Genomic DNA, 52803 nt, shown 5'->3' with positions numbered 1-52803 from the left:
GCGCCGCCGCCACCGCCGGCTGCCACTCGGCCGGCACCACCACCTCCTCCTCCGCCAAGCACGCGTCAGGCGCCACCTCCGCCGCCGCCGCCGCCACCCGCGGCGACTCCGAAGGCGCCACCGCCACCCGCGGCGGCGCCGCAGACGCAGGAGCGGACACCGCCGCCCCCTCGCGCGGCGACACCGCCTCCTCCGCCGCCGCCTCCGGCTGCGACAACGCCGGGGCGCGTCGCACCGTCGCCGACGCCAACCCGTCCGCCGCCGCCACCTGCCGCGGCACCACAGCCGCAGGCGCTACCAACTCCGGCAGCACCCCCGCCGCCTGCGGCGGGCCCGGCCACGCGCGTCCCGCCCACCCCGGCGCCGACGCCCACCCCACCGCCGCCTCCGGGCCGCGCCGGTCCGGCACCCGCGCCAGCGCCGACCGCTGCTCCCTCGCCGACCCCAGGTGCTCCTCCACCAGCGGGTGGAAGCATGGCGCCGCCTCCCGACCGGCAAGGCGCCACGTCTCCGCCTCCGTCGCCAGCGAATGGGGGAGCGCCGAGCCGCGTGCCGGCAGCCGGACCGGCCGGTGCTCCGCCGGCCGGCGCACCCGTGACGCGTCCCCCGGCGCCGACCGTCGCGGCCCCGCTGCCGCCGCCCCCACCGGCCCCGACACAGGCATTGACGCCGGTGCCGCAGGGAGCCGCGCCGCAGGGACCGACGCGCATGGACGCCTTCCGCAACGAGCGGCGGGAAGTCGTGCAGGACGGCCGCACCATCATCACCGAGCCCGGCCGGGTCATCATCCGCGACCCTTCGGGGATGGGGATCGTGCGGCACAACGAGCTCGAGCGCTTCCGCTACGGTGCGCGTGACATCCGCACCCAGCGGGTCGGCGGCGAGACCCGCACCGTCGTGATTCGTCCCGACGGCAGCGAGATCATCACCGTCGTCGGTCAGGACGGCCAATTGATGCGCCGGATCCGACGCGACCCGATGGGCCGCGAGATCATCATCATCGACAACAGCTATCGCGATCCGCGCGCGGTCGGCGGCTACTATGTCGACCTGCCGCCGCCGATGGTCCGCATCCCCGCGAACCGCTACATCGTGGAGTCGGACGAGGCCTCGCCGGAGCTGATCTACGAGACCATGCAGGCTCCGCCGGTGGACCGCGTCGAGCGCCGCTACTCGCTCGACGAGATCCGCTACAGCCCAAACGTGCGCATGTTGATGCCGAGCATCGACCTCAACACCATCAACTTCGATTTAGGGTCGTGGGAGATCACCCCCGACCAGGCAGAGAAGCTGCAGGTGATCGCCGACGGGCTGAACCGCGCGATCCAGCGCAACCCGCGCGAGGTGTTCCTGATCGAAGGCCACACCGATGCGACCGGCAACGACACCGACAACCTGTCGCTGTCGGACCGCCGCGCGGAATCGGCCGCCACGCTGCTCACGCAGCAGTTCGGCGTACCCGCGGAGAACCTGACCTCGCAGGGTTATGGCTCGCAATATCTGAAGGAACAGACTTCGGGCCCGAGCCGCTTCAACCGGCGCGTCACCGTCCGCCGCATCACGCCGCTGCTCAACGGCGGACAGGCGTCGCTGCCGCCGCCTCCGCCCGGCATCGCGCCGCCGCGCTGACGCGAGCGATCGGCACGAATGCAAATGGCCGGGAGCGATCCCGGCCATTTTCTTCGTCAGGCGCTAAGCGCCTGCGGCGGCATACAGGCCTCGCAAACCGCCGCGACATGCCGGTGATCCGTTCCGCAACAGCCACCGAGAATGCTCATGTCGGGAAACGAGCGTCTGAGATCGAGATAGCGGCGGCCGAGGTCGTCAGGATCGCCGCAATCCAGCACTTCGGATTCGTCGAGTTCCGCGTGGCTCTTGACCGACGCGTTGGCTCTGACGCCGCGAATGCGCTTGACCCATGCCTCGCCTGCCTGGAGCGCGCCCTCGAAATGGGTCGGATGAGCGCAGTTGATCAGGAAATATTCGCAAGCGCCCTGCGTTGCGCCGTCCACGGTTTCGATGGCTTGCCGCAAGGGCTCTCCCCTCACGAGTCGGCCATCGGTTTCGACCGTGAACGAAATGGCCACGGGAACATCGTGCGCCCTGGCTGCGCGCACGATGCCGGTCGCCTCATTGATGCTCGTCAGCGTAAACGCCGTCACCATGTCGGCTCCCGCTTCGGCGAAGGCCGAGATCTGTGCTGCGTGATAGGCTTCCGCCTCCGCCGCATCCATGTTGCCGGCCTTGTAGCCGTCGCCGCGCGGACCGATCGCCCCGCTGATCACGCATGGCCGGTTCGGCGCTTCCCACGCGCCTCGCAATTCCTCGAGAAAGCGAATGGAACGGACATTGATCGCCTTGAGCGCGGCCGAATCATAGCCGAGCCTGGCTCCCCAATCGGGGTTGGCGCGCCAGGTCGGGCTGTCGAGCACAAAGCCGAGCCCATGCCGCCGCGCGATGCCGAGATAGGCTTCGTAATATTGCTTGAGGTGCTGCCGGCCGTCCGCGCTGTCGAGCAGCACGAACGCTGCGAAGTGGGGCAGTTCCAATCCCTTGTGGAAGATCAGCGTGGTTTCCATGCCGCCGTCGGTCAGGAAGATGCCGCCCCGGCGTTGCGGCAGGTCGCGTCTGTATCTGGCCATTTCCAACTCCGTCCATTGCGGGGAGCAGCGCTTTCGTATGTCTCGCCACGCCATCTCCGATTTGCCGCCGTTGGTGCCGCATAATGTCGCGGCGTTCTAGGCGGCTCGTGGTAGGGCTGAACCTGGGGCTGCAAACAGATACAAATCAGATACTTGCGCGAAACGTGCGGGCGCGCGGTGCGGTGCCCGCGACCGAATCCGCACCGCCGGTACAGTTCTTGGAGGCGTCGAATGGGGAAGGGCGAAGCAACGCGCGAGCGAATTCTCGAAATCGCGGAAGCGGCCGTGCTCGCCAAGGGTTTCGGCGCAACCTCGATCGAGGAGGTGATCGCCGAGGCTGGCCTGACCAAGAGCGGCTTCTTCTATCACTTCAGGGACAAGAATGCGCTGGCGCGGGAAATGCTGCGCCGCTACGTCGAGACCAATGATCGCCTGTTCGACGACGTCTTCGCGCGCGGACGTCAGCTTTCCGACGATCCGTTGCAGGCGTTCCTGATCTCGTTGAAGCTGCTCGCCGAGGTGATGGCCGACCTGCCGAACGGCCATCCCGGCTGCCTGATCGCCAGCATCTGCTATCAGGAACGGCTGTTCGATCGCGAGGTGCGCGACCTCACCGCGCAATCTGTGCGGGGCTGGAACGCGCGGTTCTGCAAGATCCTTGAAGGCATCGCCGCCGCGTATCCGCCTCGCGAGGCAATCGATCTCGACGATCTCGCCGACATGCTGTCCTGCGTCGTCGACGGCGGCATCATCATGTCGAAGACGCTGAACGACCCGAGGCGCCTGGAACGGCAGATATTGCTGTTCCGGAACTACGTGAAGCTCCTGTTCGCTCCGGCCGCGTTGTCCTGACGCCTACAGTCCGAGCTTCCTGTTGCGCTGGCCGAGCGTGCGCAGGCGCAGCGCGTCGCGGCGGGCGATCGGCGCCAAATGCAAATGGCCGGGAGCGATCCCGGCCATTGTCAAGGGCGCGCCGGCGCGGTTCAGCTCTTGTCGCTATCGAGCCTGAAGATCTGGGAGCCCTCCCCGGTCGACAGCAAGCCTGTCTCTGCGTAGAGATTCAGCTTCGCGCGGGTATCGGCGATATCGAGGTTGCGCATTGTCAGCTGGCCGATACGGTCCGCTGGCGTGAACGCCGCATCGCCCACCTTCTCCATGCTCAGCCGCTCCGGCTGATAAGTCAGGTTGGGACTCTCGGTGTTCAGGATCGAGTAGTCGTTGCCCCGGCGCAGCTCGAGCGTCACCTCGCCGGTGACCGCGCGAGCCACCCAACGCTGGGAGGTTTCGCGCAGCATGAGGGCTTGAGAATCGAACCACCGCCCCTGGTAGAGCAATCGGCCAAGGCGCAGGCCGCCAATCCGGTATTGCTCGATGGTGTCTTCGTTGTGGATGCCAGTGATCAGGCGTTCGTAGGCGATGTGGAGCAGCGCCATGCCGGGGGCTTCGTAAATGCCGCGGCTCTTTGCCTCGATGATCCGGTTCTCGATCTGGTCGCTCATGCCGAGGCCATGTCGACCGCCGATGGCATTGGCCTCAAGGAACAGCGCAACCGGATCGGCGAACGTCTGGCCGTTCAGCGCGACGGGCTGGCCCTCCGCAAACCGCACAGTGACCTTTTCGGCCTTAACGATACAGTCGTCGCGCCAAAACGGCACGCCCATGATGGGATTGACGATTATGATGCTGCTGTCCAGGCGCTCAAGATCCTTGGCCTCGTGGGTTGCACCGAGGATATTGCTGTCGGTCGAATAGGCCTTTTCGGCACTCATCTTGTAGTCGAATCCACTGGCGGTCAGGAACGCCGACATTTCGGCGCGGCCGCCCAGCTCGTCGATGAACTGCTGGTCGAGCCAGGGCTTGTAGATCCGCAAGTTCGGATTGGTCAGCAGGCCATAGCGATAGAACCGCTCGATATCGTTGCCTTTGAAGGTGGAGCCGTCACCCCAGATGTTGACGCCGTCCTCCTTCATGGCCGCCACCAGCATCGTGCCCGTCACAGCGCGACCGAGGGGTGTGGTGTTGAAGTACGTGGTGCCGCCGGTGCTGATGTGGAAGGCACCAGTTTGGATGGCGGCAATACCTTCGTGAACCAATTGGGTGCGGCAATCCACGAGTCTGGCTTTTTCAGAGCCGAAGTCCATGGCCTTGCGCGGAATCTCGTTGTAGTCGGCCTCGTCAGGTTGGCCGAGGTTGGCGGTATAGGCAAAGACGCGGGCGCCTTTTTGCTTCATCCACAGGAGCGCCGCGCTGGTGTCGAGACCGCCCGAGAAAGCGATGCCGACTTTTTCCCCTTTGGGCAGGCTTTTCAGAATCGTACTCATGGAGCTTCCAATCGGTCGAGATAGCTGATGTCGTTTTAGCACAAGGGTGGCAGTTCGCTGGGATCGGATTACCCCGGCTGGCGCCAGCGCTGCCTTAAGCGGTATGCCGGCCAGGCCAGCCGGGTCAGCGCGGCGTCGATCGCCTCATCCGACAAAATGGTCCGGCGCCAGCGGTAGATGAAGCCGTGGGCGAGCCAGATCACCAGGAAGGTAACGATGCCCGCGATCGCCACGTCGGTGAAGAAGTGGCCGCCGAAAGCCATACGCAACAGGCTGGTGGCCGCGCCGAACACCGTCGCCGCGGCATAGGCGAGCGGCCGCCAGGTCGGTGGCGCCAGCGCGGCCGGCGCCAGCGTCCAGAACGCTGTCGCGCCTTCGCCCGAGAAGAAAGAACAGTTGCGCCCGCAGCCGCCGCGCGGATCCCACCACGGCATGAATTTCAGCTCGCCGCCAAACTCGGTGACCACCACCGGGCGCGGCCGGCCCCAATAGGTCTTGAAGGTGAAGTTGGTGAGCACGCCGGCGGACAGTGCGAGGGTGGCGACCAGGAAAATGATCGCGCGCCCCGACACCAGGAGAGGCCGGTCCGGCCAGGTCAGTTTGATCAGAAGCGCCCCGATCGACGGCAGCGCGAACGCCCACGCGATCCACATCGCGGCATCGCGCGCCACCCGCGCAACGGGGTTGAGCTTGAGCGGAAAGCTCTTCGTCTGCGGATCGAAGAACAACGCCGCCAGCTTGAGATCGAGTTCGGGATAAATGCCGAATACCAGCGCGATCGCGGCAAACAGCGACAGGGCGATGAATAGTCCGGTCCGGTTCATGGCGCGCGGTTTAACCGAGGCAGGCGGGGATGGAAAGGGATTAGGCACGCTGCCCATCCTCCCCTGGAGGGGCCCTGGAGGGTGAGTGATAAAGAAAGCATCACATCGCGTCGGATCGCGAACGCGACGGCAGCGGCGGTGGCGGCTTGGGCGGCGGCGACGGCTTGCGCCAGGCCCCGGCATTGCGGCCCGCGATCATCCAGTAGATGACACCTGCGACGATGCCGGCGCCGGTCATGATCTCGAGGTGCCGCCGGACGATGCCCGTAAACTGCAGCGTGTCGGGATCGAACGGCACGAGGCCGAGATAGCAGGCGAGGCCGACCAGCCCGCCGCCCACCGCATAAGCCAGCGCGCCGCGGATGTAGAACGCCTCGGTGATCGCGACGATCACCATTGCCGGCAACAGCGCAAAGCCCGAGACGAAGATGAAGCCGAAGCCGAGCAGGATTTCGAAGACGCCCTCATCGACCGGTCCGGCGCCGAGATCGCTGAATTCCGGAAACAGCACCGCGCCGACAACGATCATTCCCGCCACAAGACACGCGGCGATGAAGCCGATCAGGATCACGAAGAGGCGGCCGATCAGTGCCATGCGGGAAGAGCCGACGTTGCCGTCATTGCGAGCGGAGCGATGCAATCCAGAAATCCCGCCGGCGAAGCAGGCTGGATAGCTTCGTCGCTGCGCTCCTCGCAATGACGAGGTTCAATGGACATTCACACAATCCGCCTAGTCCGTCATCGCCATGGCACGCAGCGCCTGGCGCTCGCGGGCGGACAACTTCTCGGTTTCCGACTTGAGCTGACCGCAGGCGGCGAGAATGTCGCGGCCGCGCGGCGTACGCACCGGCGAGGAATAGCCGGCATTGAAGATGTATTCGGAGAATTGCTCGATCTGGTCCCACTCCGAGCACTCGTAGGCCGTGCCCGGCCAGGGATTGAACGGGATCAGGTTGATCTTAGCCGGAATGCCCTTGAGCAGCTTCACCAGCAGCTTGGCGTCGTCGAGCGAATCGTTGACGCCCTTGATCATCACATATTCGAAGGTGATGCGCCGCGCGTTCGAGGCGCCCGGGTAATCGCGGCAGGCCTGCAGCAACTCGGCGATCGGGTATTTGCGGTTGAGCGGCACGAGCTCGTTGCGCAGTTCATCGCGCACCGCGTGCAGCGAGATCGCCAGCATCACGCCGATCTCGTCGCCGGCCCGAACGATGTTCGGCACCACGCCCGAGGTCGACAGCGTGATGCGCCGGCGCGAAATGCCGATGCCTTCATTGTCGGCCACGATCAACAGCGCGTCACGCACCGCGTCGAAATTGTAGAGCGGCTCGCCCATGCCCATCATCACGATGTTGGTGACGAGCCGGCCGCCGCCGGGCGTGTCTCGGTCGGCCCAATCGTTGAGGCGGTCGCGGGCGACCATCACCTGACCGACGATCTCGCCGGCGGTGAGATTGCGCACCAGGCGCTGGGTGCCGGTGTGGCAGAACGCGCAGTTCAGCGTGCAGCCGACCTGGGAGGAGACGCAAAGCGTGCCGCGGTCGGTCTCGGGGATATAGACGCACTCGATCTCGTGCGGCCGTTCGATCTTGTCGCCGCTCGGCAGCCGCAGCAGCCATTTCCGGGTGCCGTCGCTGGAAATCTGCTCGGCGACAACTTCGGGACGATCGACCGTGAAGTGCTGTTGAAGCTCGGCGCGGGTCTCTTTCGAGATCGAGGTCATCTCGTCGAAGTTCGTGGCGCCACGGAAATAGATCCAGTGCCACAATTGCTGGACGCGCATTTTGCGCTGCGCCGGCGGCACGCCGATCCAGCCCAGCCGCTCGGCGAGCTCAGCGCGCGACAGACCGATCAGCGACGGTTTTGCCGGCGCGACATAGGTCTCGAGCGGGGTCTTTTCCAAGACAAGCCCGGCAGGGGAAGTGGTTTCGATCAATTCGACGGTCATGGTCTGTTGTCTTGGAAAATTCTCGACCTCATCCTGAGGAGCTCGCGAAGCGAGCGTCTCGAAGGATGAAGCCCGGATAGGGCAGCTCGGCCTCATGGCTCGAGACGGCGCATGAAGCGCCTCCTCACCATGAGGGGAAACAGCCATCAGATAGGCGTTCCAGAGCCGCCGAACAACGTCAAATCGGCCCAAAAGCGCCTTACCGCCTGCAGTCCTGCGCGATCCTGTCGAGCGCCTGGGACAAGCCCTTCAGCGAGAAAGTGTCGGTCGTCTCGGTCCCTTTGGCCGAAATGCCCTTGACGACGAGGTCGCTCGAGCGGCGCATCGCGTCGACCATCCGTTCTTCCTCGGCGGCGTTCTTGATCCAGAGCCCGTCACCCTGGGTATACATCGCGAACGACGCACCGCCGACCTCCAGGGTCGATTCGGAACCCGGCTTCAGCATGTAGCCGATCATGACCGAGACTTCGTTGGCGACCTTCTCCGCCGGCCGGGTCGAGACAAAGGCATAGGCCGGATCGCGCGGGCGATTCGGCGGGTTTGTTTTCGAGGATGAGGGCTTGGCCAGGGCAAAGCACACCCGCTTGCCGTTCGGCGAGGCGGCATAGGCACCCCAAGTCCCGAACTGGCCGATCAGGGTCGGCTCGGCACCCCCCGCAACCGTTCCCGGAGGCGTCAATGGCTTCGCGGCCGGCTTGGCCGCCGATTTTGCGGGTTTGTTATCGGGCTTGTTTTCGCTCTTGTTTTCGGACTTGGCATTCTCGGACTTGGCCGCCTTCGGCGCAGTCTGCGCCTGCGCGAAGCCCGCCGCCCCGCACACCAGTCCACCAGCCAAGAAAGCTATCAGCACCCGCCGCATGGCTGGAGTGGTTCCCTCAATATTGTGACTGGAAGATGGCTTGAATCAGTTTGTCCCCACAGAGGGATAGCCCGCAATCCCTGGTTTGGAAAGATGGCTGCCGTGGGCGGCTGAACGCGCTAGTGCGTGGCAATTGACCGGAGTGTTTCGAATCGGCGCAACCTTTCGCACGCTAAGCCCTGGCGCGCGAAGCGCGATGCTTCTCCCATTGCGCATCCGACCATTGCAGCAGGTCCTCGGCGCCGGAGCTGCGCAGATGCGCACCGCCATCCACCACCACCATCTCGCCATTGATGTAGCCGGCGCGGTCGGAAACCAGAAAACTTGCGAGATCGGCCAGCTCGTCGTGCGCACCGGTGCGGCCGAGCGGATTGCGCGAAGCCCAGTTTTCATCTCGCCCTTCGGGGCGAAGCTGTCCCGACGCGCCGGGGGTGGGAAAGGGACCGGGCGCGATCGCCACGGTGCGGATGCCCTTCGGCCCCCACTCCACCGCGAGACTCTTGGTCATGGCCAGCAGCGCCGACTTCGCCATCGCGGATGGAACGGTGAAGGCGCGGCCGGTGATCGTGGAGGTCGAAAGAATGGAGAGCACGATCGCGTGGTGCCCGCCTTCGATCCACCGCCGTCCGGCCGCGATGGTGCAGTACATCGCCCCATGCAGCGTCGGCGCGAGGATGGCGTCCGCTGCGCGAAACGACAAATCCTCGGTTTGTGCGATGAAAGTGGCGGCCGCATTGTTGACGAGCACGTCGAGCGGTGCATCGCGCCAGATGGCGTCCATCAGGGCTTCGACGGCCGCACCGTCGCGGACGTCGCAGCTTATGGCCGTGACTTTGCCGCCGGTCGCCTTGTGCATCTCGCTGGCCGTTGCTTCCAGCCGGTCGACTTTGCGGCCGCAGATGATGAGCTCGGCGCCGAGCTCGAGGAAACGTCGTCCCATCGCCGCCCCCAGCCCGGAACCGCCACCCGTCACCAGGATGCGCTTTTTCTTCAACAGCCCTGTTTGAAACATCGTTTGAATCCCTCCATATTTTGGATACCGGGCACGCACGCGCCTCCCCACCATGAGGGTTGAAACCTCATCCTCGGTCCGGCATGAAGCAAGCCAACTATACTTTTCCGGGTCGAACGCCAGGTGTGTCCATGAAAGCCATCCTCTGCTCCCAATACTGTCAACCCGACGACCTTGTGCTGGCCGACGTGCCTGACCCCGTCGCCGGACCGGGCGAGGCCGTGATCGCGATCAAGTCCGCGGCGCTCAACTTCTTCGACATCCTGATGATCCAGGGCAAGTACCAGATCAAGCCGCCGTTTCCGTTTTCACCGGCGGCGGAAGTCGCCGGCGTGATCGAGAGCGTTGGCGCCGGCGTCACCGATCTTAAGGTCGGCGACCGCGTGGCGGCTTCGTGTGGCCATAACGGCGCACGCGAAAAGATCGCGCTGCCGGCGGCCTCGATCGTCAAGATTCCCGACAATCTCGACTACGACCGCGCCGCCGGGATCTTCATCATCTACGGCACCGCGCTGCATGCGCTGGAAGATCGCGCGAGCCCCAAGGCGGGCGAAACCCTTGCCGTGCTGGGAGCGGCCGGCGGCACCGGGCTTGCCGCCTGCGAGCTCGGAAAACTGATGGGCCTGAAGGTGATTGCCTGCGCCTCTTCGGAAGAGAAGCTCGAATTCGCCAAGGCCCACGGGGCCGAGCTGACGCTGAATTACGCCAAGGAAGACCTCAAGGAGGGGCTGCGCCGGCTGACCGACGGCAAGGGCGTCGACATCATCTTCGATCCCGTCGGCGGCAATTACGCGGAAGCCGCGCTGCGTTCGATCGCGTGGGAAGGACGCTTTCTCGTCATCGGCTTTGCCGCGGGCGACATTCCGAAGATGCCGCTCAATCTCGCGCTGCTCAAGGGCTGCGACATCCGCGGCGTGTTCTGGGGCAACTGGGCGCGGCTCAATCCCGCCAAGAACCGCGCCAATCTCGAGAAGCTCGTAAAGTGGACGGCGGAAGGCAAGATCTCCTCGCACGTCGACCGCACCTTCCCGCTCGCGCAAACCGCCGACGCGCTCAAGGTGATCGCAGGCCGAAAAGCCATGGGCAAGGTGATCCTGCATCCGTGAGCAGGATGTCTTTGCGAGGCAACGGGTCGCGCAACACGCCGCCCGATGACCGGCTCCGCGCGAAGAAGCAAATCCAGAGCGCGTGCGCGGAAATACTCAGGATTGCTCCGTCGTGGGAGTATTTCATCCGGCCGCACCAAGGTGGAACCGGGCGGCTCTCGCGACGATGGAGTCAAGCCGTCGCCGATGCTTGCTGCGGCTAAGAGCAAGCTTCGCCGTTTTTTGAACATATCGGAACCCGCCTGCGCGGGCATGACGGTTTCAGCTTCGGTTCATCTGCCGGCCGACTTCTGAAATTGCGGTGCATTTCGTCTGCTTGCCCAAATCAAACCCAAATATCTCCCCATTCGCGCCGACGACCGTCGCTTTTTGGGCTGATTCAAATTCGATTTACATGGGTCAGTAGCGGGGCGCTTCTGGGCAAAACAAAACAACCTTCCCAACGGCTGCTCCGGCGTTGCGTAACAGGGGAGCAGTACCATGGAGCATACGGCACCGCGCCGATCGCACAATCCGGTTCTCGGAACTTTCGAGGAACTCACGACGGATCCGCACTCGACCTCTTACGGCTATGCCCACGCGGAAACGTCGCGTTATCCCTCACACGATCCCATGCCACTGTTTCTGTCCGATCCGGATGGCGAGCCTGATCCGCAGGAGTTCTCAATGCCTTCCGAGCGCGGGAGCAAGCTTACCAAGCGCATTCTGGCCGTATTCCTGGCATGTTCCGGCGTCGCAATCCTGGGAGCGGTCTTCTATTCCGACGACGCACGGGTGGTCATCGCCAATGCGAAAGCGTCGATCAGCAACGTCATCGCGGAACAGACTGCGCCACCGCATGCGGAACCGGTCGTTCACAAGATACCATCCAAGGATCCGGCTCGCGTCACCAACCCGATCGTCCTGGTGCGCGCCGACGCGAACGAGATTTCGTCACAGGCGGGACCGAGCCGTGACGCGATCGCGACAGCCTACCAATCCGCGCTGCAAAGCCGGGCTCCGGCCGCCGCTCCGCTTCCGGCGGCGCCCGCACCTGCTGCCCCCGCTGCGGCTGCGGTACCCGCTCCGGCTCCGGTAGCGGCTCCGGTTGCGGCACCGTCTCCGGTTGCGGCACCGGCAAAGACCCTCGATCCAGAGACGCTTTCGGCGCTGATGAACCGCGCCAAGGGCATGCTCGAGGTCGGCGACATTGCGCCTGCGCGGCTGTTACTTGAACGCGCCGCGAATTCGCACGACCCAACTGCGGCGTTCCTGCTGGCACAGACCTACGACCCGGTCGTGCTCGGCACGCGCGATATCCGCACCATCACGCCCGATCCGGCCATCGCGCGGGACTGGTATCAGAAAGCGGCCCGCCTCGGCTCGAATGAGGCGCGAGCGCGCCTGGCTCAACTTCAAAACTAGTATTTAAGATCAAACCAGCGGTGACCACATGCACAACTACCTGAGGGTGGCGCTAGCAGCCGCCATGACGATGGCCTGCGCCTTCACGGCACGCGCCGACCAAACGGAATACGACCCGACCAAGATCAGCGACAGCCTGAAAGCAATCTTCCAGTTCGGGTCGGTCCAGACCAAGCAGGCGCTGAACGCCAATACGGTCACCCTGATTTCCGGCACCATCGGCGGCACCTATGTGCAGTTCGGTGCCGACCTCGCCTCCGTGCTCGACGACGGCAACAAGTTGCGCGTACTGCCGATCGTCGGGCGCGGGTCCGTGCAAAGCGTGGCCGACATCCTGTTCCTGCAGGGCGTCGACCTCGGCATCGTGCGCTCGGACACGCTCGACTTTCTGGAGCGGAAGGGCTTCGCCAAAGACATCAAGAAGCAGTTCACCTATGTGACCAAGCTCTACAATGAAGAGATGCATGTCCTCGCCGCCAAGTCCGTGCGCAACCTGAAGGAGCTGGACGGCAAGACCATCAGCGTCGACCTGCCCAACGGCGGCACCTTCGTCACGGCCCTGACCGTGTTCGAGCGGCTCGGGATGAAGCCCAACGTGGTTTATATTGAGCAGCGGATTGCGATGGAGAAACTGAAGAAGGGCGAAATCGACGCCGTGATCGTCTGCGGCGGCAGGCCGTACAAGTCAGTCTCTACGTTCAAGGACGACCGATTCCATCTCGTACACGTCGATTACGACAAGGCGCTGCAAGGCGACTATCTGCCGGCCACCTTGTCGTCGGCGGACTATCCGAACCTGATTGCAAACGGCGAGCGCGTCGACACGATCGCCGTGCCGGCGGTGCTGGCGGCCTACAACTGGGCGCCCAACACCGATCGCTATCGCAAGCTCGCAACCTTCGTCGACGCCTTCTTCGCGAAGTTCCCCGCCTTCCAGAACCCGCCCTTCCATCCGAAGTGGAAGGAGGTTTCGCTCGCGGCTCCCCTTGCCGGCTGGAATCGTCTCCCCGTCGCGCAACAGTGGCTGGACCAGCACGGCGTGGAGCCGGTGGCACGGCAACGCTTCGAGACCTTCCTGAAGCAGAGCCCCGCCGCGGCGGCGAAGGTGCAGTCGGACGCCGATAAGGAAGCGCTATTCCGGCAATTCCAGGCTTGGGAAGCCGAGAGGAACGCACGGGCTCAGGCAACCACGGGCAAGCAGCGCTAGAGAACGCCGTTGCGACAGCGCAGCGATGCGCTCAAACTTTCATCGCCCGGCCTGGTCGGGCGATGAAATATTTCTGAAATGGCAGAGCCGAAGCTGAATCCGCGGCCAAGTTGCTAGTGGGCCTCTGCCGCAGCATCCCCACTGCCGCGCTTCAGCGCGGCGCGGGCGGCGTCGCGGTGCTCCGGGGTGATGTGGGTCGCGACGAGGCGGATCGCAGTCGCCAGGATTGCGGCGTCATCGGTGAAGCCGAGCATCGGCAGCATGTCGGCGACGAAGTCGAACGGCAGGATGAAATAGGCGATCGCGCCAAGCAGGGAGGCCTGGACGTGACGCGGGGTCTGCCGGTCGAACGCGCAGTAATAGGCGGCGAGCAGATCTTCCGCGAACGGCAACCGCGCCATGACGCGCTTGAACTTTCGCCAGAAACGCCGGCGCACGCTCTCGCGATCCTGCGCCAGACGGTCGGCGGGCTCAAAGCCCACGCTGTGTTCGCCAACCATCGTCAGTCTCCCGTTTCCCAACCGGCGCGACCGCTTGTCGTAGCCGATGCCGAAAAAGTGGGGATTTCCGATGCTCCCTGCAAGACATCAGGCGGCGCCGAACTGCGCCGCGATCGCGTCCATCGCCCTGGCGAGATCGATATCGCGCGCCGTGACGCCGCCGGCGTCATGGGTCGCAAGCACCACTTCCACCGTCCGATAGACATTCCGCCATTCGGGGTGATGGTCCTTCTTTTCGGCAAACAGCGCTACCCGGGTCATGAAGCCGAAGGCTTCGCTGAAATTCCTGAAGGTATAGGTGCGCCCGATTGCTTCCCGGCCGGAGATTTCGGTCCAGCCTGGCAGGCCGCCCAAAGCTTCCTTGCGCGCTTCCGTCGACAGCCGCTCAGCCATGAAAGCCTCCCTTTTCAGTGCAACCTTACCCTAACACCTGTCTGGGGAGGTGGTTCACAGGCCGGTTTTCGGGAGCCTGTAACCATGACGCAGATGTAAGCCCCTTCAGGCAAGGAATTTGCTAAGGTTCAAAGGTAGCTTGTTCGGCAACGTGAAAACGGGCGTAAAGCGATTGTTGCCAGATCCATGACCGGAGAACTGGACGTGACCAAGCCAACCACGCCGCCGTCGCCGCGTTCGGCGGTGCGACGCGCCATGCTTGTCACGCTGGCCGGGGTGCTCGCCCTCGTCGGTCTCATCACGGGCGGCTACTATTTTTCGATGCGGCCGGTCACCCTCAGGATCGCGGTCGGTCCGGCCAACAGCGACGACGTGAGGGTCGTGCAGGCGCTGACGCAAGGCTTTGCGCACAACCGCGCCTACGTCCGCTTGCGCCCGCTGCAGACCGATGGGGCGGTCGAAAGCGCGCAAGCGCTGGCCGACGGCAAGGCCGATCTCGCCATCATCCGCGGCGATCTCGATGTTCCGAAGAACGCGCAAGCCGTGGCGACGCTGCGCAAGAACGTCGTGGTGCTGTGGGTGGCGCCGGCCGGCAAAGGCAAGGGCCGCAAGGGCGCCAAGATCACCAAGATCACCCAACTCGCCGGTCATCGCATCGGCGTCGTCGGCCGCACTCAGGCCAACGTGAACCTGTTGAGGGTGATCCTGCAGCAATACGGCGTCGATCCGGCCAAGGTCGAGATCGTGCAGTTTCCGGCAAACGAGGCGGCGGAAATGATCCGCAACCAGAAGGCCGACGCCTATCTCGCGGCCGGTCCGGTCAACAGCAAGATCACCACGGATGCGATTGCCGCCTCGAGCAGGGATGGCGGAACGCCGACTTTCCTCGCGATCGACTCGGCGGAAGCGATCGTGCAGAACCATCCGGCCTATGAGGCCGCCGAGATTCCCGCCGGCGTTTACGGTGGATCCCCTGCTCGTCCCGAGGACGAGGTCAAGACGATCAGCTTCTCCCATCACATCGTGGCGCGCAAAGGTCTCCCCGAACCGGTCGTCGCCGCGCTGACGCGCCAATTATTCGCCGTGAGGCAGCAGCTGATGACGGAATTCCCGCTGGCTGCGAAGATCGAAACGCCGGATACCGACAAGGACGCGGTGATCCCTGCCCATCCTGGCGCGGCCGCCTTCATCGACGGCGAGGAAAAGACCTTCCTCGACAATTACAGCGATTACATCTGGTGGGGGTTGATGGGACTGTCGGCGATGGGCTCGCTCGGCGCGTGGTTTGCGGGCTACCTGAAGCGGGACGAACGCACCGGCAATACCCATTTGCGGGAGCGGCTGCTGGACATGATCGCGGCGGCCCGGCGCTCCGACTCGATAGAAGAGCTCGACCAGATGCAGGGCGAGGCCGACGACATCCTGCGCGACACACTGCGCTGCTTCGATGACGGCGCGATCGAGGAAGGTTCGCTTACCGCCTTCAACATCGCGCTCGATCAATTCCACAATGCGGTGGCCGATCGCAGGACGTTGCTGACGAGCCTTCCGCAGAACCTGCAACGAACCAGCGCGCAGTTCCGGGCCGCCGGCTCGGCATAGCGACGCATTCCCCTGACTTCGATCTCAGGAACCAGGTCTGTCCGCGCCTTCAACGCAGTCTGACGGGCGATCAGGGAGTCCATGAATGCCGATCCGAACGGGCAGCCTTCCGCGCGGACTGACGCGCCGCCGCTTGCTCGCAACCGGCGCCGGCGCACTCGGCGCCATCGCCATGCCCTACATCTCCCGCGCCGCGGACCGGCCGAGCGTGACCCACGGCGTGCAGTCCGGCGACGTCTCCGCCGACGGGGCCGTGGTGTGGGCGCGTGCCGATCGGCCGTCGCTGATGCTGGTAGAGGTCGCAACCACCGACACGTTCAGAGATGCGAGGAGCCTGCCGCCGATCGTGGCGCTGCCGCAGAGCGATTTCACCGCGAAGTTGCTCCTTCAGGACCTGACCAGCGGCCAGGACATCTTCTACCGCGTCCGCTTCCGCGATCTCGCCCACACGTCGATCGAGGGCGAGCCGGCAATCGGCCGCTTCCGCACCGCGCCCGGAGACAGGCGCGACATCAGCTTCGTATGGGGCGGCGACGTCGCCGGCCAGGGCTGGGGCATCAACCCCGACGACGGCGGCATGTTCACGTTCGCCACCATGCGCAGGCACCGTCCGGATTTCTTCCTGCACTCGGGCGACAGCATCTACGCGGACGGCCCCATCCTCCCCGAAGTGAAGCTCGCCGACGGCAGGATCTGGAAGAACGTCACAGTGCCGGAAAAGGCCAAGGTCGCGGAGACGCTCGAGGAATTCCGCGCCGCCCACAAATATAATTTCCTCGACGACAATGTTCGGGCCTTCAGTGCCGAGGTGCCGGTTTTCGTCCAATGGGACGATCACGAGGTCACCGACAACTGGTCGCCGTCCAAGGAGCTGCCGGCGGCCTACAAGGAGCGCAACGTCATGGCGCTCGCGGCGCGCTCGGCGCGCGCCTTCCATGAAATGTATCCGATACGGGATAACATCGTGGAACCTGGCCGCGTCTACCGCAGCTTAAGCTATGGCCCACATCTCGACATGTTCATGCTGGACGAGCGCAGCTATCGCGGCCCCAACGGCCCGAACCAGGAGACCTCTTACGGTCCCGCCAGCTATTTCCTCGGACCGGACCAGCTCGCCTGGCTGAAACGCGGCCTGCTCAACTCGCGCGCGACCTGGAAGGTGATCGCGTCCGACATGCCGCTGAGTCTGATCGTCCCTGATCCGGCAGGCTCGGAAGCTTTCGCGCAAGGCGATGGACCGCCGCGCGGCAGAGAGCTCGAAATCGCCGACCTGCTGCGCTTCATCAAGACGGCGCCCGTCAAGAACACGGTGTGGCTGACCGCCGACGTGCATTACGCCGCCGCGCATTACTACAATCCCGACAAGGCGCAGTTTCAGGAGTTCGAGCCGTTCTGGGAATTCGTCACCGGCCCGCTGCATGCCGGCACGTTCGGACCGAACCAGCTCGACAACACGTTCGGCCCGGAGGTGAAGTTCGCCAAGGCGCCGGGACCGGACAAGCAGAACCTGCCGCCATGGGCCGGCATGCAGTTCTTCGGCCATGTCAGGATCGAGGGCGCAACCGGCCGGATGACGGTGGCGCTGCGCGACCGCGCCGACACGGAGCTGTGGTCCACCACGCTCGATCCGGTGATCGGCTAGTGCTTCACGGAGGGGATGCGTCGCAGCACCGCGTCCAGCACCTCGCTGGAGCGGGGCTTCTGCAGGCGCGGGCGGCCGCAAACGCCTTCGGTGCAAGGACTTCGGCGCCATAGCCGGTGACGAACGCAAAGGCGATGCGCGTCGGTCGGTTCCTGGAACGAAACCACCAGATGTCTGTTCACTTGTGCACAAAGGGTGGGGCCGAGTGACGCTATGGTGGCGGTTGGAACGCAGGGATCTTCGGATGGATTTGAGGCGATCGATCGAGGCGGGTAGCCGGCCCTACAACAACCTGCTGCGGAGGCTGAGCGGTGCCGACTACGCGTTGATCGCGCCGCACCTTGCCCAGGAAAAGGCGCAGGCGGGCGTGCTTCTGTATAACCCCGGCGACGACGTGGAGACCGTTTACTTCCCCTGCGGACCGAGCCTTGCAACCTTCCTCGTCGCCAACGAGGACGGGCGCGACGTTGAGACCATCCTGGTCGGCCGCGAGGGCGCCGTCGGCGGCATCGTCAGCGAAGGATATCTGCCCGCTTACGCGCGGATCCTCGTCAAGTTCGGTGGTCCATTCGTCCGCCTGCCTGTCAGCAAGCTGCACGAGGCGAAGACGAGGTCCAGGACGCTGCGCAACGTCTTCGCGCGCTACGCCGACTGCATGCTGGCGCAGATCTTCCAGTCGACCGCCTGCAACGCCATCCATACGATCGAGCAGCGCACCGCCAAATGGATCCTGTCCGCGATGGAGCGCACCGACGGCGACGCACGCGTGCCGCTCACGCACGAGCAGCTCGCGACGCTGCTCGGCGTCGGGCGCAGCTACACCAGCCGGGTGATCCAGACCTTCAAGGCCGAAGGCGTGTTCGATACCAGGCGCGGCGCCATTCTGGTGCGCAACCGAGACGCGCTGAGAGACCGCGCCTGCCGCTGCAACGAATCCGTCAAGTCCCATTTCGATGAAGTCCTGCGCGGGGTCTATCCGACCGATGAGGAAGATCGCGCGACGGCGTAGTGGCGGAAACGGAATTGCTTGCCCGAGCAATTCATCTCTCCGCATGCGGGAGAGGAGCACAAACCGTGTTCCACGTCGACCAAGCCGCGCTAGTATCGCCCCATGAGTGGGGCTGTTCTTCACACGATCTTTGATGTCGCGGCATGGCTTGCGGCGGGTGGCGCGGTCTGGTGGCTGTCGCGCCGGGGCCTGCAATTTCCTTCGCAATCGTTCCAGCTGCCCTATGTGGCGGCTCTGCTGTTCGGTGCCGGAATGGGTGCCTATCTGTTCGGCACGCTGAACCTCTACTTTTCCGAGCAGCCGGGAATCGCCCGCTCGGTTGAAGGCGCGCTTGCCGGCGGCATTGTCGCGGTCGAGCTCTACAAATTGACGGCGGGCATCTCCTTGCGCACCGGCGCGCGGTTTGCCCTGCCGCTTGCGCTGGGCATTGCGATCGGACGGCTCGGCTGCTATTTCGCCGGTCTTGACGATTTTACCTATGGCACGCCGACGGCCCTGCCCTGGGGTCATGATTTCGGCGACGGCATCGCGCGCCACCCGGTGCAGCTCTATGAAAGCGCCGCCATGGCAGCTTTTGCCGCCGTCTACGTCATTGCGGTTTTGAACCGGAACAGTTTTATCGTTACCAATGGTTTTTACCTTGTTCTCCTCTATTACGGGCTGCAACGCTTCCTATGGGAATTTCTCAAGCCGTACGGCGCACTGATCGGCCCGTTTACGCTGTTTCACCTGCTGTCGCTGTTCATTCTGCTCTATGCCGCCTTCATGCTGGCAACGGCTTCCCCTGCAGGATTGCAGCATGACCGAGCTGCAGCGTAAGGCCCGCAACTATATCTTCTGGGGCCAGACCCAGTCGCTGTGCGAGACCTGCCTCGCGCCGGTAGCCACCAAGATCCAGATCCACGGCAACGAGGTCTGGTATGAGAAGCGCTGCGAGCAGCATGGCGTGCAATCGACGCTTGTCTCCACCGACGCGGCCTATTGGCGGCTGTGCAAGGACTTCATCAAGCCCGGCGACATGCCGCAGAGGTTCCAGAGCAGGACTGAATTCGGCTGTCCCTATGATTGCGGGCTGTGCCCGGACCACGAACAGCATTCCTGCCTCGCCCTGATCGAGATCACCGAGCACTGCAACCTGACCTGTCCGGTCTGCTTTGCCGAATCCTCGCCGGCGCGGACGACGTTCGCCCCGCTCGCCAAGGTCGAGAAGATGCTGGATGCGCTGGTTGCGAGCGAGGGCGAGCCGGACCTTGTGCAGATCTCCGGCGGCGAGCCGACGCTGCATCCCGGCTTCTTCGACATCCTCGCCGCCGTTCGCGCCCGCCCGATCCGGCATGTCATGATCAATACCAACGGCCTTAGGATCGCGCGGGAGCCGGACTTTGTCGCGCGTCTTGCGGAGAACAGGCGCGGACTTGAGATCTACCTGCAATTCGATTCGCTTGAGCGCGAGGCGCTGATCAATCTGCGCGGCGCCGACCTGCGCAGGATCCGGCAGCAGGCACTGGAAAACCTCGAGCGCCACGGCCTTTCCACCAGCCTCGTGGTGACCGTGAAGCGCGGCGTCAACGATCACGAGATCGGCGACATCGTCCGCCACGCCTTGAAGTGGAAATGCGTTCGCGGCGTGACGCTGCAGCCAGTGCAGGACGCCGGCCGCAACGAAAACTTCAGCAAGCACACCGACCGAATCATGCTGTCGGAGATCCGCAAGCGCGTGATCGAAAGCGGTGTGTTCGGCGAGGCCGACATGATCCCGCTGCCGTGCAATCCCGAAGGCATCTCGATCGGCTATGGCCTGCGCAATGGCGAATCGGTGCTGCCGGTCACGTCGGTGATCCCCAGGGAGCAACTGCTCGCGGTCATGCCCAACACCATCAGCCCGGAAAAATACCCGGAGCTGCGCGACAAATTCGTCGAGCTGTTCTCGCTGTCCTCGGGGCCGCTCAACACCAGCGAGCGCGTGGCCCAGCTACTGTGCTGCCTGCCGCAGGTCGAGGTACCGCAAGGCCTGAGCTACGAGAACATCTTCCGCGTCACCATCGTGCAGTTTCTCGACCGCTTCAATTTCTGCATCGGCAACGTCAAGCGCAGCTGCATCCACTTCGTGACGGAGAAGGGCGCGATCATTCCGTTCGACACCTACAATCTGTTCTATCGAAATGGGCAGATCGATCAGATCCGCGCGCGGCTCTCGGGGAAGACACGGACATGAGCGAATCCGGCAATGCGCCATCACCCCTGCCGCCAGCGCAGGGACGCAGCGGTTGGCTTACCGTGCTCATGGTCATTGTCGGCATCGTGCTGCTGCTGCCGGGCTCTTGCGCGCTGGTGATCGTCCTGACCTCGTTCTCGGAAGTCCGGAGATACTTTGACAGCGACATGGTGGTCCTGATCCTGATCCTCGTGGTCCTCGGCGCCGGAGGCGCTTTCCTGATTCGGGCGGCCATCCGCGGCCGGCGCAGGACATGAGCAACACCGAGAGCATCCCCTCGCCCCCGCCGAGCCCACCCCCGGCCAAGCGCAGCGGCTGGGTGACGGCGCTCTTGCTGGTGATAGGTATCGTTCTTCTACTGCCCGGCGTTTTGTGCGCGGTGATTTCCATAGACATTTCCACACACATGGGGGGCGGCTTCTCCCCCGATCCGTTGACACTCGGGGTCGCGCTCCTGGCAATGGGCGGTACCGCGCTGATCTTTTTTGCCATCCTGAGAGGCCGAGCTTCGCCACCATGAGCGACACCGAGAACAGCCCCTCGTCCCCGCCGGGCCCTCCCCCGGCGAAGCGTAGCGGCTGCCTCACAGCCGTAATGGCCGTGATCGGCCTCATCCTGCTGCTGCCGGGCTTCTGCGCCCTGTTGTTCGGCGGCGCTTTGCTCTGGGACAGGCGGATCGAGCCAGACATCCTGGCCCTTGTGTTGATCGGACTGGCGCTTGGCGCCGGCGGGATCGCGCTGCTGCGATTGGCCATTCGGGGACGCAGGAGCTGAGGGCCTGGCCGCCGAAATCCCGTCAACCAAGGGCGAAGCCACGCATTGTATTTTCACATTTCCTGAATATATTGCAACGCAAACGCGCTAGGTGCCCGGTCGGTCTGGCCGGGCTTCCTTTTTGGGCCCAATGCGCTCGTTTTCCACGTCTTCAAGCGTTGTCCCACGAGAGAAACCGGCTTTCCGGCGAGATCGCGCTTAACCCACTGTTCGACAACAAAAAAGATCGCTCATGAGCATCCGTAACGTCGCCATCATCGCCCACGTCGACCATGGCAAGACCACCCTCGTGGACCGCCTGCTGCAGCAATCTGGTACCTTCCGAGAGAACCAGAAGGTCGCCGAACGGGCGATGGATTCCAACGACCTGGAGCGTGAGCGCGGCATCACCATCCTGGCCAAGGCCGCCTCGGTGCAGTGGAAAGATACCCGCATCAACATTGTCGACACCCCCGGCCACGCCGATTTTGGCGGCGAGGTCGAGCGCATCCTCAATATGGTCGATGGCGCCCTGGTTCTGGTGGATGCCGCCGAAGGCCCGCTGCCGCAGACCAAATTCGTGGTTTCCAAGGCGCTCAAGGTCGGCCTGAAGCCGATCGTCGTCATCAACAAGGTGGACCGGCCCGATGCCCGGCCGCAAGAGGTCATCAACGAGGTGTTCGACCTGTTCGCCGCGCTGGACGCAACCGACGAGCAGCTCGATTTCCCGATCCTGTACGGTTCGGCCAAGCAGGGCTGGATGGCCGAGAGCCCCGAAGGTCCGAAGGACGCCGGCATGCAGCCGCTGTTCGACCTGATCCAGCGCCACGTGCCGCCGCCGCAGGTCGAGGAAGGTCCGTTCCGCATGATCGGAACCATCCTGGAAGCCAATCCCTATCTCGGGCGCATCATCACCGGCCGTATAACCTCCGGCTCCATCAAGCCCAACCAGGCGGTGAAGGTGCTTTCCGCCGACGGAAAGCTGGTCGAGCAGGGCCGGCTGACCAAGATCCTGGCCTTCCGCGGCCTCGAGCGCACACCGCTGGACGAGGCCGAAGCCGGCGACATCGTCGCCATCGCCGGGCTCACCAAGGGCACCGTCGCCGATACCTTCTGCGATCTTTCAGTCGAGACGCCGCTGCCGGCGCAACCGATCGATCCGCCGACCGTGTCGATGTCCTTCATCGTCAACAACTCGCCGCTCGCCGGCACCGAGGGCGACAAGGTCACCAGCCGCATGATTCGTGACCGGCTGCTGCGCGAAGCGGAAGGCAACGTCGCGCTGCGCGTTACCGAATCCGCCGACAAGGATTCGATGGAAGTCGCGGGCCGCGGCGAATTGCAGCTCGCGATCCTGATCGAGACCATGCGCCGCGAGGGCTTCGAACTCTCGGTGTCGCGCCCGCGCGTGGTCTACCAGAAGGACGACAAGACCGGCCAGCTGCTCGAGCCCATCGAGGAAGTCGTGATCGACGTCGACGAGGAGCATTCCGGCGTCGTCGTGCAGAAGATGAGCGAGCGCAAGGCCGAGCTGGTCGAGATGAGGCCGTCTGGCGGCCATCGGCTGCGCCTGGTGTTCTACGCCCCGACTCGGGGCCTGATCGGCTACCAGGGCGAACTGCTCACCGATACCCGCGGCACCGCGATCATGAACCGCCTGTTCCACGGCTATTCGCCGTACAAGGGCGAGATCCAGGGCCGGCGCAACGGCGTCCTGATCTCCAACGACCAGGGCGAAGCGGTCGCCTACGCCATGTTCAAGCTGGAAGACCGCGGCCCGATGATGATCGAACCCGGCTGGAAGGTCTATCGCGGCATGATCGTGGGCGAGCACACCCGCGACAACGACCTTGAGATCAACGTGCTCAAGGGCAAACAGCTCACCAACATCCGCACCACGTCCAAGGACGAGGCGGTGCGGCTGACGCCCCCGATCAGGATGACGCTCGAAAAGGCGCTGGCCTATATCGAGGACGACGAGCTGGTCGAGGTCACGCCGAAATCGATCCGCCTGCGCAAGAAGTTCCTCGATCCGAACGAGCGCAAGCGCGCGGAAAAGGCCAAGGAAGCGGTGGCTTAGGCTACCGTTCCTATCGTTCCTGCAAAGAATCCGTCATGGCCGGGCTTGTCCCGGCCATCCACGTCTTCGATACTTGGCGTGATTTTCGTGGATGCCCGGGACATCTGGTGCGAAGACGCGCTTCGCTCTTGCCCGGGCATGACGATGAACTCGGCGACGCCATGCCCCTCCCCTCTTCCGTCGACGCTGCCATCATCGGCGCGGGTGCCGCCGGGCTTGGTGCTGCCGACGCACTGAAGGATTCCGGCCTTTCCGTGATCGTGCTGGAGGCGCACGACCGGATCGGCGGACGAGCCTGGACCATCCAGGCTTCGCCGGAGGTGATCTTCGACGTCGGCTGCGGCTGGCTGCATTCGGCGGACAGGAATTCCTTCGTTGCCATCGCCCACGAGCTCGATTTCGAGATCAACAAGAGCCTTCCGCCTTGGGGCCAGCGCGCCTACGGCAACGCTTTTCCGCAGGAAGAGCGCGACGATTTCAGCCGCGCGCTCGAGCAATTCTATGAGCGCGCGTGGCAAGCCGCGCAAAAAGGCGAGGATGGTCCGGCCGCTCGGTGTCTCGAGCCGGGCAACCGCTGGAACCCGATGATCGATGCGATCTCGACCTATGTGAACGGCTGCGAGCTCGACCAAGTCTCGCTGTTGGATACGGAAGCCTATGAGGACACCAACATCAACTGGCGCGTTCGCCGCGGCTATGGCGCGCTCGTCGCCGCCTACGGCGCGAGCTGTCCGGTTGCGCTGAACTGCAACGTCACCCTGGTCGACCATTCGGGGAAACGCATTCGCCTCGAGACCTCGCGCGGCACACTCACCGCGGACAAGGTGATCGTGACGGTGCCGACCAATCTGATCGCGGGCGAGGCGATCCGATTTACGCCCGCGCTGCCCTCCAAAATCGATGCGGCGGCGGGCCTGCCGCTGGGTGTCGACGACAAGGTGATGCTGGCGCTGGAAGACGCGGACGCGTTTCCGACGGAGGCAAACCTGCGTGGTGCCACCATGCGCACCGCGATGGGCACCTATCATATCCGTCCCTTCGGCCAACCCTGCATCGAAGGTTTTTTCGGCGGCCGCTTCGCGCGCGAGCTTGAAGATGCCGGCAAAGGCGCCATTGCCGCGCAAAGCATCGACGAAATCGCAGGCTTTCTTGGCAACGACATCCGCCGCAAGCTCAAGCCGCTCGCCGAATCACGCTGGGCGACCGATCCTTTCGCGCGCGGCTCCTACTCGCACGCGCTGCCCGGCCATGCCGGCGACCGCGCCGCGCTGGCCGCGCCGGTGGAGGGCCGGTTGTTCTTTGCCGGAGAAGCGACGTCGCCGAACTTCTTCTCGACCGCGCATGGGGCGCGGGATTCGGGGGAGCGGGCGGCAATGGAAGTACTGGCAACGCTGGGCAGGTCTTAACGCTCGCGTCACTCAATCACGCGGGTCCGCAAATCATCGTCCGGCACGAAGCACGCCTCATATTTCCCGAAAATGCGATATCGGTTGCGGGCGACGAGATTATACAGGCCGTCCCGCAACGGCTTTGGGACGGCGAACAGCAGGCGCACCCAACCCCAGCGCGGCAGCAGCGAGAGCACGGTCAGTGCGGCGTCCGACTTGAGGAGCACCTCGCCACCATGAATCACGGCATTGGTGTCGGGATCGTCGGGGTCGATGCCGAACGCCTGCGCCAGGCGCGTGCCGTAGGGCGACTGGATCGGCGTGAAGCGAAAGCGCCTTGCCCTGTCGCGCTTGGCGACAAAGCGGACCCAGCGAGAGCAGAAGATGCAGACGCCGTCGTACAGGATCACGTCGTCATCCGGCCAGCGCGTCATCTCACCTGTTGTCCAGCATCAGCAGCGAGACCAGCATCAGCACGATCGCAGGTCCCGTCTTCACCAGCGCGCCGAGCGGCTCGATCCACAGGTCCGGCGTCAGGATCGCGGCGCCGACCATGTAGCCGAGCGACACGACGATGCCGGCAACCAGCCCGAATGCAGCCGTGCGGCGGAAGGCGATGAGAACGCCGATGGTCATGTCCATCAGGCTGGTACCGATGGTGACCGGATCGACCAGCGCCGACGGAAAGCCGTGCGAGCTAAGGATGCCGGCGGCGGCGCGATAGGACACGAACAGCGCGATGAAGCCGGAGGCGAGCCAGAACGCGACCAGGCTCGCGATCGCCAGCGCCTTGGCCAGAAACAATCGCGCGAACCATTTGTCCTGGATGGTGGCGGGGTGCCGCCCGATCATCTGCGCGATGGTTTTCGGGACGATGCCGGTTGCGGCGATCCAGGCCGACGGATCGCCCGTAACGCCGCGGCGGAGTTCGGCGATCGCCGTCGACCGCATCGGCGGAACCCAGCCAAGCCGGCTGGCAAGATCGCCGAGCCTGGCGCCGAGATCGAGCAGGAACGTCGGCATCACAAGGCGCGGCCGACTCTCCGTGCCGAGCGCAACGCGGAACTGCTTGATGACGCCGGCGAGCGTGATGTTCTGTTCCTGCATCAGGTCCCAGCTCACCGCCTTCAGAGCGGCGCTATCGATCTCGCTCGTGGCGAGAAACGCGATCGTAGCCGTGATGTCCTCGATGGCGACCGGCTGAAACGGCGTCGACATCTCTTTTGAGGGCAGGTCGAACGGAACAGCCGACAATGCGCGCAGCATGGCGCTGCCACCATAGGCGGCGGGCGCCACGACAAAACCGGGTCGCAGGATCGCATGGGCGATGCCGGAGGCCGCGATCAGGCGTTCGGCCTCGCGCTTGGTCGTGCTGAAGGCCGTGCGGTCGTCATTTTCGCCGCCTGGAATGGAAACTTGGACGAAGCGAATTGCGCGACCGTTGTCACCGATCGCCTGCAACAGGCGGCCGACGAGATCGCGGTGGACCGCGCCGGTATCGCTGCCGGGACCGTCCTGCAGCACGCCAAGACAATTCACGACCATGCCGACCTCGTGCTCGTTCAAGAGGCGCGCCAGCGCCGCAGCATCCATGGACAGGATCGGCAGTTCCAGATCGAGCGGGTCCATCCGCTGACCGGGCGAGAATTTCCGCGCAACCCCGATCACGTTGAAGCCTCGCGCGCGCAAATCGTCGGTGACGAAGCGGCCGATCAGGCCGGAGGCCCCTAACAGCAGGATGTTCGGTGCAAATTGGCTCATCGGCGCTCAGAACGGTTTTGCAGTCATCAGCCAGAGGATCAGCATGACCGAGCCGAAGCCGGGAAAGCCGAACGCGAACCAGCGACGGAACAAGGTGAAATAGCGCGGCGGCAGCACCTGGTGCTCGGTGACCGCCTTGCGCGCGAGGTCGCGCATCTCGATCTGCATGAACACCACCGGAATCCAGAACAGGCCGGCCAGCGCATAGAGCGCCAGCGAAGCAACAAGCCAGCCTTCCGCCAGCCTGAACGACGACAGCGCGATCAGCGCCAAACCGGTAAGGGGCTGCAGGATGACCGCGCTCAGCGTGAACAGCGCATCGGCAATCACCACCACCGCCGCGGTGCGCGCGATAAAGGCGACATCGGAGCTGCGATGCGCCATCAGCATGAAGAAGGCGATTCCCGTGCCGGTACCGAGGATCACGATCGCCCCGAGCACGTGCAGGTATTTGAGCAGGAAGTAGACCATCATGGCTTCTTCGCCGCGACCGGCTTTGGCAGCTTCAGGGCGCGCTCCAATGCGGGGCCGGCGAGCCTGACGCCGGTTTCATTCTCGACCATCCAGTGACCTTCGCTGCCTGAAGCCGGCAGCACCTGAAAGTCGACCTTGCCACCGCCGCGAAAGGCATCGGCAAGCTGTCGCGAGAGCGTGGGCGAAAAATACGTGTCGTTGCTTGCCACCAGCCATGTGATTGGCACACGCGCTGCCTTGCCGAACGCGGCTGCTGCCGCGCTCAGCGCATGCGGCGCGCAGACCTGGTTCGGAAAGTCGTTGGCATGGCCGCCGCGGCCCGGAGCGAACGCAACAATGGCTGCTATCATTTTCGGATCTTCGCCCGCGAGAGCCAGCGCGCCCCAGCCGCCGGCGGAATGGCCGATAATTACCGCTGCGTCCCTGCGGATGAAGTTTTGACTGCGGAGGAACTGCAGCGCCAGCGCGATCTGTTCGGCGGTAGCGCGTGCCGCGCGATCATAGTCGGCCTCCTCGCAGCCGCCCTGATCCTCGGCGTAGCGTCCACCGGTAGAGCCATGGCCCAGCCGCTCGGGCACCAGCACGGCAAAGCCGCGCGCCGTCAGGAACGCGGCCAACGCGCGGTATTCCGGCTGCGCCATCTGCGCGCGACGGAGCGCGTTCTGGGTCGAGGCATGCGCAATCAGCGCCAGCCGGAACGGGCCATCGCCGGGCGGTCGGAACAGCACCGCATTCGCAGCCAATCCCGCTTCGGGCGAAGGTACCAGCCATAGCTGCCTGCGAAAGGGCTCACCTTCATCCCCTTGCGCCCCAGGCGGTTGGGCGCGGGCGGCGGTGCAAGGGAGAGCGCAAGAGATCACGCCAAACGCCAGCAGAGCAAAGAGCGCCTTGAAGGCCTGCATGAATAGCCAGGAGGAATTGCGAACCGGCGGGCAGAGTAGCGGGGACCGATTAACTTGGCCGCATTTTTCTGCCCCGTCATCGAAGGGTTGGGCGGCTTTCCGGAGAGTTACGGGGGCGCGCAGCGAGGCACTGTCCTTTTTCGGTACAAGTCGGCCCGATACTGATGCATAAAATCCACAGGTTAACCGATAATTAACGATAGACCTTGAAGCCGGCCCATCGACTTGCTTTGATCCCGAGCCATGAGCACTACCCTGATCGAAGTCCGGTCGGCCAAGCCCGCTGATGCGGTGGAGGTGGCGACAACGCATGACGAAGCCTGGCGCTCGGCCTATCAGGGCATCATTCCCGGTGCCGAGCTCGAGAAGCTGATCAACCGGCGCGGCTCGCAATGGTGGGACAGCGCGATCCGCAAGGGCAGCCGGGTGAGCGTGCTGGTGTTCGGCGACAGGATAGCCGGCTACGCCAATTACGGACGCAACCGCGCCCGTAGCCTGCATTTCGACGGCGAGATCTACGAGCTCTATCTGCGCCCCGAGTTCCAGGGCCTCGGTTTCGGCCGGCGCCTGTTCACGGCGGCCCGTCGCGACCTGGTCCAGAGCGGCCTGAAGAGCATGGTGGTATGGGCGTTGTCGGACAACGATCCGGCAACCGAGTTCTACCGTGCCCTCGGCGGCCGAATGGTGGCGCGGTCGTCCGAGCGGTTCGGACCGAAGTCGCTCGACAAAATCGCCTTCGCCTGGACGACGAACTAGAGCGGATCGGGCCCGAGAGCCCGCGGCAGGTATAACGGGCGCCGCTTCTCCGAGAAGATTATGCTCGACCGGAAAATCCGAGACGCAATGATGATTCAATGTCGTCTCACCGCACTTTAGGCATGGTTTCTGCTTTTATTGATGCCGTGATCGGCACTGCCGGAGCTTGAACCTGGTCATAAGACCCGGCGTCGTTTACCCGAGCCGTAACTGCCAAGATAACTGCCAAGCCCAACGGAGCCCTTACATGCGCATTGATGCCGTCTCGATCGGGATCGACCCGCCGCGCGAAGTCAATGTCATCATCGAAGTGCCGGTCGGCGGCGAGCCGATCAAATACGAGATGGACAAGGATGCCGGCACGCTGGTGGTCGACCGTTTCCTCTATACGGCGATGCGCTATCCCGGCAATTACGGCTTCATCCCGCATACATTGTCGGGCGACGGCGATCCCTGCGACGTGCTGATCGCCAACACGCGCGCGATCGTTCCCGGCGCCGTCATGAGCGTGCGCCCCGTCGGCGTCCTGTTCATGGAGGACGAGGCCGGGGGCGACGAGAAGATCATTGCGGTCCCCTCCCTGAAGCTGACCCAGCGCTACGCCAAAGTGCAGAGCTACAGCGACCTGCCCGACATCACGCTGCACCAGATCCGGCACTTCTTCGAGCACTACAAGGATCTCGAAGGCGGCAAATGGGTGAAGGTGCTGCGCTGGGGCGGTCCGGACGACGCCCACAGGCTGATCGCCGAGGGCATCGAACGCGCGAAGAAGAAATAGGCCTGCGTGCTTCTCTTTACCTGCCCCCGCTTGGGGCGGAGATTACACCGCCGGCTTGGGCGCGCCGGCAATGGCGCAGGCGGCGCGGAGCGTGTTGACGAGCAGGCACGCGACCGTCATCTGGCCGACGCCGCCCGGCACCGGCGTGATCGCACCGGCGACCCGCCGCACCTCCTCGAAAGCGACATCGCCGACGAGGCGGGTCTTGCCCTCAGTGGTCGGCAACCGGTTGATGCCGACGTCGATCACCGTGGCGCCCGGTTTGACCCAGTCGGCGCGCACCATTTCCGGGCGGCCCACCGCGGCATAGACGAGGTCGGCGCGCCTGGTGAGCTCGGGCAGGTCGCGCGAGCGCGAATGCGCAATCGTCACCGTGGCGTTTTCGTTCAGGAGCAGCTGCAGGAGGGGCCGGCCCACCAGGTTTGAGCGGCCGATGACGATGGCGTTCATGCCCTCGATCGAGGCGTGCACGCTCTTGGTGAGAATGATGCAGCCGAGCGGCGTGCAGGGCGACAGCGCGGCGAAGCCGCCGGCGAGGCGTCCGGCATTGTGCGGATGCAGCCCGTCGACGTCCTTGGCCGGATCGATGGCATTGATGATGGTCTCGGTATGCAGCCCCTTGGGCAACGGCAGCTGGACCAGAATGCCGTGAACGGCGGGATCGCGGTTGAGCCTGGCGATCAGCGCGAGCAATTCGTCCTGCGAGACGTCGGCCGGCAGCTTGTGCTCAAACGAGGCCATGCCGGCGGCCTGGGTCTGGGTATGCTTGCTGCGGACATAGACTTCGCTGGCCGGATCGTTGCCGACCAGCACAACCGCCAGCCCGGGCAGCAGATTGTGCTCGCGCTTCACGCGCGCCACTTCGTCCGCAACGCGGGCACGAAGCTCGGCGGCAATGGTTTTTCCATCGATGATCCGGGCCGTCATTCTCGTTCCTTCACTGCTTTTAGTTTGTAGTTTGCCGAGGTGAGCGCCCGCAGGGCCTCTCCAAGCCGCGTCGGGTCGCCGTCGATCGCGACCTGCTTCAGCCGCGAAGTGGCGCCAGAGAGCAGCCGGACATCGGCTTTGCGCAGTCCCAGCGCCTTCGCCAGGAGCTCGGTCACGGCGCGGTTGGCCTCGCCGCCGTCGGCGACGGCGCGGACCCGCACCTTGAGCACGCTGCGGCCATCGGAAAGCGTTTCAATGCCGTCGATCCCATCGCGGCCGCCTCGCGGCGTCACCCGAAGGGCGACGCTGAGGCCACCGGTTGCAGGTCGCCACGGGTCCATTCTCGAGGCTGCGCCCTCAAACTACGTTCGGGTAGACGTAGTACATGATCACCCGTTCGACGAACAGGATGATCAGGATCAGGATAATCGGCGAGATATCGATGCCGCCGAGATTGGGCAGGAGATTGCGGATCGGGGCCAGCGCAGGCTCCGTGATCCGGTACAGGAATTCCGCCACCGCCGAGACGAACTGATTGCGGGTATTCACCACGTTGAAGGCGATCAGCCACGACAGGATCGCCGAGGCGATCAGCAGCCAGACGTAGAGATCGAGCACGATAATGATGATGTCGAGAACAGCACGCATGGCTTTGAAACTCGGCTCCGGGCCCTGAATCGGACAATTTGCTAAATACCGGTTCCCCCCCTGGCAAACAAGGGAACTTGGCGCCAGGTGCGCCGAAAACGGGGGTCTGGCCGTCCTTGACTTGACCTTGGCGCGGACTTAAATGGCGACCGATTGTCAGCCGCGACCACCAGATGCGGCGACGACGGGGCCATAGCTCAGCTGGGAGAGCGCATCGTTCGCAATGATGAGGTCGGCGGTTCGATCCCGCCTGGCTCCACCACGCTTCGCCTTTCGGCCTTCCTGTGGCGCAGCGCCTGCCTGTCTCCATACCGTCATTCCGGGGCGCGACGAAGTCGCGAGCCCGGAATCCATAACCACGGACTGGGGTTATGGATTCCGAGCCTGCGCCTAACGGCGCATCCCGGAATGACGCTGTGGTGAGCGCTACGCCACGCGTTAGCCGAAGGGTAACCTACTTCCCCGTAAACCGCGGCGGCCGTTTTTCCATGAAGCTTGCGACCCCCTCGCGGAAATCGCTGCCTCGAAGCGCGATGAGCATCTCGCGGTTGGCGTCGATGGTGGCTTCCGCCAGGGTCTGGAATGGAACGTCGTAGAGCTGGCGCTTGATCACCGCCATGGCGCTTGGCGAGACAAAATCGGCAAGGTCGCGGGCGTAAGCATAGGTCTGCTCGCGCAGCTGGTCCGGCGAACAGAGCCGGTTGACAAGCCCGATGCGCAAGGCCTCCTCGCTCGAGACGCGCCGGGCGGACAACAGGAGATCCAGTGCGTTGGCGTGCCCGACGATGCGCGGCAGCATCCAGCTGATGCCGTGTTCGGCAATCAGCCCGCGGCGCGCAAAGGCGGTGGTGAACACGGTGTTGTCGGCGGCAAAGCGCAGGTCGCAATAGAGCGCATGCACCAGCCCGATACCGGCGGTTGCACCATTGATCATGGCGATGATCGGTTTTGCGATCGAAGGGTAGTAGCCGTAGCGCGTCTGCCAATCGGGCCCGCGGTTCATGTCGAACGGCGGCAGGCTGGTGGCGCGCCTGATATCATCGGGATCCAGGCCCTTCAGGGCATCCATGTCGGCACCGGCACAGAAGGCGCGGCCGGCACCGGTCAGCACGATCACGCGGACATTGTCGTCGGCAGCCGCCGTCTGCATGGCATGACGCACATCGCTTTCCATGACCGGCGTCCACGCGTTCATGCGGTCTGGCCGGTTGAGCGTGATGGTCGCGATTTTCTCGGCTACCTCGTACAGAATGTGCTCGTAGTTCATGACGCTTTCCCCTGCGGCTTGTTGTTGTTGTTCGGTTAGCGCTCGGAGCCGGCGCGCGAGCCTTTCGGCCGCGCCAGATACGCCCTGGTTTCCGGGCGATCGGTGAGCCATCCGGCCCAGCGCGAAAATACCTTCGCCATGCGCTCCGGCTCGACGCCGAGCTGGATCATGGCAACGCCGCCGTTGACCGATTCGCGATATTCGGCGATCAGCCCGTCGCGGATCACGAAGCGGCTCATGCCGTCGATGACGACGCGCTTGCCGTGAAATTGCGGGATGGTCGAGGTGAAGCTCGACAGCGACCAGGCATAGCCCTGATTGCCAACGAACACCGGATCGAACATTTCCCAGCGATAATCCGTCGCATCGCGGTGAAACAGGTTTGCCAGCATGTGCGCGATGTCGGCACGGCCGCGATGCGGGCCGTAGATGTAGTCGTAATAGACGGCGTCTTCGGTGAAATGCCGGGCGAAGCGGGCGCCGTCGCCGGATTCGGCGGACCGCGTGAATTCGTCCAGCAGTGCCGCGAACTCCTCACTGGTCATGTCGCCTCCCTTGCGCCCGCCTGTTGGTCGGCGAGCTTGCCGAGAGCCTAACACACTTACGGATCTCGCAAGCCGGCGAAGAGCGGCGGTGTCCTATGCGCCATGCCGGGGCTTGCGCGCGGAATGGCACGCGCACGGTCCATTCGGCATTAAAGTGCCGCGGTCCGGGCCGGTCGATTGCTCGGTCACCGTTTGCGCATCTGGAAAAGGCGCACCGCCGCGAGGATGAAGGCGCGGGGAAACAGACGGAGCGCAAAGGGCACCGGCTTGATGCCGAGGCCGGGCAGCACCATACGCTTGTTGGCCATCAGCCCGCGATAGGCGGCTTGCGCGACATCCGCAGCGGAGACATTGAGGATCGCCGAATCGAATCCCGGGGCAAATCCGGCGCGCGCCTGGAATTCTGTCGGAACCGGACCCGGACACAGCACGGTAACGCGAACGCCACGAGGCCCCAGTTCGCCGCGCAAGGCTTCGGTGAACGAGATCACATAGGCCTTGGAGGCGTAATAGACCGCCATGCCCGGCCCCGGCAGGAAGCCGGCGACGGAGCCGACGTTGAGAATGCCGCCGCGGTTTCTGATCAGGGTATCTGCAAACCGCAACGACAAATCGGTCAGTGCACGAATATTGACCGCGATGATGCCGAGCTGCTCGGCTTGATCGCGCTTGATGGCTTCGCCGAACACGCCGTACCCGGCGTTGTTGACCAGGTATTCGAGCTCGACCCCCCCAGCAGCAAGCGCCGCTTCGATCTTGTCACCAGCATCCGGCTGCTCCAGGTCACCGGGAATAACGATCGGCCTCTCGGCGCCCCGAGCGGCAATTTCGTTCGCCAGCGCCTCGAGGCGATCGACCCGCCGAGCCGTCAGGGCCAGGCGATGCCCGTTCGCGGCAAATACCCGAGCCAGTTCCGCGCCTATGCCTGCCGAGGCACCGGTAATCAGCGTCACACGCTCCGTCACGATGGAGATCTCTTAAACATTCGAAACCAAATTGAACGGAATCGACGAGAACATAGCCGGCGCGTCGGATGCAAGCGGCCGTCTCCGCATAGCTGGGTTCGCGGATGGCGCGGGACACGGCGAAATCGCTGTTTTGCTGCGGTTTATTTGCCGGCGGGGGCGCACATTAAACTTTTGTCATGCCGGCGAACGAGACGACCGGCGATCGCGCCGCCATGACTCAGTTTGCGACGGCAAACCCGCGCCTTGAGGCGACCACGCGCTTCAGCTCGATCCGGACTTGCGCGGACACGCCGAGCAGGTCCGAAGCGCGCCACACCACATTGTCCTCGAACTCGGTGACGGCGCCGTCGGCATAGACCAGCTCCCACATCATTTCGACAATGCGACGGCGGCCCTCCTCGTTTATGGAGCGCACGATCACGCTGGTGAAATGATAGAGGTCGACCGCCTCGCCCTCCACGTTGGTGGCCTCGGCGATCAGCCGGTCGGCGGTGCCGCGGTCGAGCCCGAAATGACTTTCGATCAGGCTGTGCAGCTTGCGCCTTTCCGCTTCCGAGGGAGCGCCATCGAGCGAGATCACGTGAATCAGCAATGCCGTCGCGGCGAGGCGGTAACCCGTGTCGTCGAATGCGCGATCCGGATGCGCATGCGGGGAAACCACGTCGGCGATGAATTGGCGTAGGCCTTCCAGCATCTTCCCTACCCGATAACGGACGTCGCGCTCGCGACCGTATATATGATCCGCAGACCCAACCAGCGCAATCCGCGCCGGTTCCCATCGGCAGGGATTGCGTTACGCGATCTCGGCTGTTCCGGTTTCCGGGGCGATACGAAATCATCGAACCCGGATGGATGACAAAGCCGCTCACGGAATCTCGTACACCACCATCCTGTCGGCGATGCCGCGTAGGGCGGCATGTTTCTGAATCGGCGTAATCGCCTCCCTTTCCAGGATCGCGGCGACCTCAGGCACCTCCAGCACCGGGCCGGTGATGTGGATCTCCTGCGAGGTCGACAGGCTCTGAACGCGCGAGGCGATGTTGACGGTCTGGCCGAAATAGTCCTGCCGCTCGTTAAGCATCACGGCAAGGCACGGGCCCTCATGGATGCCGATCTTGACGATCAGGTCGTCGGTCCCGCGCTGCAGGTTCAATTCATCCATGGCGGCGCGCATCCGCAAGCCTGCGACGATCGCATGCTCGGGCCGGACGAATGTCGCCATCACGGCATCGCCGATCGTCTTCACCACAGCGCCCTTCTCGGACGCGATGATGTCGAGCAAGGCGTGAAAATGCGCGCGCACGAGGTCAAAGGCGGCGAGATCGCCAACGCGCTCGTATAGCGCAGTCGATCCCTTCAGATCGGTGAACAGAAACGTCAGCGACGTGATCTTGAGGCGCTGGTCGACATTGAGGTTGTCGGCCTTGAAGACGTCGCGGAAGGTCTGGTTGGAGAGCATGCGCTTGGCGGTGAGGAACGGCTTGCGCTTGCCGATCAGCCGATGCATCGCATCGTTCGCGACGAAGACCGACGGCAGCACCCGCAGGTCGGCCTGGTTTTCGAGCGCCAGCCGCAAGGGGCCCGGGCGCATGATCCTGGTTCCGCCGGTCGGCGTCGGCGTCTTGTTATAGACGAGCGCGAGCTGCTGACGCTCTTTGGTGGGCTCGCCCTGGACGTCGATGAACTGCGCGGAGTGGGTGACCGGCTCGAACACGATCACGAATTCCCTCGGCAATTGCAGCGCAAGCACCGCCTTCTCGCCGGCCGGCAATTCCAGCGTCTCCAGCGTCACCTCGTCGGCAAGCGTAGCGAATGATTCCTTGTCGAAGTCGACGCCCGAGCTCCAGAAGATCTGTTTGTAGTAGTCCCACACCGGCAGCGTGTTGGGGTCATGCGCGGCGATGCGCCTGACCCGCGGATTGACGGTGAAGGCGACCTCGACCTGCTCGTCGACGGAGGCTTCGTAGCCGCAGGCGCACAGGCCGCAATGATAGTCGTCGGGACGGAGCGATTTCAGCGTGCCGTGGGCGCCGAGCACGCCGCCACATCCGGGACAGAGCACGTTCCATGTCAGATCGAACAGGCCGTTCCGCGCGGCGTGGAGGAAGCCCGAAATGACCCGCTCCTCGTCGAGGCCGGCCTGCTTCGAGAAATCAAGGACGTTGATGCGATTGAGCTCGTGGTCCTCGCCGTTCTCGACCACGTGCTGCATCGTGTCTACCACGGCCGGATCGGCTGTCTGCTTCAGCAGGGCGAACTGGGCCCGAATGTCGCTCATGGTCCTGAACCTTTCGCAAGATCAGTGGGACCCCCGGCAAAACTCCCCATCAACGCGGCGTAATCGAGAACATCGGCGAATAATCCGGCTGCGTCGTTACGACTCCGACCGCCGTCACGGGCCGGGTATCGACCAGGGAAATCCGGAACGCGCCGACGAGACTGGCGAGCGCCAGGGTCGCCTCCACCAGGGCAAAATGGGCGCCGATGCAGATGCGAGGACCGACGCCGAACGGCAGATAGGCGAAGCGGTCCGGCGGCGGCGCTCCGGGCAGGAAGCGCGCCGGAACGAAGGCTTCGGGATCGCGCCACAGCTTCTCATGCCGATGCAGAAGCCAGGGCGAAATCAGGATGACGTCGTTCTTGTGCACCGGCAGGCCGGCGATGGTGTCCGGCCCCGCGGCCGAGCGCGCGATCAGGAATGCCGGCGGATAGAGCCGCAAGGTCTCGTCGACCACGGCTCGCGTGAATGCGAGCCGCTCGACTTCGAGGGCGCCGCGTTCCGTGACGCTCTTCACCTCGGCCGCAACCTCTTCCTGGGTGGTGGGGTCGAGCGCCAGAAGATAAAGCGCCCAGAACAGCGCGGTGGCTGTGGTCTCGTGACCCGCAAGGATCATCGTCGCCACTTCGTCACGGAGCTGCTCCTCGGAAAAGGCGGCGCCGCTCTCGGGATCTCGCGCGGCGTCCAGGAGGTCGAACAGATCGCGCGGAGGTGCGCCCTCCTTCTTGCCGGCCGCGCGGCGCTCGGTCATCAGCGTGTCGACGAACCGCGTCCAGCGCTTGCGGAAACGCGCGCGTGAAAAGTCCTGCGGGCTTGGCCATGACAGCGGCAACAGCAGATCGAGGAAATGCGGCCGCGCCAGGCGCTCGCCATACTCCATCACGAAATCGCGCAACGCGGGGCCGTGCCGCTCCATCCCGAAGGAGAACATGGTGCGGCCGGCGATCTCCAGCGTCATGTGCTGCATGATCTCGCGCAAATTGGCCGGGCGGGCGGCATTGTCGCGCAATTGCGCAATCGTCCCGGCGATCACGGCGATCATGTGCGGGATCAGCGTTGCGACGGCGCGCGGCGTGAAAGCGGGCGCAAGCGTGCGGCGCTGGTGCTTCCAGGCGCGGCCTTCCGCGATCAGGACGCCCTGGCCGAGTACCGGGCGCAGCACCCGGAAGCCCGCCGGGGTACGGGTATAATTCTCGTAATTATCGACCAGCACATGGCGGATCGCGTCCGGCTGGTTGACGATGAAATTACTGCGCCCAAGCAAGCGGCCCTGGATGATCTCCTCCTGGTAGGCGCGGGGCCCCCAGGTGGAGATCACGTTATGGCGGATTGCGGCCATTCGGCCGATGGCCGTCATGTCTTCGGGTGCGCGGGGCGAACTGGGCGGCACGAGGGGTTTCCGCGTCGCCGGTGTGTCGTAGCTTTCCGCGATGCTCATGGCTCTCCCGCAATGTTGCACGGAAACAGCTAGGAAGTCGGTTCCGCGACCGCAATGCTGCGCGCCGAACTCGCCAACCAGCCCGGCCGCGCACGCCAAGACATTCTCGGCATTGGACCATCATCGTTCCCGCCTGCGCAAGCTTAACTGCTGGACAGACCGGGACTTTCCCGGGCATCACTGGCTGGTGATCCAAGGGTATGGATACCAGCCGAAACGGACGGGGATATGACGGAGCAGCCGAAACGCCCGACCTTTGCCGCCGAGGGCATCACAGCCCCCTTGCGGCACAACGTGTTCCGGCGCATCTGGCTCGCCAGCCTGTTGTCCAACCTCGGCCTTATGATCCAGGGGGTAGGCGCGGCCTGGGCCATGACTCAGATGACGTCATCGGCCGACAAGGTCGCGCTGGTGCAGACCGCGCTGATGCTGCCGATCATGCTGATCTCGATGCCGGCGGGCGCCATCGCCGACATGTACGATCGCCGCAAGGTGGCGCTGGTCTCGCTGTCGATCGCGCTCTGCGGCGCGACCGCGCTCGCGGTGCTGGCCTGGCTGAAGCTGGTGACACCGGAAATCCTGCTGGCTTTCTGCTTCGTTGTCGGCAGCGGCAACGCCCTGTTCGGTCCGGCCTGGCAATCCTCGGTCAGCGAGCAGGTGCCGGCGGATACCTTGCCGGCGGCGGTCGCGCTCAACGGCATCAGCTACAACATCGCACGCAGCGTTGGCCCGGCGATCGGCGGCGTGATCGTTGCGGCGGCCGGCGCGGTCGCGGCCTTTGCCGCCAATGCGATCCTCTACCTTCCGCTCCTGACCGTGCTGTTTCTGTGGCGGCGCGTCAACGAACCTTCGCGGCTGCCGCGCGAACGGCTCAACCGCGCTATGGTTTCGGGCGTGCGCTACATCACCAACTCTCCATCGATCAAGATCGTGCTGACGCGCACCCTGGTGACCGGGATTATCGGCGGCGCGGTCATATCGCTGATGCCGCTGGTCGCGCGCGACCTCCTGCATGGCGGCGCGCGAACCTACGGGATCATGCTCGGCGCCTTCGGCATGGGCGCAGTTATCGGCGCGGTCAGCATCACCGCGTTGCGCAAGCGGATGAGCGGCGAGGCCGCGGTTCGCGCCTGCACGATCGCGATGGCCTTTGCCATGGCAGCGGTCGCGCTCAGTCAGCAGGCCATATTGACCGCGGTGGCCCTGGTGCTCGCCGGCGCGGTGTGGATGGCGGCCATTGCGCTGTTCAATATCGGCGTGCAGCTGTCGGCGCCGCGCTGGGTTGCCGGCCGGTCGCTTGCCGCGTTCCACGCCTCGATCTCCGGCGGGATTGCGATCGGAAGCTGGGGCTGGGGCCATCTCACCGATGCTGTCGGGGTCGACATTGCCCTGTTGGTGGCCGCCGCCGTTATGCTGGTCTCGCCGCTGCTCGGGATCTGGCTGTCCATGCCGCCCGTCGGCGCGCGTCATGAAGACGCCGAGCTGCTTGCCGATCCGGAAGTCCGACTGTCACTCACGGGGCGGAGCGGGCCGCTGGTCGTCGAAATCGAATATCGCGTCGCGCAGGAGAACGCCCGCGCCTTCCACAATGTGATGCAGGACATTCAGCTCAGCCGGCAGCGCAACGGCGCCTATGGCTGGTCGATCGCGCGCGACATCGCCGATCCCGAGTTGTGGACCGAGCGCTATCACTGCCCGACCTGGCTCGATTACCTGCGCCAGCGCAATCGGGCCACCCAGGCGGAGCGCACCTTGTACCAGCGCGCCATCGAATTCCATCTGGGCCCGGAGCCGGTGCGGATCCGCCGCATGCTGGAGCGGCCGTTCGGATCGGTGCGCTGGAAGGACGACACACCGGATCGCGCCACGGACGAAGTGCTGCCGGTGGTCGCGAGCGCGGCCGGCAGCAGCACGTAGCCCGGCCGCCAAGGCGGTCAGTCCCAGCTGAAGCCCTTGTCCTTCATGTATACGTTGTGGACACCTTTGCACCAATCGAGCCTGAATTCGTCGGCGCCGTAATCATCCCAGCTCACGCGAAACGGCACGATGCAGCTGCCCTCGTTGCTGTGCCAATCCATGCCGACGGATTCACCGGGCTTGAGACGTCTGTCGAGCCAGTTGTCGCTCCATCGGCCATCCTGATAGGTGTAAAAGCCGTTGATCGTATAGCCCTCAGCCCTGTTGTGGAGGCGGAAAGCATAATCGCTCGCTGTGGCGGCGCTTGCCATCGATAGCAGGCACGCGACGGTGGCGATCATTCTCTTCATGCAGTTCATCCTTTCTGTTCAACCAGCGATGGCCATGGCCTGAGCGGCTCGTGCCGAGCGGGCGCCGCGGAGCTGACGCTACCCTCACCAAGGCTGGGCGTTGGCGGCCAATGACCTGTGGCGCTCATTACACAGGATCAGCGCGAATCGCGCGGAACATTTTTGGAATGAATTTGCGTCCGCGCCTCCGCCACCTCGCGCCTGGAGAGCACATCGCAAAATGCCGCGTCGATGTTGGCGAGCTTGTCGGCCTGATACGCATCATATTCCGCAATGAACCCGTTCGACATCCACAGGGTGGACGCGCCTCGTTTGCCTCGCCAGCCGATCTGGCCGTCGGCTTCGGCCAGTGCCATCTTGCGAGCGAGATGCGTACGGGTAATGCGAACAGATCCGGTTAATTCCTCGAACGAAGCGATGGTCGTGCAAATGCGTGAAGCCCCTGGCGGATGGTCCTGGAGCCGTGCGATCATGCTGTCCATGACCAGCCCACCATCCTTCATCCAGGTAAACAGCGAGAATGTCCCGTCGGGTTCGGTAGTCGTTTTCGACGAGAGGATGCGGCGAACAATCGCAGGGTGAAGTTCGGTGAGAAGACGAGGGCTCTCCCGAAACTTCGCACAACGGCCGCCGCCATCCAGCGCATCAAGCGATCCAAGATGGATCAGCACCCACGATCCGATCGCCTCTCTTGTTTGTTGCGTCACGATCAGGGGGCGTCTGCGCCGGTCGCGCTGCGGCTCTCCGTAGGCGCCCATGTTGTACTGGATCATCTCCCGCACGAAACTGTAGGCCGTGTTGCGGCTGGCAATTCCATAGGCGGCGACTGCATCCAGAAAATGCGCGAGCAGGAAGCCGTCATTATCGTTTTCGAACGCCATGGCCAGCGCCAGCTGCGCCAGCAGATAACGTTGCTGGTCACCGAATATCGTAGCCGTTCGCGGCTTTTCCTGCTCGACGCAAAGGAAAGCCGCCGCTTGCCGCTTCAGGACGGCGCGAAGATCCGGATGTGACAGGATGGCGGATGCACTGAGCATCCGTGTCGCGTTGCCGGCGCTTGCCTTCGCATCTTGCCGCACGGATGGGCTGAGCGCGAATGGATTACTGGCCGTGCTCGGTCAGGATTCTATCGCAGGCCTTGCTGAGGCGGCCACGGTGCTGCTTGAGGCAGGCGAGCACGACGGAATCACCCTGGTCCATCACGGCGCGGCAAAACCGCGAAACATCGCGTGCACAGGCATCATGGCCCTTCTTCTGCTGCGCCAAAGCGCCTGAAGCCATAAGAATGAAGGGAACGATCAGGAGAAGTCTGGTCATCGCATCACGCCTCGTACCGGAACCTTGGGGCGAGGCTAGAGCGCCGGCATTCGCGTCGCAACGGATTTGTCGAAGGGGGCGCGACACGATCGAGGCGGCGCAGGCTCGTTCTGCGCCGCCCTGGCAGGGTTATTGCGATTCGGCGACCTTCTTCCCCTTGGCGAGATCCCGCTCCATCACGGCGCGGCAGCCGGGGCTGAGGTCGCTCCGGTGCTTGATCATGCAGGCCGTGATCTTCGGGATGTTGGGGATCTCGGAGCTGCACAGGCGGAACGCATCGCCGGTGCACATCTGCTGCGCCTCGGCGGTGTAGGCGAGGCCCGCGGTCGAGGACAGGGTGGAAAGGGCGACAGTGAAAGCCAGCACCAACCCGGCCTGGCGAAGCGTACGGCTTGAAGAGGCGGTCATCTTGGGCTCCCATTGGCACCGCTAGGCGGGCCCGTTTGCGGATGGACCCACCATGCGCCTTCCGCCCTTTGACGACTGTGACGGCAGTCACGGGAAAAGCCCTGACTGTGAGGTGCGTCACGCAAGGTCGATCCGCCTGGAATTCCACCCAAAGCGGCGCCGTGTTGGTGCGGCGTTAACACTTCCTTCGCATTAATGGATCGGCGCGGACGTGATGCGCCTGTTCAGTTGCGTGGAAAGAGTAGCGATGCGTAGTGCGTTGGGCCTGATGCTGGCCAGTCTTGTTGCGGCGGTTCTCATCGCCGGAGTGTGGTTGTTTACCTCCTCGCGCGCCGAGCAGATCGCGCCCCAAACGAGGGCCGCCCGTTCCGCCGAGCCGCTGCCGAATCCGGCCAGGCTTGCAGCCAGGGACGACGTTGAAACCACAGCCGCAGTGTCGAACAGGCCGGTGGCGCCAGCCGCGCCCCCTGCACCGCCTACACCGGTTCTCCAGAAGGCCGCGTGTGCCAATCCGGATGCGCTCGGCGTCGGCCGCATCGTCGAAATCGACACCACCGGCGGACCGGGATTTGGCTTTGAGCATTTCAAGCAGTTCGATTTCCTGACCGACAGGGAAGTCGTTCTGACCTTCGATGACGGTCCGTGGCCTGGAAACACGCCTGCGGTGCTCAAGGCCCTGGAGGACGAATGCACCAAAGGCCTGTTCTTCGCAGTCGGCAAGCATGCCACCTACCACCCCGCGATCCTGCGTCAGGTCGCGGCCGCCGGCCACACCGTGGGTACGCACACCTGGTCGCACGTCAACCTCAACAGCAAGAAGTTGACCGAACAGCAGGCCAGGGACGAGGTCGAGAAGGGTTTCAGCGCCGTGAAATTCGCGCTCGGCACCAACCCCGCGCCGTTCTTCCGCTTCCCGCAGTTGCAGCACAATCCGGCGATCGTGAACTATTTCGGCACGCGCAACGTCGCGATGTTCTCATGCGATCTCGACTCCTTCGATTTCAGGAAGGAGAGCACGCCCGACAAGATCGTCAACACGGTGATGACCAGGCTCGACAAGGTCGGCAAGGGCATCATCCTGATGCACGATTTCCAGAAGCACACCGGGGAAGCGCTGCCGACGCTGCTGCGCCGCCTGAAGGCCGGCGGCTACAAGGTCGTGCAGATGAAGGCGAAGGTGCCGCTGCAGACCATGCCGGAATATGACGAGGCGCTGCTCAAGGGCATCAGGATGCCGGCAACGGCGGCGACGTCCTCGCGACCGATCTCGAGCGTGGTGCAGACAGTTTCGCAGTAGCGATTCCGGGTCGCCGCACCGCCTCACCTGCGTAATGGCTGGGTAAAAGGGGCGACGCGCCTCTTCGCGCCAGATGTTCCGGCCGTCGATGTTTCGGGCCATCGAGTGAAGGCGCGCGGCTCACCAGCAGGACTGGTGCCGCAAGAGGGATTCGAACCCCCGACCCCGTCATTACGAATGACGTGCTCTACCAGCTGAGCTATTGCGGCGGACCATGCGGGGCCGAGCCTGTGCGCGCGGCCCCAAACACACGCGCCCCTGATATCGGGCACGGCCGAAAATGGCAAGAACAAGCGGGCCTTAACTCGCCCGTCTAGCCGACCCAGCGGGACCAGAAGCCGCGCCAGGTACCGCCGTGCGCTTTCGGCGTTCCGATTTGTTCCACGAATTCATCGCTCGGGCCCTCGTCGTCGATGCCGGGGTCATCGGGCGGGTGCACGATCGGGATGACGGCCGGAGTCGGCGCTGGAGCGGACTTGCCGAGGTCGGCACGGGACCGGAACAGGGGCGTGGCGGCGACCGGAGTTGATTCGGCCGCTGGCGCGACAGGATCGGCTTCCGCCGGCTGGGATTCGACGTGCCCGGGCTGGACGGGCCTGGATTCGGCAGGCTTGGCCTCCGTGGCATTGGCTCCATCGGACTTGGCTCCGTCGGATTTGGCTCCCACGGTCTTGGCTTCCACGGTTTCGGGTTCCGCAGGCGCGGGCTCGGCCGCGTTACCGTCTTGCGGAGAGTTATCCTGGGCTGCAGCCGCCGCAGCCGCTGGTGCCTGGAGGGCTGTCTCGCGTGGCGGCTCGGCCAAACCCTCGCTGGCGATCCGCCGGGGCGCCGGCGCCGCCAGCATGGCTTCCTCGAACGGCGAGGATTCGATCGTCGCCCCCTTGGCCGAAGGCAGGCTGGCAACGGGAGTCTGCCACTGGAAGGCATCGAGCCTTCCGGTAACCGGTGACACGGGGCGCCAACGATCACTGACATAGCCGTCCGCGGTCCATGCCGGATCATGCCGCGCGCGCACCGCCCGCAAAGTCCAGGCGCGGGCCCGGCCGCTGTCGCCATGTTCGGTACGTTCGATCTCCGCCATCAGCAGCGCGACCCGCTGCGTCGGGTCATCCGCGAACGGCGCCAACACCTCGCGTGCGCGGGCAAACTCGGCAGCATCGATCGCAGCGCGTGCTATCGCGAGCGCGCCTTCGACATGGCCCGGCGCCTTGGCCGCCAGCGTCTCGACCCGCTGCAGTCGCTGCCGGGCGGAGTCGCCGAGCTTCACATGGGAATATGCATCGGCGAGATCGGGATGCGGGTGGGCGAGCCATGCCGCCTCCACGATCTTCATCGCGCGCCGCACCTGATGCGCCTCGCTCTCATACTTCGCGGCGAGAACCGCGGCGGGCACCAGGGTCGGGGCAAGCTTCACCGCTTCCATCACGCTTTCGCGCGAAAGGTCGCGATCGGTGTTCTCGAACTCCATGGCGCGCGCGGTCAACAACACGCCGCGCTGGCGGCGATAGGTCGCCTTGTCGATCAGCCCGGTGGCGTAATTGGAATCCAGGATCGAAAGCGCGCCGCTCCAGTCGCCGCGCGCGCAGCGGAAGCCGAGCACCGCCTGCGAGGCCCAGGTCGATGACGGCGCAAGCTTGATCGCTTCCTCGGCGATCATGACGGCGGCGACCGCATCGTCGGCGCGCTGCGCCTCGATGAAGAGTCCGCGCAGACCGAACAGCCGCGTATCCTTGCGCGAAGCCATGGCGCGGAAGGCGCGCTGCGCCTCTTCGCGATTGCCTTCGAGCTGCGCCGCCTGGGCATGGAGGAGCAGCGCCAGCGGATCATCAGGCGTGTGGCGGCGTGCGGCTTCGGCATGCCGGCGCGCCGCGTCCGAATCGCCGTGCCCGATCGCCAGCAGGCCATGGGTAATGGCGTGACGGCCGCGGGAGTGACGGCGTTCGCGCCGGCTTCGACTCATCCGCTCCGGCGTGCGCCAGAGCCCGCGCGCGATGCTCCATGCGACGACGGCCGCGACGGCGACCAGGCCGATCCCCAGCGCAAACACCGGGATCGTCGTCGTGACGCGCCAACCGCCCCAACTCAGCGTGACATCGCCGGTCTGGTCGGCGACCCAGGCTCCGCCGGCCGCCGCCAGCGCGATCAGGATCAGAAACAGGACGATGCGAAGCATGAAAATCCTACGGCGCCGACTATTGAGCAGACTTCTGTTGCGCCGATTTGGCAAGATCAGCCATCGTCTCGTCGGCGAATTTGCGGGATGCGGCCAGCGCTGCGTCGCGCGCATCGGTCTTGGCGAGCCAGGCTTGCGCCGGCGCGCGGTCCGCCGGCTCGAGCGTCTTCAACTCCCGCCGCGCCTCGGCCATGTCGTTGCGCAGCGCCGCCGCGGTGATTCTGGCAACAATGGCCCCGCGACCGTTGCCGACGCCATCGGTGCGTTCGATGCGGACCAGTTTCGACGCGCCCGCCTGCAGGCGATCGACGACGCCCGTTCCGCCGCCCTGAGTCTCCGCCGGCGGCGACAATTTCGGTACCACGTTCAACAGCTCGCGGCTCAGCGCTGCGGGATTGGGCACGCCCGAAGTTGCGAACTCGTCGAGCGGCTTGAGTAATTCGGGGTCAGGCGCAAGCGATTTCGCCGCCGACAGCAGCGAAGCGTAGGCCTCGCCATGACGCACGGCGACATCGAGCAACGCCGCCGCGACGACGCGGCGCAGCGGCATGTCGTCGACCGATTTCGCTTCGGCGATCTTTTCGCCCTGCTGCGCGATTTCGGCGCGTTCGGCACGGCCGGCACGCTCGAGCTGGGCGGTGCGCTCTTCGAGCGCGGAAAGGTCCGGCCCTGCAGCAGCGGCATCACGCGGCGCCGATTTCACTTCGCTGAGAAGACCGGCAAGCTTTTCCGATTGCGCGCGCAGGCCGGTGACGTCATTGCGCAATGCGCTGATGGTTTTCTCCAGCGCATCAACCCGCGCCGTGGTCGCGGGATCGGGGACCGGCGCTGCGGGCTTGCTCGTCTTGGCCTCGAGGCTGGCAACGCGGCCGGCCAGCGCGTCGACCGACGCCGCGCTGACCTGGGGCGGGGGCGGCGGGGCCTGAACGGCGGGCCAGCCCAGCATCCAGCCGACCGCGATCACGACGCTGGCGGCCACTGCGCCCGAAAACGGCGCGATCACCCAAGGCGAAATCGAAGGCGAAATCGATGCCGTGTCTTGCGCGCGCTCCGGTCCGGCTTCAGGCTTCGCCGGCTCCGGTGCGGGCTTCGGCTCCGAATTGGCCTCGCCGGTCGGCGCTTGCGGCGCCGTCGAGACTTCCGCTGCCTCAAGGTCGATGGTCGGCGGCGTCCGCTTGGGGCGACCGGCATCGGGAGCCGGTCCTGAATCCTCAGGCGTATCGTCGACCATGACGGGGGTTCCCTTGAACAACTTGCAACTTGGTCTCAACCCGGGCGGACCGGATTCGGTCCTCTTACGCCAAACGGGGGCGCAAAGCACGCTCCAAGGCGTCAAACAGGGCATTTTCGTCCGGAGAAGCTGCCACGGTAAGCTGCGCCGCGCCGGCTTCGCGCAGCGCACTGGCTATGTTTTCCGAGAGGCAGCATTGCGGAATCGCCAGCGCCGAGATTTCGACACCCTCCGCGCGCGTCGCGTCCAGGAAGGCGCGCGCGCTGCGCGTGGAATAGTGCAGGACGGCTTCGATCTGGTGATTGGCAAAACCTTCGCAGACTTGCCGGGGCAAGCCGGCAATTGGCGCCATGCGGTAGGTCGTCTGCGTCACCACGTTGAAACCGTGCGCGCCGAGTTCGGCGGCGAGATCGCGCGACAGGTCCGCGCCGGCAAGATAGAGCAGGGTCGAGCCTTTCTTCAGCTTTCTGCTCCGCACGCTGTCCAGCACGCAGTCGCGCAGCATCGCCGCGTCGCCGCCGGCTACGATCACCTTGGCAAAGCCGGCGTCGCCAGCCGCCGATGCGGTACGCTCGCCGACCGCGAACAGGGTCAGGCTCAACAGGCGGCTGTCCTTCAGTTGCGGCGCAACCGCCCGGACCGCGCTGGCCGAAGTGACGATGACCGCGGCATACTCCATCTCATCATCGTCGTGAAAGGCGACCGGTTCGAATTTCAAGACCGGCGCGAGCAGCACCTCGTAGCCTCGCGCCCGCAGCCCCGCCGCGGTCGTCTCGCTGTCAGGGTGTGGTCGCGTGACAAGAATGGCCATAACCGGATCTTTCGGCAGTCGCACAGGACCCCAACGGACGATTGCACGTTGCGACCTCGGAATGCTACCGGGGTTTACCAGAATGCTGGCTCACGGGTGAGCGCAAGGGCGCAAATTGGATAACAACTCGCCAATCCTGGTGCTGGGAATCGAGACCACCTGCGACGAGACCGCCGCTGCCGTGGTGGAACGCGGGCGCGGCGGCGAAGGGCGCATGTTGTCGAACGTCGTCCGTTCGCAGACCGAGGAGCACGCGCGTTTCGGCGGCGTGGTCCCGGAGATTGCCGCGCGCGCCCATGTCGATCTGCTCGACGGCATCATCGACCAGGCGATGAAGGAAGCAGGGCTCGGCTACGCCCAGCTGTCGGCGGTCGCCGCCGCCGCCGGCCCTGGCTTGATCGGCGGTGTTATCGTCGGACTGACCACCGCCAAGGCCATCGCCATGGTCCAGGACCTGCCCTTGATCGCGGTGAACCATCTCGAAGCGCATGCGCTGACGCCGCGCCTGACCGACCGACTCGATTTTCCCTACTGCCTTTTCCTCGCCTCCGGCGGACATACCCAGATCGTCGCCGTACTCGGCGTCGGCGACTATGTGCGGCTCGGCACCACCGTCGATGATGCGATCGGCGAGGCCTTCGACAAGGTCGCGAAAATGCTCGGCCTGCCTTATCCGGGCGGACCGCAGGTGGAAGGCGCCGCCGCGAATGGCGATGCGGCGCGGTTTCCGTTTCCCCGGCCGATGCTGGGGCGGCCCGATGCCAACTTCTCGCTCTCCGGGCTGAAGACGGCGGTACGCAACGAGGTCAGTCGGCTCGGCGTGCTGCAGGCACAGGATATCAATGATCTGTGCGCGAGTTTCCAGGCAGCCGTGCTGGAATCGACCACTGATCGCCTGACGGTCGGCTTGAAGCTGTTTCGTGAGCAGTTCGGCGCCCCGCAGGCGCTCGTCGCCGCCGGCGGCGTTGCCGCCAATCAGGCGATCCGGGCCGCGCTGAATGAGGTGGCCGACAAGGCGCAGACCCGCTTGATCATGCCGGCGCCGGCGCTCTGCACGGACAACGGTGCCATGATCGCGTGGGCTGGAGCGGAGCGACTCGCGCTCGGCCTGACCGATGCCATGGACGCGCCGCCCCGCGCCCGCTGGCTGCTCGATGCCAAGGCCAAGGCACCGGCCGGCTTTGCCCATTCCCGCGCGGGGTTCTAGCAATGCGGACGCTGCAATCCGTCTCGGTGATCGGCGCCGGCGCCTTTGGCACCGCTTTAGCCACCGTGGCGGCCCGCGCCGGACGGGACGTCATGCTTTATGCGCGCGATGCCCGCAGCGCGGCGTCGATCGCGACGACACGCGCGAATCCAAAGCTCCCGGGCGTGCGGCTGGCAGCCGAGATCGTCGTCACCCACGATCTGCAGGAGGCGGCGAACGGTGACATCGTTTTGATCGTCACTCCTGCCCAGCACCTGCGTGAGGCGGTGCATGCGCTCGCGCCGCACCTTGCTCCGGCAACGCCGCTGGTCGCCTGCGCCAAGGGCATCGAGCGCGGCACACACAAATTCATGACCGAGGTGATCGCGGAGACTGCGCCGACGTCGCGCCCGGCGATTCTCTCAGGTCCAAGCTTTGCCGATGATGTCGCGCGCGGTCTTCCCACCGCGGTGACGCTGGCCGCCGCCGAAGAGGCGCTGGCGGGCCGGTTGGTGCAGGCGATGGGCTCACCGACATTCCGGCTCTATCACACCACCGACGTGCGGGGAGTTGAGATCGGCGGCGCCGCCAAGAACGTGCTGGCCATCGCGGCCGGGATTGTGGTGGGACGAAAGCTCGGCGCATCGGCGCAGGCAGCGCTGACCACGCGCGGCTTTGCCGAGCTCGCCCGTTTCGGCCGCGCGCTCGGCGCACGCGGCGAGACGCTGGTGGGCTTGTCCGGGCTTGGCGACTTGATCCTGACCTGCTCGAGCCCGCAGTCGCGCAATTTTGCGCTCGGGGTTGCGCTCGGCCGCGGGCAGCAGCCCGCCTCCGGAAAGCTGGCCGAAGGCGAGTTCACCGCGCCCGTCTTGGTCGAGCTCGCGGATTTGCAAAACGTCGACATGCCGGTGTCGAAGGCCGTTGCGGCGATTCTGGGCGGAGCGATCACCATCGAAGCCGCCATCGACGGCCTGCTGTCGCGTCCCTTCAAGGCAGAGGAATAGCCCGAGCGGTCATGCGCGCGCTTGTCGCGGGCGTCCGCATCTTGGTATCTAGGTATGCCAACATTCGCCGATGGTCGTGATCAGGCGCGCAGTTGCGCTTCGAGCCGGCCATGGCGGCACAGACAGGGCGCATCATGAATTACTGGCTCGTGAAATCCGAACCGTCGTCCTGGTCCTGGGATCAGCAGGTCGCCAACGGCGCCAGGGGCGAGGCCTGGACCGGCGTGCGCAATTTCACCGCCCGGCAGAACCTCGTGAATATGAAGAAGGGCGACCTCGCCTTCTTCTACCATTCCAACGAAGGCAAGGAGATCGTCGGCATCGCCGAGATCATCAAGGAAGCCTATCCCGATCCCACCGACAAGACCGGCAAGTTCGTCTGCGTCGACATCAAGGCCGACAGGCCGCTGAAGACGCCAGTCTCGATCGGGGCCATCAAGGCGGAGAAGAAACTCGCCAACATGGCCCTGGTGAAATATTCGCGCCTGTCGGTGCAGCCGGTGACGCCGGAGGAATGGAAGCTCGTCTGCAAGATGGGCGGGCTATAACCAGTCATTGCCGGGCTCGACCCGGCAATCAATCGTTCTAGGACACTTTTGCAAAGACTCTTTTGCGATGGATGCGCGCGTCAAGCCCGCGCATGACAAGCTTCTTAAGCCGCCGCGGTTGCGACCACCTGCGCCAGCAGCTGTTCCCGCCTGGACTGCGAGCGGCAGCCCTTCATGGTCGCGGCGAACCGCTCGAGGATGCCTTCTTCGAACGCGGTGACGATGGTGTCGTGGACGTAGCTCCTGCGGCAGATCGCGGGCGTGTTCGACAGCTCGCCGGCTGCGGCGCGGATCGCCTCCAGGACCTGTTTCTTGCGGCCGCGGGCGCTCGCCGCCGGAGAGACCCGCGACAACGATTCCAATGCCACCGCGCAAGCCATCAGGGTGCGGAAATCCTTCAGCGAGATCTTGATGCCGGCGATCTCGCGCAGGAATGCGTTGACCTGCGTGGTGTTCACGGCGCGCACGGTCCCGGAGAGATCGCGGTACTGGAACATGCGCCTGCCCGGCACGCTGCGCAGGATGCCGATGGCGCGCACGAGCTTGGCTGCGTCGCATTCCTTGCGCACGGCCTTGCCGCCCTTGGCTTTGAACGTGAGCACCAGGCTGTCGTCTTCCAGCATGACATTGGATTTCAACAGTGTGGCGGCACCGCGGGTACCGTTGAGGCGGGCGTAGGACTCACTGCCCGGACGGATCGCGGTACGCGCGATCAGCTCGATGACGGCGGCGAGCGCAAATTCACGCGTCGGTTCCTCGCCGGACAGGATCGCCGAAACGTTGCGCCGGATCTTCGGCAGCGCGCCGACCAGCTTTGCCAGCCGATGCGCCTTGCGCTGCTCGCGCACCTTTTCCCAATCGGCGTGATAGCGGTATTGCAGCCGGCCCGCGGCGTCGCGCCCCACCGCCTGCAAGTGCAAGGTCGGGTCGGCCGAGTAACGCACTTCGCGGTAGGCCGGCGGCACCGCCATGGCGTGCAGCCGGCGGATGGTGCGGGCATCGCGGATGTGAGATCCGTTGGCGCGGACGAAGGCATAGCTCTTTCCGCGCCGGATGCGGCGGATGGTGAGTTCGTTCTGATCTCCGAGCCGCAGGCCGAGTTCCCTGGCCAGCGCTTCCACCGAAGGGTGGATCGGAGCGCCGTCTGCCCTCCTCGGCAGGGAAGGTTTGGCGGGCTTGGGCCACTGTCCGAGTGCCTTGGCGAGGGCGATAGCGTCAGGATCGACGGAAGAACCCGGCCGTGCAGCCGCAAAATTCTGCTGATCCATCATTCTTTTGACGCCTACTCGCACTGTTTCCGAACTAAATGCCGGCTGTTTGATTTTCGTTCCGGCAGGGCAGCTCTTGCCCGGAAGAGGCATTTAGGGGGTTCCGGCTCGCATTGCGAGTCCCGACTCGGTGAACGGCGGTGTCAAAATACCGCTGCTGAGGTTCCAGCCGCAGAGGAGTCGGCTTTTTGGACTTAACGAAAACGCGTCAGAACCGCACGCCCGGGCCTATATTTGCAAATACGACGCAGTTTGCCCCCCTCATGGTCGCATGCTCGAAGGTTCAGCTTGTCGCGCTTGTCGGGTCCAGATAGCCCAAAGCATAATTGGTGCAACGATCAAAACGGCCGGCCGCACGCGTCTTCGGCTTGCCGCATGGTGGAGGGTGAAATGTCCGAGAAGGTTTACGACGTTCCTGCTGAATGGGCGAAGCGCGCCTGGGTCGACCAGGCCAAGTACAAGGAAATGTACGCCCGCTCGATCTCGGATCCGGACGATTTCTGGGCGGAGCATGCCAAACGCATCGACTGGATGAAGGCTCCGCACAAGATCGGGAACTGGTCGTACGCGCCCGGCAATGTCTCGATCAAGTGGTTCGAGGACGGCGTTCTCAATGCCGCCTACAACTGCGTCGACAGGCACCTTGCCAAGCGCGGCAACCAGACCGCGATCATCTGGGAAGGCGACGACCCCTCGCAGTCCAGGCACATCACCTATCGTGAGCTGCACGACGAAGTGTGCAAGATGGCCAACATCCTGCGCACCCGGAACGTCAAGAAGGGCGACCGCGTCACCATCTATCTTCCGATGATCCCGGAAGCGGCCTACGCGATCCTCGCCTGCGCGCGCATCGGCGCCATCCACTCGGTCGTGTTCGCGGGTTTCTCGCCTGACAGCCTCGCCCAGCGCATCAACGACTGCAAATCCAACATCATCATCACTGCCGACGAAGGCCTGCGCGGCGGCAAGAAGGTCCCGCTCAAGGCCAATGTCGATGCCGCCCTGTCCAAGACCGAAGGAGTCGACTGGGTAGTCGTCGTCAAGCGCACAGGCGCCAAGGTCGACATGAACCCCTCGCGCGACCTCTGGTACCACGAAGCCGCCGCCATGGTGACGACGGAATGCCCGTGCGAGCACATGCATGCGGAGGACCCGCTGTTCATCCTCTACACGTCAGGCTCGACGGGTCAGCCCAAGGGCGTGCTGCACACCACCGGCGGCTATCTCGTCTATGCCGCGATGACGCATCAATACGTGTTCGACTACCACGACGGCGACATCTACTGGTGCACGGCCGACGTCGGTTGGGTCACCGGCCACACCTATATCCTCTATGGACCGCTGGCGAACGGCGCCACCACGCTGATGTTCGAGGGCGTGCCGAACTATCCCGACAATTCGCGGTTCTGGAACGTCGTCGACAAGCACAACGTCAACATCTTCTACACGGCGCCGACCGCAATCCGCGCGCTCATGCAGGCAGGTGACGAACCGGTGAAGAAGACCTCGCGCAAGAGCCTGCGCCTGCTCGGCTCCGTCGGCGAGCCGATCAATCCGGAAGCGTGGGAGTGGTATCACCGCGTCGTCGGCGACGACCGCTGCCCGATCGTCGACACCTGGTGGCAGACGGAGACCGGCGGCATCCT

53 protein-coding genes and 2 tRNA genes are annotated in these 52803 nt (G+C 64.6%); 24 read left to right on the top strand and 31 right to left on the bottom strand.

Annotated elements, in window-relative coordinates:
- A partial coding sequence (locus tag HY852_RS19275; protein WP_291606381.1) for an OmpA family protein occupies nt 1–1629 on the top strand: 1629 nt, incomplete at its 5' end.
- Between the two features lie 56 nt (nt 1630–1685).
- Here HY852_RS19275 and HY852_RS19270 read toward each other — a convergent pair.
- Nucleotides 1686–2642, bottom strand: coding sequence for a homocysteine S-methyltransferase family protein (locus HY852_RS19270; protein WP_291606380.1), 957 nt, complete (start codon nt 2640–2642; stop codon nt 1686–1688).
- A gap of 231 nt (nt 2643–2873) precedes the next feature.
- On the opposite strand from HY852_RS19270, the gene HY852_RS19265 reads away from it, so the two are divergent.
- Nucleotides 2874–3494, top strand: coding sequence for a TetR/AcrR family transcriptional regulator (locus tag HY852_RS19265; RefSeq protein WP_291606379.1), 621 nt, complete (start codon nt 2874–2876; stop codon nt 3492–3494).
- Nucleotides 3495–3625: 131 nt separating this feature from the next.
- On the opposite strand, the gene argG is transcribed toward HY852_RS19265, so the two are convergent.
- The 6 genes from argG to HY852_RS19235 all read right to left on the bottom strand — a co-directional run bounded on the left by argG (nt 3626) and on the right by HY852_RS19235 (nt 9606).
- On the bottom strand, nt 3626–4963 hold the full coding sequence (gene argG, locus HY852_RS19260) for an argininosuccinate synthase (protein ID WP_291606378.1): 1338 nt from the start codon (nt 4961–4963) through the stop codon (nt 3626–3628).
- A gap of 68 nt (nt 4964–5031) precedes the next feature.
- Nucleotides 5032–5787, bottom strand: coding sequence for a phosphatase PAP2 family protein (locus tag HY852_RS19255; protein ID WP_291606388.1), 756 nt, complete (start codon nt 5785–5787; stop codon nt 5032–5034).
- Between the two features lie 100 nt (nt 5788–5887).
- Complete coding sequence (locus tag HY852_RS19250; protein WP_291606387.1) at nt 5888–6382, bottom strand: hypothetical protein; 495 nt, start codon at nt 6380–6382, stop codon at nt 5888–5890.
- Nucleotides 6383–6517: 135 nt separating this feature from the next.
- Entirely contained in the window at nt 6518–7735 is a 1218-nt protein-coding gene (gene rlmN / locus HY852_RS19245; RefSeq protein WP_291606377.1) for a 23S rRNA (adenine(2503)-C(2))-methyltransferase RlmN, read from the bottom strand.
- Between the two features lie 199 nt (nt 7736–7934).
- Complete coding sequence (locus tag HY852_RS19240; RefSeq protein ID WP_291606376.1) at nt 7935–8594, bottom strand: invasion associated locus B family protein; 660 nt, start codon at nt 8592–8594, stop codon at nt 7935–7937.
- 172 nt (nt 8595–8766) lie between these two features.
- The gene (locus HY852_RS19235; protein WP_291606375.1) at nt 8767–9606 is read right to left on the bottom strand and encodes an SDR family oxidoreductase; all 840 of its coding nucleotides are present in this window, start codon (nt 9604–9606) and stop codon (nt 8767–8769) included.
- A gap of 131 nt (nt 9607–9737) precedes the next feature.
- Between HY852_RS19235 and HY852_RS19230 the strand changes: the two genes are divergently transcribed.
- The 3 genes from HY852_RS19230 (at nt 9738) to HY852_RS19220 (ending at nt 13323) form a co-directional block, all read left to right on the top strand.
- A complete protein-coding gene (locus HY852_RS19230) occupies nt 9738–10712 on the top strand; it encodes an NADPH:quinone oxidoreductase family protein (protein WP_291606374.1) in 975 nt (324 codons plus the stop codon).
- Nucleotides 10713–11192: 480 nt separating this feature from the next.
- On the top strand, nt 11193–12116 hold the full coding sequence (locus HY852_RS19225; protein ID WP_291606373.1) for a hypothetical protein: 924 nt from the start codon (nt 11193–11195) through the stop codon (nt 12114–12116).
- A gap of 28 nt (nt 12117–12144) precedes the next feature.
- Nucleotides 12145–13323 (top strand): TAXI family TRAP transporter solute-binding subunit, encoded by a 1179-nt coding sequence (locus HY852_RS19220; protein WP_291606372.1) that lies wholly within the window; start codon nt 12145–12147, stop codon nt 13321–13323.
- A gap of 113 nt (nt 13324–13436) precedes the next feature.
- Here the strand turns inward: HY852_RS19220 and HY852_RS19215 are convergent, their stop codons facing one another.
- Together HY852_RS19215 and HY852_RS19210 are read right to left on the bottom strand one after the other, a co-directional pair.
- A complete protein-coding gene (locus HY852_RS19215) occupies nt 13437–13823 on the bottom strand; it encodes a YkvA family protein (protein ID WP_291606371.1) in 387 nt (128 codons plus the stop codon).
- Between the two features lie 87 nt (nt 13824–13910).
- Nucleotides 13911–14234, bottom strand: coding sequence for a 4a-hydroxytetrahydrobiopterin dehydratase (locus HY852_RS19210; RefSeq protein WP_291606386.1), 324 nt, complete (start codon nt 14232–14234; stop codon nt 13911–13913).
- 237 nt (nt 14235–14471) lie between these two features.
- Here HY852_RS19210 and HY852_RS19205 point away from each other — a divergent pair, with 237 nt between their 5' ends.
- From HY852_RS19205 to HY852_RS19160, 10 genes are all read left to right on the top strand, one after another.
- Entirely contained in the window at nt 14472–15818 is a 1347-nt protein-coding gene (locus tag HY852_RS19205; protein WP_291606385.1) for a TAXI family TRAP transporter solute-binding subunit, read from the top strand.
- A gap of 85 nt (nt 15819–15903) precedes the next feature.
- On the top strand, nt 15904–17460 hold the full coding sequence (locus HY852_RS19200) for an alkaline phosphatase D family protein (RefSeq protein ID WP_291606370.1): 1557 nt from the start codon (nt 15904–15906) through the stop codon (nt 17458–17460).
- 244 nt (nt 17461–17704) lie between these two features.
- Nucleotides 17705–18469, top strand: coding sequence for a Crp/Fnr family transcriptional regulator (locus HY852_RS19195; protein ID WP_291606369.1), 765 nt, complete (start codon nt 17705–17707; stop codon nt 18467–18469).
- A gap of 102 nt (nt 18470–18571) precedes the next feature.
- Nucleotides 18572–19288, top strand: coding sequence for a prolipoprotein diacylglyceryl transferase family protein (locus HY852_RS19190; RefSeq protein WP_291606368.1), 717 nt, complete (start codon nt 18572–18574; stop codon nt 19286–19288).
- On the top strand, nt 19269–20684 hold the full coding sequence (locus tag HY852_RS19185) for a radical SAM protein (protein ID WP_291606367.1): 1416 nt from the start codon (nt 19269–19271) through the stop codon (nt 20682–20684). Before HY852_RS19190 ends, HY852_RS19185 begins: the two co-directional genes overlap by 20 nt.
- The gene (locus tag HY852_RS19180) at nt 20681–20941 is read left to right on the top strand and encodes a hypothetical protein (RefSeq protein ID WP_291606366.1); all 261 of its coding nucleotides are present in this window, start codon (nt 20681–20683) and stop codon (nt 20939–20941) included. Before HY852_RS19185 ends, HY852_RS19180 begins: the two co-directional genes overlap by 4 nt.
- The gene (locus HY852_RS19175; protein ID WP_291606365.1) at nt 20938–21204 is read left to right on the top strand and encodes a hypothetical protein; all 267 of its coding nucleotides are present in this window, start codon (nt 20938–20940) and stop codon (nt 21202–21204) included. The genes HY852_RS19180 and HY852_RS19175 overlap by 4 nt, the downstream gene beginning before the upstream one ends.
- 74 nt (nt 21205–21278) lie before the next feature.
- Nucleotides 21279–21458 carry a hypothetical protein gene (locus HY852_RS19170; protein WP_367116375.1) on the top strand — a complete coding sequence of 60 codons (180 nt, stop codon included), beginning with the start codon at nt 21279–21281 and terminating at the stop codon, nt 21456–21458.
- A gap of 232 nt (nt 21459–21690) precedes the next feature.
- Nucleotides 21691–23517 carry a translational GTPase TypA gene (typA, locus tag HY852_RS19165; protein ID WP_291606362.1) on the top strand — a complete coding sequence of 609 codons (1827 nt, stop codon included), beginning with the start codon at nt 21691–21693 and terminating at the stop codon, nt 23515–23517.
- A 161-nt stretch (nt 23518–23678) separates the two neighbouring features.
- A complete protein-coding gene (locus HY852_RS19160; protein WP_291606384.1) occupies nt 23679–24923 on the top strand; it encodes an NAD(P)/FAD-dependent oxidoreductase in 1245 nt (414 codons plus the stop codon).
- Nucleotides 24924–24931: 8 nt separating this feature from the next.
- Here the strand turns inward: HY852_RS19160 and HY852_RS19155 are convergent, their stop codons facing one another.
- The 4 genes from HY852_RS19155 to HY852_RS19140 are packed head-to-tail and all read right to left on the bottom strand — an operon-like array spanning nt 24932 to nt 28042.
- Nucleotides 24932–25339, bottom strand: coding sequence for a thiol-disulfide oxidoreductase DCC family protein (locus HY852_RS19155; protein ID WP_291606361.1), 408 nt, complete (start codon nt 25337–25339; stop codon nt 24932–24934).
- A gap of 1 nt (nt 25340) precedes the next feature.
- Nucleotides 25341–26666, bottom strand: coding sequence for an SDR family oxidoreductase (locus HY852_RS19150; protein WP_291606360.1), 1326 nt, complete (start codon nt 26664–26666; stop codon nt 25341–25343).
- 6 nt (nt 26667–26672) lie between these two features.
- Nucleotides 26673–27140 (bottom strand): DUF2269 domain-containing protein, encoded by a 468-nt coding sequence (locus HY852_RS19145; RefSeq protein WP_291606359.1) that lies wholly within the window; start codon nt 27138–27140, stop codon nt 26673–26675.
- On the bottom strand, nt 27137–28042 hold the full coding sequence (locus tag HY852_RS19140) for an alpha/beta fold hydrolase (protein ID WP_291606358.1): 906 nt from the start codon (nt 28040–28042) through the stop codon (nt 27137–27139). Before HY852_RS19140 ends, HY852_RS19145 begins: the two co-directional genes overlap by 4 nt.
- Nucleotides 28043–28285: 243 nt before the next feature.
- Here HY852_RS19140 and HY852_RS19135 point away from each other — a divergent pair, with 243 nt between their 5' ends.
- Nucleotides 28286–28798 carry a GNAT family N-acetyltransferase gene (locus HY852_RS19135; protein WP_291606357.1) on the top strand — a complete coding sequence of 171 codons (513 nt, stop codon included), beginning with the start codon at nt 28286–28288 and terminating at the stop codon, nt 28796–28798.
- 247 nt (nt 28799–29045) lie between these two features.
- Entirely contained in the window at nt 29046–29576 is a 531-nt protein-coding gene (ppa, locus tag HY852_RS19130; protein WP_291606356.1) for an inorganic diphosphatase, read from the top strand.
- A 42-nt stretch (nt 29577–29618) separates the two neighbouring features.
- Here the strand turns inward: ppa and folD are convergent, their stop codons facing one another.
- Genes folD through HY852_RS19115 form a run of 3 tightly spaced genes read right to left on the bottom strand, consistent with a single transcriptional unit; the run spans nt 29619 to nt 31151 of the window.
- Nucleotides 29619–30503, bottom strand: a complete 885-nt coding sequence (gene folD, locus HY852_RS19125) for a bifunctional methylenetetrahydrofolate dehydrogenase/methenyltetrahydrofolate cyclohydrolase FolD (protein WP_291606355.1) — start codon at nt 30501–30503, stop codon at nt 29619–29621.
- Nucleotides 30500–30844: a DUF167 domain-containing protein gene (locus HY852_RS19120; RefSeq protein ID WP_291606354.1), complete on the bottom strand. Its 345-nt coding sequence runs from the start codon at nt 30842–30844 to the stop codon at nt 30500–30502. The genes folD and HY852_RS19120 overlap by 4 nt, the downstream gene beginning before the upstream one ends.
- A 16-nt stretch (nt 30845–30860) precedes the next feature.
- Nucleotides 30861–31151, bottom strand: a complete 291-nt coding sequence (locus tag HY852_RS19115) for a YggT family protein (RefSeq protein WP_291606353.1) — start codon at nt 31149–31151, stop codon at nt 30861–30863.
- A gap of 186 nt (nt 31152–31337) precedes the next feature.
- On the opposite strand from HY852_RS19115, the gene HY852_RS19110 reads away from it, so the two are divergent.
- Nucleotides 31338–31413, top strand: a tRNA-Ala gene (locus tag HY852_RS19110).
- 192 nt (nt 31414–31605) lie between these two features.
- Here the strand turns inward: HY852_RS19110 and HY852_RS19105 are convergent.
- From HY852_RS19105 to HY852_RS19080, 6 genes are all read right to left on the bottom strand, one after another.
- The gene (locus HY852_RS19105) at nt 31606–32418 is read right to left on the bottom strand and encodes an enoyl-CoA hydratase (protein WP_291606352.1); all 813 of its coding nucleotides are present in this window, start codon (nt 32416–32418) and stop codon (nt 31606–31608) included.
- Nucleotides 32419–32453: 35 nt separating this feature from the next.
- Nucleotides 32454–32963 (bottom strand): nuclear transport factor 2 family protein, encoded by a 510-nt coding sequence (locus HY852_RS19100; protein WP_291606351.1) that lies wholly within the window; start codon nt 32961–32963, stop codon nt 32454–32456.
- A gap of 185 nt (nt 32964–33148) precedes the next feature.
- On the bottom strand, nt 33149–33928 hold the full coding sequence (locus HY852_RS19095; RefSeq protein ID WP_291606350.1) for an SDR family oxidoreductase: 780 nt from the start codon (nt 33926–33928) through the stop codon (nt 33149–33151).
- 220 nt (nt 33929–34148) lie between these two features.
- The gene (locus HY852_RS19090) at nt 34149–34625 is read right to left on the bottom strand and encodes a TerB family tellurite resistance protein (RefSeq protein WP_291606349.1); all 477 of its coding nucleotides are present in this window, start codon (nt 34623–34625) and stop codon (nt 34149–34151) included.
- A 171-nt stretch (nt 34626–34796) separates the two neighbouring features.
- Nucleotides 34797–36209: an adenylate/guanylate cyclase domain-containing protein gene (locus HY852_RS19085; RefSeq protein ID WP_291606348.1), complete on the bottom strand. Its 1413-nt coding sequence runs from the start codon at nt 36207–36209 to the stop codon at nt 34797–34799.
- 49 nt (nt 36210–36258) lie between these two features.
- Nucleotides 36259–37647 carry a cytochrome P450 gene (locus HY852_RS19080; protein WP_291606347.1) on the bottom strand — a complete coding sequence of 463 codons (1389 nt, stop codon included), beginning with the start codon at nt 37645–37647 and terminating at the stop codon, nt 36259–36261.
- A 228-nt stretch (nt 37648–37875) separates the two neighbouring features.
- On the opposite strand from HY852_RS19080, the gene HY852_RS19075 reads away from it, so the two are divergent.
- Nucleotides 37876–39564 (top strand): MFS transporter, encoded by a 1689-nt coding sequence (locus tag HY852_RS19075; protein WP_291606346.1) that lies wholly within the window; start codon nt 37876–37878, stop codon nt 39562–39564.
- Between the two features lie 17 nt (nt 39565–39581).
- Here the strand turns inward: HY852_RS19075 and HY852_RS19070 are convergent, their stop codons facing one another.
- From HY852_RS19070 to HY852_RS19055, 4 genes are all read right to left on the bottom strand, one after another.
- Nucleotides 39582–39905 (bottom strand): hypothetical protein, encoded by a 324-nt coding sequence (locus tag HY852_RS19070; RefSeq protein ID WP_291606345.1) that lies wholly within the window; start codon nt 39903–39905, stop codon nt 39582–39584.
- 146 nt (nt 39906–40051) lie between these two features.
- On the bottom strand, nt 40052–40795 hold the full coding sequence (locus HY852_RS19065; RefSeq protein WP_291606344.1) for a hypothetical protein: 744 nt from the start codon (nt 40793–40795) through the stop codon (nt 40052–40054).
- 220 nt (nt 40796–41015) lie between these two features.
- Nucleotides 41016–41231 (bottom strand): hypothetical protein, encoded by a 216-nt coding sequence (locus tag HY852_RS19060; protein WP_291606343.1) that lies wholly within the window; start codon nt 41229–41231, stop codon nt 41016–41018.
- A 129-nt stretch (nt 41232–41360) separates the two neighbouring features.
- Entirely contained in the window at nt 41361–41639 is a 279-nt protein-coding gene (locus HY852_RS19055) for a hypothetical protein (RefSeq protein WP_291606342.1), read from the bottom strand.
- 247 nt (nt 41640–41886) lie between these two features.
- Between HY852_RS19055 and HY852_RS19050 the strand changes: the two genes are divergently transcribed.
- Nucleotides 41887–42936: a polysaccharide deacetylase family protein gene (locus tag HY852_RS19050; RefSeq protein ID WP_291606341.1), complete on the top strand. Its 1050-nt coding sequence runs from the start codon at nt 41887–41889 to the stop codon at nt 42934–42936.
- 133 nt (nt 42937–43069) lie between these two features.
- Here the strand turns inward: HY852_RS19050 and HY852_RS19045 are convergent.
- The 4 genes from HY852_RS19045 to HY852_RS19030 form a co-directional block, all read right to left on the bottom strand.
- Nucleotides 43070–43145, bottom strand: a tRNA-Thr gene (locus HY852_RS19045).
- Between the two features lie 104 nt (nt 43146–43249).
- Entirely contained in the window at nt 43250–45109 is a 1860-nt protein-coding gene (locus tag HY852_RS19040; RefSeq protein WP_291606340.1) for a heme biosynthesis HemY N-terminal domain-containing protein, read from the bottom strand.
- A 19-nt stretch (nt 45110–45128) separates the two neighbouring features.
- Entirely contained in the window at nt 45129–46340 is a 1212-nt protein-coding gene (locus HY852_RS19035) for a hypothetical protein (RefSeq protein WP_291606339.1), read from the bottom strand.
- A 64-nt stretch (nt 46341–46404) separates the two neighbouring features.
- The gene (locus tag HY852_RS19030) at nt 46405–47151 is read right to left on the bottom strand and encodes a uroporphyrinogen-III synthase (RefSeq protein WP_291606338.1); all 747 of its coding nucleotides are present in this window, start codon (nt 47149–47151) and stop codon (nt 46405–46407) included.
- A gap of 139 nt (nt 47152–47290) precedes the next feature.
- Here HY852_RS19030 and tsaD point away from each other — a divergent pair, with 139 nt between their 5' ends.
- The 3 genes from tsaD to HY852_RS19015 all read left to right on the top strand — a co-directional run bounded on the left by tsaD (nt 47291) and on the right by HY852_RS19015 (nt 49889).
- Entirely contained in the window at nt 47291–48358 is a 1068-nt protein-coding gene (gene tsaD, locus HY852_RS19025; protein WP_291606383.1) for a tRNA (adenosine(37)-N6)-threonylcarbamoyltransferase complex transferase subunit TsaD, read from the top strand.
- A 2-nt stretch (nt 48359–48360) separates the two neighbouring features.
- Nucleotides 48361–49341, top strand: coding sequence for an NAD(P)H-dependent glycerol-3-phosphate dehydrogenase (locus tag HY852_RS19020; RefSeq protein ID WP_291606337.1), 981 nt, complete (start codon nt 48361–48363; stop codon nt 49339–49341).
- 134 nt (nt 49342–49475) lie between these two features.
- Nucleotides 49476–49889 carry an EVE domain-containing protein gene (locus HY852_RS19015; protein ID WP_291606382.1) on the top strand — a complete coding sequence of 138 codons (414 nt, stop codon included), beginning with the start codon at nt 49476–49478 and terminating at the stop codon, nt 49887–49889.
- Between the two features lie 104 nt (nt 49890–49993).
- Here the strand turns inward: HY852_RS19015 and HY852_RS19010 are convergent, their stop codons facing one another.
- Nucleotides 49994–51160, bottom strand: a complete 1167-nt coding sequence (locus HY852_RS19010) for a DNA topoisomerase IB (protein WP_291606336.1) — start codon at nt 51158–51160, stop codon at nt 49994–49996.
- A gap of 387 nt (nt 51161–51547) precedes the next feature.
- On the opposite strand from HY852_RS19010, the gene HY852_RS19005 reads away from it, so the two are divergent.
- Nucleotides 51548–52803 (top strand): acetate--CoA ligase (locus HY852_RS19005; protein ID WP_291606335.1); only part of this gene is annotated, 1256 nt, incomplete at its 3' end.

Origin of the sequence: Bradyrhizobium sp., assembly GCF_016213215.1 — a bacterium.
Taxonomy (GTDB): domain Bacteria; phylum Pseudomonadota; class Alphaproteobacteria; order Rhizobiales; family Xanthobacteraceae; genus Bradyrhizobium.
The sequence above is the reverse complement of the archived record's forward strand: the minus strand, read 5'-3'. Positions and strand labels throughout refer to the sequence as shown.

Bases quoted from the DNA above. Each gene is read 5' to 3' on its own strand.
- HY852_RS19270 (WP_291606380.1), bottom strand. From the start codon at position 2,642: ATGGCCAGATACAGACGCGACCTGCCGCAACGCCGGGGCGGCATCTTC.
- HY852_RS19265 (WP_291606379.1), top strand. From the start codon at position 2,874: ATGGGGAAGGGCGAAGCAACGCGCGAGCGAATTCTCGAAATCGCGGAA.
- argG (WP_291606378.1), bottom strand. From the start codon at position 4,963: ATGAGTACGATTCTGAAAAGCCTGCCCAAAGGGGAAAAAGTCGGCATC.
- HY852_RS19255 (WP_291606388.1), bottom strand. From the start codon at position 5,787: ATGAACCGGACCGGACTATTCATCGCCCTGTCGCTGTTTGCCGCGATC.
- HY852_RS19250 (WP_291606387.1), bottom strand. From the start codon at position 6,382: ATGGCACTGATCGGCCGCCTCTTCGTGATCCTGATCGGCTTCATCGCC.
- rlmN (WP_291606377.1), bottom strand. From the start codon at position 7,735: ATGACCGTCGAATTGATCGAAACCACTTCCCCTGCCGGGCTTGTCTTG.
- HY852_RS19240 (WP_291606376.1), bottom strand. From the start codon at position 8,594: ATGCGGCGGGTGCTGATAGCTTTCTTGGCTGGTGGACTGGTGTGCGGG.
- HY852_RS19235 (WP_291606375.1), bottom strand. From the start codon at position 9,606: ATGTTTCAAACAGGGCTGTTGAAGAAAAAGCGCATCCTGGTGACGGGT.
- HY852_RS19230 (WP_291606374.1), top strand. From the start codon at position 9,738: ATGAAAGCCATCCTCTGCTCCCAATACTGTCAACCCGACGACCTTGTG.
- HY852_RS19225 (WP_291606373.1), top strand. From the start codon at position 11,193: ATGGAGCATACGGCACCGCGCCGATCGCACAATCCGGTTCTCGGAACT.
- HY852_RS19220 (WP_291606372.1), top strand. From the start codon at position 12,145: ATGCACAACTACCTGAGGGTGGCGCTAGCAGCCGCCATGACGATGGCC.
- HY852_RS19215 (WP_291606371.1), bottom strand. From the start codon at position 13,823: ATGGTTGGCGAACACAGCGTGGGCTTTGAGCCCGCCGACCGTCTGGCG.
- HY852_RS19205 (WP_291606385.1), top strand. From the start codon at position 14,472: ATGCTTGTCACGCTGGCCGGGGTGCTCGCCCTCGTCGGTCTCATCACG.
- HY852_RS19200 (WP_291606370.1), top strand. From the start codon at position 15,904: ATGCCGATCCGAACGGGCAGCCTTCCGCGCGGACTGACGCGCCGCCGC.
- HY852_RS19195 (WP_291606369.1), top strand. From the start codon at position 17,705: ATGGATTTGAGGCGATCGATCGAGGCGGGTAGCCGGCCCTACAACAAC.
- HY852_RS19190 (WP_291606368.1), top strand. From the start codon at position 18,572: ATGAGTGGGGCTGTTCTTCACACGATCTTTGATGTCGCGGCATGGCTT.
- HY852_RS19185 (WP_291606367.1), top strand. From the start codon at position 19,269: ATGACCGAGCTGCAGCGTAAGGCCCGCAACTATATCTTCTGGGGCCAG.
- HY852_RS19180 (WP_291606366.1), top strand. From the start codon at position 20,681: ATGAGCGAATCCGGCAATGCGCCATCACCCCTGCCGCCAGCGCAGGGA.
- HY852_RS19175 (WP_291606365.1), top strand. From the start codon at position 20,938: ATGAGCAACACCGAGAGCATCCCCTCGCCCCCGCCGAGCCCACCCCCG.
- HY852_RS19170 (WP_367116375.1), top strand. From the start codon at position 21,279: ATGGCCGTGATCGGCCTCATCCTGCTGCTGCCGGGCTTCTGCGCCCTG.
- typA (WP_291606362.1), top strand. From the start codon at position 21,691: ATGAGCATCCGTAACGTCGCCATCATCGCCCACGTCGACCATGGCAAG.
- HY852_RS19160 (WP_291606384.1), top strand. From the start codon at position 23,679: ATGCCCCTCCCCTCTTCCGTCGACGCTGCCATCATCGGCGCGGGTGCC.
- HY852_RS19155 (WP_291606361.1), bottom strand. From the start codon at position 25,339: ATGACGCGCTGGCCGGATGACGACGTGATCCTGTACGACGGCGTCTGC.
- HY852_RS19150 (WP_291606360.1), bottom strand. From the start codon at position 26,666: ATGAGCCAATTTGCACCGAACATCCTGCTGTTAGGGGCCTCCGGCCTG.
- HY852_RS19145 (WP_291606359.1), bottom strand. From the start codon at position 27,140: ATGATGGTCTACTTCCTGCTCAAATACCTGCACGTGCTCGGGGCGATC.
- HY852_RS19140 (WP_291606358.1), bottom strand. From the start codon at position 28,042: ATGCAGGCCTTCAAGGCGCTCTTTGCTCTGCTGGCGTTTGGCGTGATC.
- HY852_RS19135 (WP_291606357.1), top strand. From the start codon at position 28,286: ATGAGCACTACCCTGATCGAAGTCCGGTCGGCCAAGCCCGCTGATGCG.
- ppa (WP_291606356.1), top strand. From the start codon at position 29,046: ATGCGCATTGATGCCGTCTCGATCGGGATCGACCCGCCGCGCGAAGTC.
- folD (WP_291606355.1), bottom strand. From the start codon at position 30,503: ATGACGGCCCGGATCATCGATGGAAAAACCATTGCCGCCGAGCTTCGT.
- HY852_RS19120 (WP_291606354.1), bottom strand. From the start codon at position 30,844: ATGGACCCGTGGCGACCTGCAACCGGTGGCCTCAGCGTCGCCCTTCGG.
- HY852_RS19115 (WP_291606353.1), bottom strand. From the start codon at position 31,151: ATGCGTGCTGTTCTCGACATCATCATTATCGTGCTCGATCTCTACGTC.
- HY852_RS19105 (WP_291606352.1), bottom strand. From the start codon at position 32,418: ATGAACTACGAGCACATTCTGTACGAGGTAGCCGAGAAAATCGCGACC.
- HY852_RS19100 (WP_291606351.1), bottom strand. From the start codon at position 32,963: ATGACCAGTGAGGAGTTCGCGGCACTGCTGGACGAATTCACGCGGTCC.
- HY852_RS19090 (WP_291606349.1), bottom strand. From the start codon at position 34,625: ATGCTGGAAGGCCTACGCCAATTCATCGCCGACGTGGTTTCCCCGCAT.
- HY852_RS19085 (WP_291606348.1), bottom strand. From the start codon at position 36,209: ATGAGCGACATTCGGGCCCAGTTCGCCCTGCTGAAGCAGACAGCCGAT.
- HY852_RS19080 (WP_291606347.1), bottom strand. From the start codon at position 37,647: ATGAGCATCGCGGAAAGCTACGACACACCGGCGACGCGGAAACCCCTC.
- HY852_RS19075 (WP_291606346.1), top strand. From the start codon at position 37,876: ATGACGGAGCAGCCGAAACGCCCGACCTTTGCCGCCGAGGGCATCACA.
- HY852_RS19070 (WP_291606345.1), bottom strand. From the start codon at position 39,905: ATGATCGCCACCGTCGCGTGCCTGCTATCGATGGCAAGCGCCGCCACA.
- HY852_RS19065 (WP_291606344.1), bottom strand. From the start codon at position 40,795: ATGGCGTTCGAAAACGATAATGACGGCTTCCTGCTCGCGCATTTTCTG.
- HY852_RS19060 (WP_291606343.1), bottom strand. From the start codon at position 41,231: ATGACCAGACTTCTCCTGATCGTTCCCTTCATTCTTATGGCTTCAGGC.
- HY852_RS19055 (WP_291606342.1), bottom strand. From the start codon at position 41,639: ATGACCGCCTCTTCAAGCCGTACGCTTCGCCAGGCCGGGTTGGTGCTG.
- HY852_RS19050 (WP_291606341.1), top strand. From the start codon at position 41,887: ATGCGTAGTGCGTTGGGCCTGATGCTGGCCAGTCTTGTTGCGGCGGTT.
- HY852_RS19040 (WP_291606340.1), bottom strand. From the start codon at position 45,109: ATGCTTCGCATCGTCCTGTTTCTGATCCTGATCGCGCTGGCGGCGGCC.
- HY852_RS19035 (WP_291606339.1), bottom strand. From the start codon at position 46,340: ATGGTCGACGATACGCCTGAGGATTCAGGACCGGCTCCCGATGCCGGT.
- HY852_RS19030 (WP_291606338.1), bottom strand. From the start codon at position 47,151: ATGGCCATTCTTGTCACGCGACCACACCCTGACAGCGAGACGACCGCG.
- HY852_RS19020 (WP_291606337.1), top strand. From the start codon at position 48,361: ATGCGGACGCTGCAATCCGTCTCGGTGATCGGCGCCGGCGCCTTTGGC.
- HY852_RS19015 (WP_291606382.1), top strand. From the start codon at position 49,476: ATGAATTACTGGCTCGTGAAATCCGAACCGTCGTCCTGGTCCTGGGAT.
- HY852_RS19010 (WP_291606336.1), bottom strand. From the start codon at position 51,160: ATGATGGATCAGCAGAATTTTGCGGCTGCACGGCCGGGTTCTTCCGTC.